We start from the raw sequence: 57,051 nt of genomic DNA, 5'->3' as shown, positions 1-57,051 counted from the left end.
CAGCAGTTCACGATGCACCTCGCGAAAGGTCGCGTCGTCACAGCGTTCCAGCCATTCGTAGGCCACCATGTCGGCGCTGACTTGCCAGGCGCCGGCCTGTCTTGCGCGCTCGCCGGCAAGTCTCGCTTCATCGCTGCGGCGACTGACGCAGCCTTCGACCAGCCAGAACAGCTCGACACCCCGTTCCAGCAGGCCAAGTGCCGTCTGCAGCACACAGATATGGGCTTCGGCCCCGGCAATCACGACCTGACGCGGCGCAGCCGCCTCGAAGGCCTGTGCAATATCGCGCTCCCGGCAGGCGTTGAAGTGACTCTTGGTGAACCAGCGGGTGCTCTGTGGCAGGGCACATTTCAGTCGCGGCTCGGTCGCCCCGAGCCCCTGAGGATACTGCTCGGTCACCCACACAGGCACCTCCAGGCGCTCTGCCACGGCCGCCAGCCAGCCGATCTCGGTGATCGCCTGATCCCCTCTTTCCACCACCGGCATCAATGCCGTCTGCACGTCGACCACCAGCAGCAGACTGTCACTACGTTCGATCAGCATGGGGTCTCCTCGACTTTTCGTTGTACACGGCTTCCCGCGGCGCCCGTTATCGCTAGAATGGACGAGCGACGTGCCTCTGACCACCAGGGTCAAAGGCCCAGACTGGCCAATGCAGGCCGAACTACGGAGATGTCTTCGATGCGTCACCTTCTCGTGATGATCCTTGTCGGCGTGATGGGCTTCGGCCTTGCCGTCGACAGCGCCGACGCCCGCCGCCTGGGTGGCGGCAAGAGTGTTGGTTCCTACTCGCGCCAGGCCAGCCCCAGTGCGACCCAGTCACAGAACACCGCTCGTCCCAACGCCGCCCCGACCGCCGGCAAGAAGAGCGGCCTGATGGGCGGTATGCTCGGCGGTCTGCTGGCCGGCAGCCTCCTCGGCGCGCTGTTCTTCGGCGGCGCCTTCGATGGCCTCGGCATGGTCGACCTGCTGCTGATGGCAGGCGCGGCCTTCCTGCTGTTCAAGCTGCTGGCACGGCGGCGCACGGCCACCGCATCGGCGGGAGGCGGTTCATCCGGCATGCACCGTGAACAGCACCAGAGCTCACCGTTCAACATGCCGGGCTCCGCCGGAGGTCTCGGTGCCCACAGCGCAGGCACTCAGACCGGAGGGCCTCAGGGAGACCCCGCCTGGTTCGACCGTGAACGCTTCCTCGGCGGCGCCAAGGAGCACTTCATGACCCTTCAGCGGGCCTGGGACAACAACGACCTGCCGCGCATCCAGGAGTACGTGACGCCGGAACTCTACAACCTGCTGCGCGAACAGCGGGCCCAGGAGCCGGCCAACAACCAGACCGAAATCGTGCGCCTGTTTGCGGAGCTCGGCGGCGTTCAGGAGTTCGCCAACCAGGCCGAGGCGCGGGTGCTGTTCCACGGCGTGCTCAAGGAAAACGGCAGCGAAACCGAGTTCAACGAGACCTGGCACCTGATCCGCGAAATGCGTGACGATGCCCCCTGGTACATCCAGGGCATCGAGCAGAACGGCTGATCATCGTCGCTGCCTGCCGCCCTCAGCGGCGGGCAGTGATGGCCACCCAGCCCACAGATAGGCAACGCAAAAAGGCCGAGATCCTGGATCTCGGCCTTTTTGTGTTTCTGACGGGCTCAAGGGCCGGTGGGTGCTTCTGAAGGCGCCATGAAGGCGCCAAGCCTGACCAAACCGAGCCTGTAGAACCGACGCCCGGCGCAAAAGCCCCGACCAGAAGGTTCGACTTACTGGGCCGCCTCATCGGTCGCCTGCTCGACCTCGTCACCGGCTTCCTCGACCGCCTGACCCGCGCTCTCGGCAGCCGCATCGGCTCCCTGTTCGGCGTCACCGGCCATATCGCTCAGGGCATTCTGGGCGTCCTCTGCCAGATTGCTCATGCCCTCCATGGCCTCGTTGGCCTGCTCTTGCACGGCATCAGCAGCATCACCCAGCGCTTCCTGAGCGTCGTCGACCAGATTGGAGGCTCCTGCGGCAGCCTCGTCGGCCTGCTGTTCGGCATCGGCAGCGGTTTCGTCCATCGCCTGCTCGGCGTCCTCGGCCTGCTGCTCGGCATCGGCGGCGGCTTCATCCATCGCCTGTTCAGCGTCGGCAGCAGTTTCATCCATCGCCTGCTCCGCCTCTTCGGCCTGCTGTTCGGCATCGGCAGCGGCTTCATCCATCGCCTGCTCAGCGTCGTCGGCGGTCTCGCTCATCGCCTCTCCGGCGTCCTCGGCCTGCTGCTCCGCTTCGGCGGCGGCTTCATCCATCGCCTGCTCGGCATCGTCGGCGGTCTCGCTCATCGCCTCTCCGGCGTCCTCGGCCAACTGCTCCGCTTCGGCGGCGGTCTCCTGCGCCTGCTCTTCCACCGCTTCGCGTGCATCGTCCACCTGAGCGCCAGCGTCTTCGGCCGCGTCGTCCTCGCAACCCGCCAGTACCAGCATCATGGACGCCACAGCGCTGGCCAGGGCCAGACGACGAAACATTCCTTGCTTCATGAAGCACCTCCAGGAGAAAAATTTGTAACTTCCCCGTTTACATTAGAGTGACAATCGCGACTTGGCTAGTACCGACGGCATCAATGATGCCATGCAAGTGCCGGCCCGGACCCAGCGCAGCAGCGCCGACGACGTCCGGGAGCGATGCTTATCACCATGTGACAAGGTGTTGTCGAGAGACGGAACTACTTGAGTGGCACTCTGGCATTCAGAGGCTGCAGCGGCCGGTTATTGGCGTCCCCGATCGCAGCAGAGAACGACTCGACCTGATCAGATGAAATATCCTGCGTGCTCTGCATGATCACCCAGCGGACGCCTTCGGAGCAGGGTGGAGTGGTCAAGGAACCGTTCAGGCGATAGTAGTCATGCTGGGCCGGCAACATCTGCGTGAAGTTCACGGTATCGGTTACGTCGGCACGTTCACCGGCGGTATCTGGCAGGCTATCGGCAAGCGAGCGCAATGCTGCATTTTCCTCGCCTTCCTCGAACAGCACCGTGACTACCGCCAGGTTGCCGTCCTTGTCGCTGTGCACCAGATGCGCTTCCAGCGGGAACCGGCGTCCGTCTACCGTGTGCTCGGAAGGCGCGTGAAAGTGCATCTGCTGCAGGATGAAGAGATCCCCATCAAGCGTCAGCGTGTTGCCCTCGGGGGAGGCTACCTGCACCGTGTGGCCATTGTTGAAGACCCTGGTCCCGGTGGTCGCGTAGTCAAGTTGTAGCGGTGGAAGTTCGGCATCGATAGCGCCATCGATATCGACGGGCGACTGGTTGCGACCCAGGCCACACATACTGAAGTCGTCGTCGATGTCAGCCCAGTGGGCAGGTCCCGTGTCTCCCGTGTAGGACCAGTGTGACGTTTCGGGCGCGGCGGCCATTACTGCCTGGGACATCATCAGGCCGCTCAGTGCCGCCGCGATCTTGATCCGCTTGATCATGAAACAACTCCGTTGCACACAGAAAAGGCCTGCCCCTGGGGACAGACCTCTTATCCTGATACTCCTCAGCGGCGAAGACAGGCGACATCACCGACCCACAAGGTCAGTGTGAGCAGACCCGTCCTTCACGCTGCCTCTCTCGGCATAGCGCCGCTGACGGTGACGCCTGTCACATCAGTTGGTGGCTTCCTCGGCCGACTCTTCCATCTCTTCGCCCATGTCTTCCATGGACTCACCGGCATCCTCGACCGCCTGATCCATTTCCTCGCCGGCCTGCTCGGCAGGGCCTTCCTCTTCGCAGGCGGCCAGACCACCCGCCATCATCGCGATCACGAAAGCCATTCCGAAACGACGCATCATGCTGTTTTTCATAACATCTCCTTGTCTAAGACGTTGGTCGTGATTCCCTTTCACCCTAGCGCTGTCGGTTGACCCTGGCCAGGGTCCAGGGACGCTCACAGAGGGTTCAATCCACAACCCTAAGTCTACTTGACTCTAGCAGGCGGCACGCGCTTCGCACCGTATCCGAGGAATCCATCAGAAGGGATAGTCGCGAGGCTCGTGCTGGACGCTGACCCATTGCACGGTTGTCATCTCGTTCAGCACCCAGTCGCCGTTGAATCGGCCGATCCCGGAATTCTTCTCACCACCGAACGGCATGTGTGGTTCGTCGTTCACCGGCATGTCATTGACGTGCACCATTCCCGACTCTATCTGGCGTGCCACCCGTTCGCCGCGCGCCGGACAACCGCTGAAGACCGCTGCGGAGAGGCCATACTCGGTGGCATTGGCGATGCGTATCGCCTCGGCCTCACCGTCGGCCTTGATGATGCCGGCGATCGGACCAAATATCTCGTTGCAGGCCAGGTCCATCTCCTCGCTGACATGGCTGAACACCCAGGGATGCAGGCAAGGGCCTTCAAGAGAGCCCTCGAGCGCCACCCGGGCACCAGACTCCCGGGCCCTGTCGATGGTGTCCTTCAGCCCGTCTAGCTGTTGATCGTTGATGATCGGTCCGATGACGGTATCTGCGTCGGAGGGGTCCCCGACCTTGAGCCCCTTGACCCGCTCGACGAAGCGCTCGACAAAGGCGTCGTGGATCGACGCATCGACGATGATACGGTTGATGGCGATGCAGATCTGGCCCTGATGCATGAACTTGCCGACCACCGCCGCCCGTACGGCCCGATCGATGTCAGCGTCATCGAGCACCACAAAGGGACTGTTGCCGCCGAGTTCCAGTGCCACTGGCTTGATATGTTCTCCGCCGACCGCCCCCTTGGCGATCTGTCGGCCCACCTCGGTGGAACCGGTGAAGGAGATAAGCTTGGCTAGCCGATGTCCGACCAGCGGGTCGCCGAGCTCGCTGCCGGCACCAACCAGAACACTGAGGAGCCCCTTCGGCAGCCCCGCTTCCTCGTAAAGCCGTGCCAGCAGCAATCCACCGGTCAAGGGGGTATCGCTGGCAGGCTTGAGCACCACGGCGTTACCCAGCGCAAGGGCGGGGCCGATGGTGCGCTGGGTCAGGTGGAAGGGAAAGTTCCAGGGACTGATCACGCCAATCACGCCCAGCGGCTTGCGATAGACCCTATGGTCCTTGCCCGGGACGCTCGAAGCGGCAGTGGTACCTTGCACGCGAGTGGCCATGGCGGCGGCTTCGAGCGACATCTCCCAGGCATTGTTCCACTCGAGTTCGGCCTTGATGCGAGTGCTGCCCGACTCGCGGATGAGCCACTCGACCAGTTCATCCTTGCGCTCTTCCATCAGTTCGGCGACACGGCGCAGTACAGCCGCTCTGTGGGTAGCGCTGGTATTCGCCCACTGCCGTTGCGCTCGGTCGGCCGCATCAAAGGCATGCTCGACGTCGGAGCAATCTGCCTGGGTGATCTCCACCAGTTGTTTCTGGTGGTAGGGGTCCATCACCTTGAGCGACTCGCCGGAACTTCCAGCCCTCCATTCACCGGCGATCGGCTGCAGATGAAGATCCTTGAGGCTCCACATAACGACTCCTTTCGCTCTGTATAGCTTTCGTCCAACTATCGTCACACGAGGCTAGTCAACCATCACTCGGGTCGCAAGACCCGTCGGAGTGACGATTTGTGTCCTGACATTATTGCCAATGGCCTCTCCTGACCGAGGTGGAGTCTACCTCTCCTCCTCCACAGGGGGCTCGGCTGAAGCGCCCTCCCTACCCCAGCCCACGGATAGGCCGGGCTGATGCTTGCGATCATCATGATGTTCGAATCAGCGGAATACCGGCGACAAAACTGACCCCTGTCAGCAGAGCTGAATCGAGACAGCCATAGACTGAATCTCGACGGGAAGACATCAAGCCACTTTTCAAGCCGCTTTGCTTCTTATGCTCGCCGACGCCCGAGCCTTATGCCCGCCGACGCCCGAGCCCGACGCTCGCCGACGCCCGAGCCAGGCACATGCCCAGCTCCGAGCAACAGGCGCTGCACACGCCAAGGAGGTTTCGCAGGTCGCTTTTCTTTCCTTTGTCATGTTACTGGAGGCCAATAATGGCTGTTACCAACCTCGCTGAACTCGACGCCCTCGTCGCCAGGGTCAAGGCCGCGCAACGGGTCTTTGCCAGCTTCTCTCAAGAGAAGGTCGATGCGATCTTTCGCGCTGCCTCGCTTGCCGCCAACCAGGCCCGCATACCGCTGGCCCGCCAGGCGGTGGAAGAGACCGCCATGGGCGTGCTCGAGGACAAGGTGATCAAGAACCACTTTGCCTCGGAGTTCATCTACAACAAGTACAAGGACGACAGGACCTGCGGCGTCATCGCCACCCACGATGAAGCCGGCACCATGACCATCGCCGAGCCGGTGGGCCTGATCTGCGGCATCATCCCCACCACCAACCCCACCTCCACGGCCATCTTCAAGGCGCTGATCTCGCTGAAGACCCGCAACGGCATCATCTTCTCGCCCCACCCGCGCGCACGTCACTGCACCAACGCCGCCGCGAAGCTGGTGCTGGAGGCGGCGGTGGCTGCCGGTGCACCACAGGACATCATCGGCTGGATCGACCAGCCCTCGGTGGAGTTGTCCGAGGCCCTGATGAAGCACGAGGGCATCAACCTGATCCTGGCCACCGGCGGCCCCGGCATGGTCAAGGCGGCCTACTCCTCGGGCAAGCCGGCCATCGGCGTGGGTGCCGGCAACGTGCCGGTGGTGATCGACGAGAGCGCGGACATCAAGCGGGCGGTGGCCTCGATCCTGATGTCCAAGACCTTCGACAACGGCGTGGTATGCGCCTCGGAGCAAGCGGTGATCGTGCTCGACGAGGTCTACGACGAGGTGCGTGAACGCTTCGCCTCCCACGCGGCCTACCTGCTGTCCGCCGACGAGGCCGACCAGGTCCGTCAGGTGCTTCTGAAAAATGGCGCGCTCAACGCCGCCATCGTCGGCCAGTCGGCGGCGACCATCGCCGGGCTCGCCGGCATCGAGGTGCCCGCCGACACCAAGATCCTGATCGGCGAGGGCGAGCGGGTCAGCATCGACGACGCCTTTGCCCACGAGAAGCTGTCACCGACACTGGGCATGTTCCGCGCCAGTTCCTTCGAGGACGCGGTGGACCAGGCCTGCACCATGGTCGAGTTTGGCGGCATCGGCCATACCTCAGGGCTCTACACCAACCAGGACACTCAGCAGTCGCGTATCCGCTACTTCGGCGACCGCCTCAAGACCGCGCGCATCCTGGTCAATATCCCCACCTCCCACGGCGGCATCGGCGACATGTACAACTTCGACATGGCGCCCTCGCTGACCCTCGGCTGCGGTTCCTGGGGCGGCAACTCGATCTCCGAAAATGTCGGTCCCAAGCACCTGATCAACACCAAGACCGTGGCCAAGCGGGCGGAAAACATGCTGTGGCACAAGCTCCCCGAATCGATCTACTTCCGTCGCGGCAGCCTGTCGGTGGCGCTGACCGACCTCAAGGACAAGAAGCGCGCCTTTATCGTCACCGACCGCTTCCTGTTCAACAACGGCTACGCCGATGAGCTGATGGCACTGCTCAAGGGACTCGGCATGGAGGTCCACACCTTCTACGACGTCGAGGCCGACCCCACCATGTCGATCGTCGACAAGGGCGCCGAGGCCATGGCCAGCTTCCAGCCCGACGTGATCCTGGCGCTCGGTGGCGGCTCGCCGATGGACGCCGCCAAGATCATGTGGGTCAAGTACGAGCACCCGGACGTGCACTTCCAGGACCTGGCGATGCGCTTCATGGACATCCGCAAGCGGATCTACCAGTTCCCCACCATGGGCGAAAAGGCCAGCCTGGTGTGCATCCCCACCACCTCCGGAACCGGCTCCGAGGTCACGCCTTTCGCGGTGGTCACCGACGACGCCACCGGCATCAAGTACCCGCTGGCGGACTATCAGCTGACCCCGGACATGGCCATCGTCGATGCCAACCTGGTGATGAAGATGCCCAGATCGCTGACCGCCTTCGGGGGTTATGACGCCGTGACCCACGCGCTGGAGGCCTACGTCTCGGTGTTGGCCAACGAGTTCTCCGACGGTCACGCGCTGCAGGCGCTGAAGCTGCTGAAGCAATACCTGCCGGCCAGCTACCGTGAGGGCGAGCGCGACGCCGTGGCCCGCGAGAAGGTCCACAGTGGCGCCAGCATCGCCGGCATGGCCTTTGCCAATGCCTTCCTTGGCGTGTGCCACTCCATGGCCCACAAGCTTGGCGCCGAGTTCCACCTGCCCCATGGCCTGGCCAATGCGCTGCTGATTACCAACGTGGTGCGCTTCAACGCCAACGACAACCCGACCAAGCAGACTGCCTTCTCCCAGTACGACCGGCCCAAGGCGCGCAGCCGCTACGCCGAGGTCGCCGATCACCTGGGGCTGTCCCAGGCCGGTGACCGTACCGCCCAGAAGGTCGAACGCCTGATCAACTGGCTCGATGAGCTCAAGCGCGACCTGGACATCCCCACCTCGATCAAGGACGCCGGCGTCCCCGAGGCCGACTTCCTGGCCAAGCTCGATGAAGTGGCCGCGGAGGCCTTCGATGACCAGTGCACCGGCGCCAACCCGCGCTACCCCTTGATCAGCGAGCTCAAGGAAGTGCTGCGGGCGTCCTACTACGGCGAGGTCTACGTGGAGGGTGAGACATTCGCCGGCACCACCGTGATCAAGAAGAGCGAAGCGCGCGCGCCTGCTCGGACGCCTGCCAATGCCCCTGACAAGGCCCCGGAAAAGGCCCGACAGAACGCCAGGGACGAAGCGAGCACACCCGCCGGCAAGGCGGCTGGCCGCAAGGCGAAGAAGGAGAAGGCCGACGCCTGAGCCCAAGCTAGCGCCAGAGCCCTTGGCAGGGCTTGATCGAAAGGGGTCCCGCCACGACCACAGCCCCCGCGAGAGCGATCTCGCGGGGGCTGTTGCGTCTCGCAAACAGTCACCAGTGCTTATCCCCTGCGCTAAGGGCCCAACCGGCGTGCATGCCGCCGCCAAACCCGCCTGCGCTATGCCTGTGCTATACCTGCGCTATAGTGTCGGGACGATGGCTGCATCAATGTCCATTTTGAGACCCTGTGGCCGCCCCGCCTGGAAGGACACCTGCATGACGGCCGCCTTTACCACCCGACAGATCGACTCCCGAGAGCGCTTCGCCTTCTGGCACGACGTCGTCTGCAGCCACTGCATTCCAGCCGACAGCCAATGCCTCGACGAACGGCCCTTCCATGGCAGCCTCAACATCAGGCAATACGGCGACGTCGCCATCAGTACCATGGCCGCCTCTTCCCACCGCTGGCGCCGGCAGTCACACCACCTGTCCCGCGACAGCGACGATGACCTGTGGCTCGGCTTTCTCGAGAACGCCACGGCCAGACTCGACCAGGATCAGCGGCGGATCGCCATCGGGCCCGGCGACCTGGTGCTGTACGATGCCTGCCGCCCGTTCGAATGGTGCCTGAGCGCCAGCGCGCTTCATCTGGTGCGCCTTCCTCGGGCGCCCTTGATGCGTCGCCTGACCTCCACCGAGCCGCTGACCGCGCGACCTATCCCGGCGACCTTGCCCGGCGCCACCTCTTTGAAGGCGTTGATCCGAGACGGCGCCCGGCTAGACGCCGAAGCCTCGTCGATCGGGCTCGGCGAGGCGATGGTCGATCTGGCGGCTCTGGTGCTCGAGGGGCTGGGCGGCGCTGGCGACAGTCGCAACGACGTGCTCTACCGACGCCTTTGTCACTACCTGCAACAACAGCACCAGGACCCGTCCCTGAGCCTCGATCGCATCGCCCGGGACAACCATGTCTCTCGGCGCACCCTCACCCGGCTGTTCGCTCAGCACGGTCACACCCCCATGGCAGCACTGTGGGCGATTCGCCTGGAGCAGAGTCGCGCCACCCTGCGGGCAGGTGGTATCCGCAGCGTCACCGAGGTCGCCCTGGAGCATGGCTTCACCAGTGTCTCCCATTTCAGCCGAAGCTTCCGTCAGGCCTACGGTCATTCGCCCTCTACCTTGCTGCAAGCAGGTCGCCACGCACCCGAGACGATGTGACCCCACCAGCTCGCTCTGGCCCTCTCGGGCCACCGCTTGGCCCGTTCAGGCAAACCTGAGTCCCTCGCCCTGCCTACCCTGAAGGTGAGCGTCTTCTCTCACCATCAGGATGACAACAATGACAGACCATCCGCTGCACTTTGACGGCCTTATCGAGGTCGGCCGTCGAATCCAGTCCAGGGAACTGAGCGCCGTCGAGGTCACTCGAACCATGCTCGAGCGAATCGACAGCGTCGATACCACCCTGAACAGCTTTGTCACCGTCATGGCCGACAGTGCACTTGAACAGGCCGCCCAGGCGGACCGCGATCTGGCCGCTGGCATCCACAAGGGGCCGCTTCAGGGTGTTCCAGTGGCCGTCAAGGATCTGCTGTGGACAGCGGGGACCCGGACGACCCACGGCATGCCCCTGCACCGTGACCACGTGCCCCGGAAAACGGCCAGCGTGGTCACACGCCTCGACCAGGCCGGGGCCGTGCTGCTAGGCAAGCTGCAGCAGACCGAAGGCGCCTTCGCCGATCACCACCCCGACATCACGCCGCCCACCAACCCCTGGGGCGAGGCCCTGTGGTCAGGCGCCTCGTCCAGCGGTTCCGGCGTGGCCACCGCCGCCGGGCTGTGCTTTGGCTCGCTGGGCACCGACACCGGTGGCTCGATTCGCTTCCCCTCGGCCGCCAACGGCGTCACCGGCCTCAAGCCGAGCTGGGGCCGAGTCAGCCGACACGGCGCCTTCGAGCTGGCGGCCTCGATGGACCACATCGGGCCGATCGCCCGCAGCGCCGCCGACGCAGGGGCGCTGCTTGGCGTTATTGCCGGTGCCGACGAACGTGACCCCACCGCCGTTCCCCTCGCCGTGCCGGATTACCTGGCCGGCATGACGCGAGGCCTGAAGGGCGTGCGTATCGGGCTCGACCCTCGCTGGGCCATCGAAGCGGTGGATACCGAAACCCGCGGCGTCCTCGAACAGGTCGTGTCCACGCTGGGACAGCTCGGTGCCGTGATCGAGGAAATCGACTTCCCCGACACCCAGCAGGCGGTATTCGACTGGGCGCCACTGTGCGGCGTGGAGACCGCCGTCGCCCATGCCGAGACCTTCCCCAGCCAGCGCGAAGCGTACGGCCCTGGTCTTGCTGGTCTGATCGACCTGGGCCGCGCCCAGAGCGCCATGGACCACCAGCAACGACTGCTGCGCCGGGCCGAGTTCAAGGGCCGGGTCGATCGCCTCTTGGCCAGTGTCGACCTGCTGATCGCCCCGGTCACCGCCTACGCCGCCCCGTCGATGGCCTTCATGGAGAAGTTCGGTGAGGATGAAGCGCTGTTTTCCGGCATGCTGCGCTATACCTGTCCTTTCGATCTGAGCGGGCACCCGACCATTACCCTGCCGGCGGGCTTCAGCCAGCAGGGCGGGCCCATCGCCTTCCAGTTCATCGCACCGATGTTCGACGAAGCAATGCTGGTACGCGCCGGCTGGGCCTTCCAGCAGGTCACCGACTGGCATCGTCGACATCCAGAGCTGTAGCCCTCGAGCCTTCCTTCTCTTGAAGGTTCCCGGTGGCGGGTGATGGGAGCGCGCCGATGGCCTAAAGTCTGGTCAACAGGACCGCTTTACGCCACGAGGTGCTCCCATGTCCCTGCTCGATCAACTGGCCAAGGCACGTATCCAGAAGGCACAGCAGGAAGGCGCCTTCGACGACCTGCCGGATCACGGCAAGCCCATCGAACTCGACGACGACAGCATGATTCCCGAGGCGCTGCGGGCAGGCTACCGACTGCTGAAGAACTCAGGCTATCTGCCCCCGGAGCTTCAGCTTCAGCGCGAGATTCGTGAGGTGGAAGACCTGCTGGCGCAGACACAGGAAGCCGCCGAGCGAAGCGCTTGCGAGAAGCGCCTGCGCCTTCTGCGCGCACGGCTTGGCGAAAGCGGGCGGGGTGCCAGTCGGCTTCTTGAGCTGGGGCGCTATCATGACCGGCTGCTGGAGAAGTGGGAGGGAGACTGACCCTGCGGTTACCGTCAGCACGGTGCGCTAGCGTGAGTCCGACCGGGTGTGCAACGGGACGTCGCGTTGGCGCCAGCGCCGTGACCGCCACAGCCCCAGCGCCAGCAAGACACCGGCGGCGATGACCGGCAGCATGGGAGGCGACGCCGGTGTCCTGAGGGCGACCCCGACCTGAGCGTAGAGCGAGGTCGCACACAGCACAAAGCCGGCCAGCGGCACCGTCCAGGTCGCCCAGTCGGCCCCCCTCCGAAACGGCCCCCACAGCAGAACGCCGACCAGCATCGCCACGCTGAGACAGGCGCCCCCCAGGGCATGCATCAGCGCCAGCAGTACCTGTCGGGTGCCTGGAGCGACCGACTCCCAGTCGAGCCCCATGGCGGCGGCATGGTAGGGCATGAATTCGCTGCGGCCGAGATAGACCAGACCAAAGGCGATCAGAATCAGGGTCGCCAGCGCATGGCAGGCGAGAGCACTTCTTGAATACGGGGTCACGGCGGTTTCCTGGTGATTCGAGCGAGTACAGCGGACATCTTTGCCTAGGGCTTGTCTGAAAAGTGCCTGCACTCGGTAATACGGCGTTAAAAATCGGATCAAAATGCTCATTTACACTCCGTAAACTGCGCTTTCTCACCGATTTTTGCCTTGTCTAACCTTCGCTCGTCGACTTTTCGGACAGCGCCCAAATAGGGCTCCGCCGATGATAGCCGGCAACTTTGTCACCCCGCGCTCCCACCCTGACGCAGCGATCGTTTCAGCACACTAATCCAGCGGTATCAGACGGCTGCAGGTCAGGCTCACCGACGGTGCTGACATCGATGAATTCGCGATGCTCGAGCGCCATTCGGCCTGGGACCATGCGTCACCGCCAGCGTCAGGCCGCGGCGCGTCCACCATGCAGCAACCTGACCGCCAGCATGCCGATCACCACCCCCCAGAAGGCCGCGCCCAGACCGAACAGGCTCATGCCCGAGGCCGTCACCATAAAGGCGATCACCGAGGCCTCGCGGTGGTCCTCGGCGGCGATCATGGCGGCCAGATTGCTGGTGATCGCACCGATCAAGGCAAGCCCCGCCAGTACCGCCACAAAGGCGCCGGGCAAGGAAGTGAAGAGCGCCACGATAGTGCCGGCGAACAGCCCACCGACCAGGTAGAAGACGCCGTTGGCGACCCCGGCGACGTAGCGACGGCCCGGGTCCTGGTGGGCATCCTTGCCGGTGCACAGCGCAGCGGTGATGGCCGCGATCACCGTGGTGATGCCGCCAAAGCAGGCAGTGGCGAAGGAGGTCAGGCTGGCCACCGTCAGAATCGGCCGGGCCCTGGTGTGATAGCCCGCTGCGTGCAGGATCGCCATTCCCGGCAGGAACTGGCCGGTCAGGCTCACCACCACCAGCGGCAACGCCAGGCTCAGGGTGCTGGTGATGGTCCACTCGGGAGCGATAAAGCGGGGAATCGCCAGGTGCACACCGACGCCGGCGAGACTCGCGCCTTCCAGCGCCACGGCGAGCACCACACCGGTGATCAGCAACAGGATCAGGCAATAGCGCGGCGCCAGCCGCTTGAACACCAGATAGGCCAGCAACATGCCGACGGCGAGCCAGGGCGAGGTCTCGATGGCCGCAAAGGCACCGAGGCCGAACTGGAACAGGATGCCCGCCATCATGCCGGCGGCCACGCCCGACGGAATCAGCGCCATCAACCGGTCGAAGCTGCCGGTGACACCGATGATCAGCATCAGCACCGCCGCTGTCAGGTAGGCGCCTACCGCCTCGCCCAGCGACAGCTCCGGGAACAGGGTGATCAGCAGCGCCGTCCCCGGCGCCGACCAGGCCGTCACCACCGGCACCCTGAGCCACAGGCTCAGGACGATGCCCGACACCGCCGCCCCCAGCGAGATGGCCCACACCCAGGAGGTCATCATCTCGGGTGAGATATCCGCCGCCGCCCCGGCCTGGAAGAAGATCGCCAGCGGCCCCGAGTAGGAAATCAGCACCGCGACAAAGCCTGCCGTCACCGCCGACAGTGACAGGTCACGAAAAAGGGACGACCCTGCAGCCGATCCCTGGGGTGCGGTTACGGTATCGGAGTCGGTTCGGCGCATGGGCTGGCTCCTTGATGATGGCGTCGATGTACGGCCAGGAATGTCACCTGGTGGGTCCCCTGGCGACGTCGACGGAAGACAAAAAAGGCCCGGCACACGGCCAGGCCAAGGAGGATACAAGATTCACCACGCCGTCCCGGTGCCCCCGCAGGTACAGCGGGATGCAAGCTGGGTCCACGTCACGCGGCATCAACCGGCTAGCCCAGGTCGCCGCCGGCCACCGGCACCACCGTGCCGGTGATATAGCTGGCGTCGCGGGAGGCCAGAAACAGGATCGGCCCAACCTGCTCGTCCAGGGTGCCGTAGCGGTGCATCAGGCTCGACGCCAGGGTCTGGTCGATCAACTGCTGGTACCACAGCTTGTCCTGTTCGCTCTGGGGCTCGGCGTTGCGCGGCGTCAGCCGGGGCGGCGCCTCGGTGCCGCCGGGGGCGGTGGCGTTGACCCGTACGCCGTGCTCGGCCATCTCGATGGCCAGCGCCACGGTCATGGCGTTCACCCCGCCCTTGGCCGAAGCGTAGGGCACCCGATTGACCCCGCGGGTGGCCACCGAGGAGACGTTGACGATATTGCCGCCGCTGTCGATCAGGTGGGGCAGCGCCGCGCGACAGCACCACAGCGTCGGAAACAGCGAGCGACGCACCTCGGCCTCGACCTGCTCCGGTGAATACTGGGTGTAGGGCTTGGCCCAGATGGTCCCGCCGACGTTGTTGACCAGGACGTCGAGTCGCCCGAAGCGCTCGATGGCGCTCTTGATGGCGCTCTCGGCGCCCTCCCAGGTCTCCAGATCGGCGTTCAGGGCAAGGACCTCGATCCCCTGCTCGCCAAACTCGCGGGCCACCTGGTGGACATGTTCGGCACGATCGACCAGCACCAGGGCAGCGCCCTCGTCACCGGCCCGCTCGGCCAGACGCCGCCCGATCCCCTGGGCGGCGCCGGTGATCAGCATCACCTCTCCTTCGAATCGCTTCATGTTGCTGTCCTTCTGCTGTCGGATGCGGTGGGTGAAGTGGCCACGGCGTGGCCTCAGCCCACACCGAGGTGGGTATCGAGGATCGAGGGATCGGCCCTCAGCGCCTGGCTGTCACCGTCGAACACCACCTTGCCCTTGACGATCAACAGGTGGCGGTCGCCCACCTCGAGCAGGTTGTCGATGTTCTTGTCGACGATGATGCTGGCGATGCCCGAGGCCTTGATGGTGCGCAGGATCGACCAGATCTCGTCGCGGATCAGCGGTGCCAGCCCTTCGGTGGCCTCGTCGAGGATCAACAGCCGCGGGTTGAGCATCAGCGCGCGACCGATCGACAGCATCTGCTGCTCGCCGCCGGACAGCAGCGAACCATCGTGGCCGATGCGCTCCTTGAGCCGGGGAAAGGTGTCCAGCACCCGCTCGATGTCCCAATCGGTACGACCGTCAGCCCCCGGGCGTGCGGCCATCACCAGATGCTCGCGCACGCTGATACCGGGAAAGATGCCCCGCCCTTCCGGCACGTAGCCGATGCCCTGACGAATGATCTGCCAGGGACGGCGCTTGCGGGTGTCCACCCCCATGATCCGCACCTCGCCATGGCGCGGCGGCACGAAGCCGAGGATCGACTTCAAGGTGGTGGTCTTGCCCATCCCGTTGCGACCGAGAAGACTCAGCGTCTCGCCGGCCCTGAGGGTCAGGTCCACCCCGTGCAGCACATGGCTTTCGCCGTAGAAGGTGTGCAGGCCGGTGGCCTCGATCAACGGCGACTCGACATCCTCGGCAGCGTCCACCCGTTGAGTTCCTGCCTCCTTGATCGCCACATTCATGACGTCACCTCGCTATTGCTGGAGCCCTTGCCGATATCGACGCTATCGCTGGGGCGACTGTCCTCGCTGCTGTCGTGACGTCCCAGATAGACGTCACGCACCGTTTCGCTTGCACGAATGCTCTCGGTGTCGCCGCTTTCCAGCACGCAACCGTCGACCATCACGGTGATGCGATCGGCCAGGCGGAACACCGAGTCCATGTCGTGTTCGATCAGCACGATGGTGTAGTCGCGAGACAGCCGCTTGAGCAGGTCGGCGACCTGGTCGGTCTCCTCGCGGCCCATGCCGGCCATCGGCTCGTCCAGCAGCATCAGCTGTGGCTGGGTCGCCAGCACCATGGCGATCTGCAGCTGGCGCTGCTCGCCGTAGCTCATGCCCGAGGACACCGTGTGGGCCCGGGTCACCAGACCACAGGTGTCCAGCGCGGCCAGCGCCCGCTCATCGACTTCGCGGGCCCGCCGGCGCGAGCGCCAGCTGCCGATGACGCCACCGTGGTGGATACGCGCGGCCAGCTGGCAATTCTGCAGACAGCTCAGGCGCGGAAAGATGTTGGTCTTCTGGTGGCTGCGACCGATACCGAGTCGGGCGACCTGGTGGGCCTTCTTGCCCTGAATCGCACTGCCGCGATACTCGATCTCGCCGCGGGTCGGCGGGATCTCGCCGGACAGCAGGTTGATCAGGGTGCTCTTGCCGGCACCGTTGGGGCCGAGGATGGCGTGGATCTCGCCCTGCTCGACCTCGAAGTCGACGTCATTGACCGCCAGCAGGCCTCCGAAGCTGCGGGTCAGCCCGCGGGTCTTGAGCATGCTGCTCATGAGGACACCCCCCCGGCGCTCTTGCCGACGTTCTTGCCGTCACTGTCGGAAGCGGAAGTCTGTTTGCCCGTCGCCAAATTGTCCTTGCCACCGCCAAGCCGCCCCAGTAGCGAGGCCTTTCGCCCCGGCGGGTCGAGCAGCAGCCCGGCGATGCCCTTGGGCAGCACCAGCACCGCGATAATGATGGTCAGGCCCATCAGGATCGGCCAGTGGTTGGTCAGGTGCTCGTAGAAGTACAGCAGCAGTTCGTAGGCGAAGGCGCCGAGGATCGGCCCGAAGATGGTGCCCATGCCGCCGAGGATGACCATCATCAGCACCTCGCCGGAGTGGTGCCAGCCAAGCTGGGCCGGGTTGGCGAAGCCGTACTGCATGGCCGCCAGCATGCCGGCGACGCCGGCGATCATCGCCGAAACCACGAAGGCGATCAGCTTGTAGCCGGTGGTGGCGTAGCCCAGTGCCTGCATGCGGTGCTCGTTGTCGTGGATGCCGTCGAGCACCTGGCCGAAGTGGGAACGGGTCAGGGCGCGCAGGATAAGGTAGACCGCCACCAGGAGCGCCAGGCAGAAGTAGAAGAACGTCAGCGGGTTGTCGAGGTCGATCAGCGGCGTCTCGCCCATGGCAAGGCTCGGGCGGAACATGATGAAGACGCCGTCGGTACCGCCGGTCATGCTGGAGGTGCTGACGGTGTAGAACAGCATCTGGCCGAAGGCCAGGGTGGTCATGATGAAGAAGATGCCCTTGGTGCGCAGCACCAGCAGGCCGACGATGGCGGCGACCAGGCCGGAGACCAGCATCACCAGCGGCAGCATCCACCACAGCGAGGCGGCGCTGAAGTCGGGGCTGGCCATCGCCAGGGTGTAGGCCCCCAGGCCGAAGAACAGCGCGTGGCCCAAGCTGACCAGGCCAAGGATACCGACCAGCAGGTCGAGACTGACGGCGAACAGGGCGAAGATCAGCATCAGGGTCAGCTTCTCCATGAAGAAGGCGCTGGACTCCCCGAATACCGCCGGCCCCCAGGCCGGATAGGCGATCAGCAGCGCCAGGCCCGCCAGCAGCAGGACCGTCACGCGCTTGGGATATCGATGCAACATGGTGTTTCTCCTCCAGACGGGTGTCCCGTCTGCAAAGGGGTCCGATCAGGCGGCAAGGGATGCCCGAGCGGAGGGTGATTGTCGTCGGGTCTCAGGCGAACAGGCCGCGCGGCTTGATCAGCAACACCAGCGCCATGATCAGGTAGATCAGCATGCTGGCGAGACTCGGGATCAGCACCGGACCGAAGGTCTCGGCCATGCCGATCAACAGCGCGCCGAAGAAGGCCCCCTTGATCGAGCCGATGCCGCCGATGACCACCACCACAAAGCAGGTGATCAAGATCGAGTCGCCCATGCCCGGCGTGATCGACGACAGCGGCGCCGCCATCATCCCGGCGAAGGCCGCCAGGGCCACGCCGACGCTGAAGATCAGGGTGAACAGGGTGCGGATATTGATGCCGAGCCCTTCGACCATCTCGCGATTGACGGCGCCGGCGCGGATCACGATACCGAGCCGGGTGTGGCGGATGATCCAGTAGATGGCCCCCGCCAGCACCAGGCATACCGCCGCCACGAACAGCCGATAGACCGGGTACTGCAGGTTGTCGGTCAGGGCGATGGCGCCGGTAAAGGGCTCCGGCAGCGCCACCGAGTGGACGTCGCCGCCCCAGATGATGCGCTGGGCCTCGTTGAGCACCAGGATCAGGCCGAAGGTCAACAGCACCTGGTAGAGGTGGTCACGCTTGTACAGGGTGTCGAGAAACAGCCGCTCGATGACCAGCCCCAGCAGTACCGCGATGGGCACCGCAATCAGGATCGCCAACCAGAAGTTGCCGAGGCGCTGGGTCAGGTCGAAGGCCAGATAGGCGCCGATCATGTACATGGCGCCGTGGGCCAGGTTGATGATGCCCATGATGCCGAAGATCAGCGTCAGGCCGCTGGCGATAAGGAACAGCAACAGCCCGTACTGAAAGCCGTTGAGCAGCTGCACCCCGAAGAAGGCAAGGTCCATGAAGAACTCCTTTGGCGTTGGCCCGCCCGAGAGCGCCCGGTATTCGCGGGCGCCTCGGCCAGGTCATTGACGCGGTGAACGAAGGTCGCCTCAGCTCTTCATCGGGCAGGCGCTGTCGGGAACTTCCAGCTGCTCGCTGGCGATCGAGGTGACGTGGTGCTCGCCGTCCCTTACCTCGCGCAGGTAGACGTTCTGGATCGGGTGGTGGGAGGCCGAGAAGCTCACCGGGCCGCGCGGGCTGTCGAGTTCCACCGCTTCCAGCGCCGCGATCAGCGCCTCGCGGTCGGGCTCGCCGTCAATCGAGGCGTAGGCCTGAGCCAGCAGCTTGCCCGCGTCGTAGCCCTGCACCGCATAGGTGTCCGGGGCCTCGCCATAGGCTTCCTGGTAGGCCGAGACGAAGGCCTGGTTCTGGGGTGTGTCCAGGGTCTCGGCGTAGTGCATGGTGGTCTGCACGCCGTCGGCCGCCTCACCCAAAGCCCCCAGGTTGCCGTCGGTCAAGAAGCCCGAGCCATACAGCGGAATGCTGTCGTTGAGTCCGGCGGCGGCGTAGTCCCGCACGAAGCCGACCCCGCCACCACCGGCGAAGAAGGTGTAGACGGCGTCCGGGGCGATGCTGGCGATCTGCGCCAGGTAGGTCTGGAACTCGGTGCTCGGAAACGGCACCAGGATCTGCTCGACGATCTCGCCGCCGGCATCGGTGAAGGCCTGCTCGAAGCCGGCCAGGTCTTCCTTGCCGCCGGCGTAGTCCCAGGTGATGGTGACGATCTTGCGATGGCCCTGATCGTAGGCCACCTGCCCCATGGGATAGCTGTTCTGCCACATGCTGAACGAGGTGCGAAAGACGTTGGGCATGCACAGCTGGTTGGTGGCCGCCTCGAGTCCGGCGTTAGGGATGATGGTGATGGCGCCGGTCTGCTTGGCCACCCGCAGCATGCCCATGGCGACGCCGGAGTGGACCGGACCGATGACCACGTCGACGCCATCACCCTTGACCAGGCGGCTCATGTTCTGGGGCGCCTTGGAGGGGTTGGCCTCGGAGTCCAGGGTCACGTACTCGACACCATGACCACCGAGGCTGCCGCCCTCCTGCTCGATGGCGAGCTTCAGCCCATTGGTGATGGACTCGCCTAGTGCGGCGTAGGTGCCGGAGTACGGCAGCATCAGCCCGAGCTTGACGTCGTGCTCGGCCAGGGCCTGGGTGGACAGGGCGGCACCGGCCAGCGCCAGGGTCGCGGCCTGCAGCGAACGTGCAAGCGGGCCAAGGCGCCGGGATGACAGGGAAGCTTGGCGGCGGCTGTACGTGTTATCGGTGCTGGGCGTGTTATCGGTGTTGAGGTTTTTATCGATAGTGAGCTTGGCCATGATCATGTCTCGTCAGGTTGTGATTATCGTTATGAGATTGCGGGGCTCTCGCTGGACAGGGAGCCCCGGCCTGCGGCTGTCTGTTGTCGGCAAGGGCGAAAGGTCTCCCTTGCCGGATCTGCTTCGGGGCAGGACGCGTCAGTTGGGCGTGAACTTTTCGTAGTGAAAGCTCGCCGGTTTGATGCCCTGCTGGTCGAAGTGCTTGAGCACCGCATCCACCATCGGCGGCGGGCCGCACAGGTAGACGTCGACGTCGCCGTCATGCAGCTTCTGCGGGTCCATGTGATGGGTGACGTAGCCCTTGCGTTCGTGGCTGCTGTCCTCGTCGGCGACCACCGTCAGGTAGTCGAAGTCGGGCAGCGCTTCGACCGCCGCGTCGAGCTCTTCGCACTTGACCAGATGATCGTCCTTGGTCACGCCATAGATCATGTGGATCGGCTGGCCTGCGCCCTCGCCCTGGGCCTCGAGCGCGGCAAGCTGCTTGAGCATCGACAGGAAGGGAGCAAGCCCGGTGCCGCCGGCCAGCATCAGGATCGGGCGCTGGATGGCGCGCAGGTAGAAGCTGCCCATGGGGCCAGTCACGGCCATGGCGTCACCGGCCTTGGCCTTGTCCGCCAGATAGCCGCTCATCAGCCCGTCCGGCACATTGCGGATCAGGAAGCTGGCGCGGGACTCCCCCGGCAGCGAGCTGAACGAATAGCTTCTGTGCTCACCACAGCCCGGTACCTCCAGGTGCACGTACTGCCCCGGCAGGAAGTTCAGCGGCTCGCCTTCGATATCGATGGCAAGCTCGATGGAGTCCTCGGACAAGGGCTCGACGTGGACCACCGTGGAGGCACGGCTGTCGACCTCGGTCTTGCATACGGTCGAGGCCACCGGCACCGACAGCACGCAGTCCGAGGACGGCACCATCTGGCAGGTCAGCACCTGCCCCTCGTGCAGCTCCTCGTCGGACAGCGCCTCGTCGATGTACTCGTCACCCAGCTCGAACTCGCCCTGGTCGCAGTGGCACTTGCAGGTGCCGCAGACGCCGTCGGAGCAGTCCATCGGCAGATTGACCTTGTTGCGGTAGGCCGCATCAAGGACGGTCTCGCCCTCGTTGCAGTCGATAAAGCGCGACACCCCGTCTTCGAAGTTGAGCGCGATGGTGAAGCTCATGGTCGTTCTCCTTCACCGACTTAAATGTGATAAACGTCGATGACCTGGTGGATATAATCGTTATTGAGCTGCACCTTCTTGCGCGTGATAAGCGGGCTGTCACCGGACACGTCCAGGGTGTAGAAAGACACCCCGAAGTAGCTGTCGGTCTGCTTGTAGCGGTGGCTCAGGGTGTGCCAGTTGAAGCACACCTCCAGGCTGTCGCCCTCCTCCTTCATCACCTCGATATTGGTGATCTGGTGGGTGGTGCGCGGCTCCGGCGTGCTGGCGCCACTGCGCTCGGTCTTGATCCGATAGACGCGATCCTCGAGCCCTTCCCGATTGGGGTAGTAGATCAGCGATATCTCGCTGTTCGGGTCACCGGTCAGGGTGTCGTCGTCGTCCCAGCAGGGCATCCAGAACTCGGCCTTCTTGTGGTACAGGGTCAGCCACTCGTCCCACTCGCGCTCGTCCAGAAGGCGCGCTTCGCGATAAAGAAAGGCCTGGATGTCGTGATAGCTGATGCTCATGATTCGTCTCCTTTCCGCAGGATTCAGGCTGAGGCCGTGGCGATGAACTGGCTGCGTTCCTTGTCGATGGCGCGCAGCATTTCCTCGACCCAGTGCTGGTGGTGCAGCACGTAGAGGCCTTCGTCCTCCGGCGAGGCACCGCTCTTCAGCGGCTTCATGTCGATGGCGCTGGCGTCTTCGTCGGGACCATCGATCCATTGCTTGGCGCCACGCGACAGGTCATTCCATTCGGCCAGGGCACCGTTGTAGCCGTTCTGGCAGCCGCGGAATTCCTCCAGGTCATCCGGCGTGCCCATGCCGCTGACGTTGAAGAAGTCCTCGTACTGGCGGATGCGCACGCGACGGTTCTCCGCCGATTCACCCTTGGGCGCGAAGCAGTAGATGGTGACCTCGGTACGGTCCACCGCCAGCGGACGCAGCACCCGAATCTGGGTCGAGAACTGGTCCATCAGATAGACGTTGGGGTACAGACACAGGTTGCGGGTCTGGTTGACGATGTTGTCGGCGCGGGCCTCGCCCAGCTCCTTCTCGATGCGCTCCTTGTGCTCGTAGACCGGACGCACCTCGGGATTGAGCAGCCGGGTCCACAGCATCATGTGGCCGTTCTCGTAGGAGTAGAAACCGCCCTTGGACTTGGACCAGCCATCGGCGTCCACCGCCTTGGTGCCGCCTTCGTCGTAGTTTCGACGGTCCATGGTGGAGGCGTAGTTCCAGTGCACGGTGCTGACGTGGTAGCCGTCGGCGCCGTTCTCGGCCTGCAGTTTCCAGTTGCCGGTGTAGGTGTAGGACGAGGTGCCACGCAGGATCTCGAGACCTTCCGGGGCCTGGTCGACGATGTTGTCGATGACCTTCATGGTCTCGCCCAGGTACTCCTCGATGGGCATGACGTCGTCGCTCAGGCTGCCGAACAGGAAGCCCTTGTAATTGGCGAATTTCGGCAGGCGTTTGAGGTCGTGGGAGCCGTCCTGCTTGAAGGCGTCCGGGTAGGCGCCGGCCTTCTCGTTCTTGGCCTTGAGCAGACGCCCGTCGTTCTTGAAGGTCCAGCCGTGGAACGGGCAGGTGAAGGTGCCCTTGTTGCCCTGCTTGCGACGGCAGATGGTGGCACCACGGTGGGCGCAGGCGTTGATCAGGGCGTGAAGCTCGCCCTCCTTGTCGCGGGTGATGACCACCGGCTGGCGCCCCATGTTCAGGGTGAAGTAGTCACCGGGCTCGGCGATCTGGCTCTCGTGGGCCATGAACAGCCAGTTGCCCTCGAAGATGTGCTTCATCTCGAGCTCGAAGAACTCGGGGTCGGTGAACATGCTGCGGTGGCAGCGAAAGACGCCCTGTTCGGGGTCATCCTCGACGGCACCACGCACGCGGGCTTCGATCTGATCGAGTTTGTTGCTCATCGTTGTTCTCCTCTCTATCACGGTCCGCTCACACGGGCGGCTCACACAGACAGCTCATTCGAGTCGCTCGTCCCGCCGGCCCCTTGGGGCGGCCTGCCCGCAGGGCAGGCCTGGTCTGGCTTGGCGCGATTTACCTCGGGGCTATCCATCACAGGGCTGTCCATCACAGCGATTCCCGTGACACTCGGTGGTCGGTTCAGGGTTGTCGCGAGTCCAGGCGGCTCAGCCGTCCTCGAGGGCGCGGGGGCGCTTGTGGCGCTGCTGCAGCTCGGTCTCGCTGGTGGCGGCAAGCTCGATGTCGAACACCACCTCGGTGAAGGGCCCCTCGAGGCCACGATCGCTGGCCTCGCTGGCGTCCTCGATGCGCCTGGCGTCCACCACCAGCTCCTCGCGGGTGGCGAAGGCGAAGTCGTCGTAGGTGTAGGGGTCGCCGGCGAGGTTGATCTGGGTGGTCAGGTGCTTGTACCCGGGCGCCGAGATAAAGAAGTGGATATGCGCCGGTCGCTGGCCATGACGACCGAGCAGGTCCAGCACCTGCTGGGTCGGGCTGTCCGGGGGGCAACCGTAGCCGGAGGGGATGATGCTGCGCGCGCGATAGCGGCCATCGGCGTCGGTGTAGATGGTACGACGCAGGTGGAAGTCGGCCTGGGACGGGTCGAAGAAGCTGTAGTTGCCCTTGCTGTCGGCGTGCCAGATCTCGACCTTGGCCCGTGAGATCGGCTGGCCCTGGGTATCGCGTACCTGACCGGTCAGCCACATTGCCTCGGCGTCGGTGTCCGAGCCGTCGTCCAGGCGCGCCTCGCCCTCGGACTCCGGGGCACCGGCGACGTACAGGGGCCCCTCGATGGTGCGCGGGGTACCCCCGGCAAGGCCGCGGGCGGCGTCCTCGGCGTCCATGCGCATGTCGAGGTAATGATCGAAGCCCAGACCCGGGGCCAGCAGGCCGTACTGGGTCTCGGCGCCGAGCGCGTTGAGCACGCTGACGCCCTGCCAGAATTCTTCCGGGGTGACGTCGAAGTCATCGATCAGCTTGTACAGGTCCGACAGCAGACGATGCAGGATTTCCTTGGCCCGCTCGTTGCCTTCGGTCTTGTCGAAGCCGGCGACGGTATTGAGGAAGTCCTGTACCTCCGGGGTGTCGAAGATGCGCACTGACTTGGTGGTGGGATTGAGACTGTTCATCTGGCGGTCCTCAGGTGTGGCGTACTTGTCGTTATCGTTGTTGGCGGTACTGGCCGGGGCCTGGCGATTCGCTCTGCCCCGACGTCTGGCTGGCCAGGGGCAGACCCTAGCTGTCGTCATCGCGGATCGAGGACGGGTGGCGGCACAGCGGCTTGACGCGGATCTCCATGTAGGGAAACAGCGGCAGGTTCGATACCAGCTCCTGCAGCTCGGCGTTGTCGGCCACGTCGAACACGCTGACGTTGGAATAGCTGCCGGCCACCCGCCACAGATGGCGCCACTTGCCGGAGCGCTGCAGCTCCTGGGCGTAGTCCTTCTCGCGGGCCTTGATCTCGGCGGCGCGCTCCGGCGCCATATCCGGCGGCAGCTTGACGGTCATTTCCACCTGAAACAGCATCTTCGTTCTCCTCTCGATCGGGGGCCGTCGATGCAGCCCTGGAGGCTCGCGCGGCCGGTCTGATGGCGATGTCGCTCAGCTGCGTGCGTACTCGCGCAGCTTGTCGTGATCCAGTTCGAGCCCGAGTCCCGGGCCTTGCGGCAGCGCCACGCCAAAGTCGTCGTAGCGCAGGGGGGTGGTGACGATGTCATCGGTCAACAGCAAGGGGCCGAACATCTCGGTGCCCCAGGCCATCTCGGGCAGGGTCGCCCAGGCGTGCAGCGAAGCGGCGGTACCGATGGTGCCCTCGAGCATGGTGCCGCCGTAGAGGCCAATGCCCCCGGCGTCGGCCAGGTGGGCCAGGCGCAGCGCGCCGCGCGGCCCGGCGCTCTTGGCGATCTTCAGGGCGAAGGCGCCGCTGAAGCCGGACTCGATCAGTGCCAGCCCGCAGCGCAGGTCCTGGACACCTTCGTCGGCCAGCATGGTGACCTCGAAGCGATTGGCCAGTCGTGCAAGCCCAGCCCGCTCGTGGGCCGGAATGGGTTGCTCGATCAGGTCGACCCCGGCCTCCTCGAGGGCGGCGATGGCGCGCACCGCGGTGGCCTCGTCCCAGGCCTGGTTGACGTCGACCCTGACGCTGGCGCGATCCCCCAGTGCGGCCTTGATGGCGGCAACGTGGCGCACGTCGTGATCCACCTCGTTGGCGCCGATCTTGAGCTTGAAGTCACGATGGCGACGCTGCTCCAGCCGCTTTCTGGCCTCCTCGATATCCTTGTCGGTATCGCCACTGGCCAGCGTCCACAGCACCGGCAGGTGATCGTGGCGGGCGCCGCCCAGCAGTGTCGCCAGGGGCACCCCGAGACGCTTGCCCTGGGCATCCAGCAGCGCGGTCTCGAGCGCCGACTTGGCGATGACGTTGCCCTTGGCCAGCTTGTCGAGCCGGGCCATGGCGAGGTTGACGTTGTCCGCCGCCAGGCCGACCAGCGCCGGCGCCAGGTAGGTATCGATGTTGACCTTCATGCTCTCCGGACTTTCCGGGCCATAGGCCAGGCCGCCGATGGTGGTGGCCTCGCCGATGCCTTCGATACCGTCGGAGCACTTGAGGCGTACGATCACCAGCGTCTGGGTGGCCATGGTGGCCATCGACAGCTTGTGCGGTCGGATGGTGGGCAGGTCGACCAGCAGGGTCTCGACGCTTTCGATCAGGGCGGTCATGGCGGCTCCGGCAATTACCATCAGCTCGTTGTCATCCACGGGCTGGCGATCTGGGTGATGAGGAAAGCCGCAAGCGCTGTAAGCCTCGGCGACTCGTAAGCGATCAAGCCATACCTTGGTAAGATTTCTCTTACGATGCGAAGCACCACTGCCATCGACATCGGCAGAGACCTACGGCGGAAAGACGCTTGATCCGGCGATTGAGTGCAGTGTGATTGTCTTTGAGGGGCACAACCAATATGGTCTGGGTAGACCGCAGTACCCTGGAGGTATCATGGAGCTTCGACACCTGCGCTATTTCTGTGCCGCAGCAGAAGAGCTGAACATCACCCGGGCGGCCGCCAGGCTGCATATGGCGCAGCCCCCTTTGACCCGGCAGATCAATCAGTTGGAGGAAGAACTGGGGGCCCAGTTATTCATTCGCGGTCCCCGAGGGCTGACCCTGACGCCCACTGGCAAGTTCTTCCATGAGCATGCCCTGCAGATGCTCGAGAAGCTCGATACCACGGTGGCGGCGGTGCGCCGTATGTCTCGAAGCCACAAGGAAATGTTCGGTATCGGCTTTGTGCCCTCGCTGTTTTACGGCCAGCTGCCGCTGCTGGTGCGCGAGTTGCGACAAAAGGACGAGGTGGAGCTGACCCTGGCCGAATTGACCACGGTGGAGCAGGTGCAGGCGCTGAAGGCAGGACGTATCGATATCGGCTTCGGACGCCTGAGGATCGACGATCCCGACGTGGAACAGGAGGTGCTGTTCGAGGAACCGATGATGGCGGCGGTGCCGGAGGGCCACCCGCTGGTGGGCACCACCCCAACCATGGAGGAGCTCGCCCGCTACCCGCTGGTGCTGTACCCGGCGAGCCCGCGCCCGAGCCTTGCCGACCTGGTGCTGGGGCTGTTTCGCCGCCGAGGGCTCAAGGTCACGGTGGTGCAGGAGGCCAACGAGATGCAGACGGCGCTGGGCCTGGTGGTGTCGGACTTCGGCATCACCCTGGTGCCGGAGCAGGTCAAGCGACAGAACCGCGATGGCATTCGCTACCTGTACCTGGCGGAGAAGCACATTACCTCACCGATCGTCTGCAGCCGGCGCCGGGGAGAGACGCCCAGCGCGACCATGCAGGCGGCCAACGCCATCCTCGAGGTGCTGGTGGAGAATCGTCGGACGGGCAAGTACCCGTAACAGCCAGATCACGCCCAAGGACCTGCAATCACCTCTGCTGGCGCCATCCACCTGCTCTTCCTGCCCCGGGCTGGCCAGCCGCCAGACATGAAAGAGGCGGGATCAATGACCCTTGTCATTTCTCCCGCCCCAGCACATTGACGCCCGCTCTTTTTCGTAAAGTATTTTTCATAAAACCATAAAAATCAGCTACTTAAAAAAATGACATCGAGCAGATTTCTGCCCGAAACACCTACTACCTCGCATGAGGCATGACGCCTAATACCAAAGAGCAATAACCAACGTCGGAAGAACCGACAGGCACACCGCTTTTTGGGTACGAGGTAGCGCCATGACAACGCAAGCAAAAGACTCCCCGAATACCGGCATCCTCTTCTGGATTCCGGCCATCATCGGCAGTCTGGCTCAGGTGGGAACGAGCGGTGACAATTCGGTTCTCGGAATGTCGACCCACGAATTCATCGTCCAGCTGGGCGCCAGCATGGACCAGGTGCAGATGGCCAATATCGTCTATAGCCTTCTGGCCGGCGCCTTGATGGTCTTCGGTGGCATGCTGGGTATCGCCAAGGGCTTCAAGCGGGTATTTCTGGCCGGCGCCCTGATCGCCTGCATCGGCGAAGTCCTGGCCGCCGTCGCCCCGAGCATGACACTGGTGGTATGGGGCGCCAGAACCGTCATGGGCACAGGGGCCGCACTGATGGTGCCCTCGATACTCGGCATCATCGTCTCGCTGTATCAGGGCAAGCAGCGCGCCATCGCCTTCGGCGCCGTGGGTGCCGCCACCGGCCTTGCCGCCGCGCTGATGCCGATCGGTGCGGGCTACATCATGGATCACTTCGGCTACCAGGTCGCCTACGCCTTCCTGGCCGTGTGGTTTCTGACCATCTTCCTATCCGCCTGCCTGTGGATACCGGCCATCCCCGCCAATCCCATCCGCATCGATATCCAGGGGACCCTGATCGTCTGCCTGTCGTTGCTGATGTTCATCCTCGGCTGTTCGAAGATATCGGTGTGGGGACTGGTGCACCCACTTGATCCCCCGTTCACCGTCGTCGGCATCTCTCCTGCGCCCTTCTTGATCGTCGCCGGCGTTGCTCTGGCAGGCCTTGCGCTGGTCACCGAGCGGCGTGTCGAGGCCCGCCATGGTGCCGCCCTGGTGCCCCAGTCGTTCGTCACCACGCCCCAGGTACGCAGCGGCCTATACGTTACCGGCCTGATCTTCGCGATCTTCGGCGCGGTGTTCTTCGTCAATGTCTCCTGGATCATGGTGGTGGCAGGGTACAACGGGACCATGACCGGACTGGCCGTATCGGCCATGGCATTTCCCATGATGTTTACTTCGATCGGTGTTCCGCGCTTTTTCATCCAGGTGTCGCCTCAACGCATCGTGACCACCTCCACCGCCCTGGCGGTCATCGGTGCCCTGCTGTCCCAGCTGGCGCTAACTCCCGACGGCTTCGACGCGCCGATCATGTTCATCGCCATGGTGGCCTTCGGCGCGGGCGCCGGTGGCCTGTCCTCGCAGTCGGCAATGATCGTATCCACCGCACTGAATCCGCGTGATGCCGCCCAGTCTTCCGGCATCCAGTGCTCCACCCGCAACGTCTGGCAGGCAGCAGCGGTGGCGATTATCGGTTCCACCCTGCTGTTCGGCACCACCGCCAATTTCAAGGATGCCGTCCACAGCGCCGACATCAGCGCGCCCACCCAGGCCTACGTCAATCAGCTTCCGGTGATCGGCTTCATGAGCAATCAGGACTTCGAGGACAGCATCGGTCAGCTAGCGGCTACCCCGGCGGAATCACGGCTGCTGCTGCATGCCTACAAGCAGGCCCGACTCAAGGCGGCCAAGTACGCCTTCTGGTCGCTGATCCTGATCATCCTGCTGCATCTTCCCGGCTTCCTGGCAATTCCCAAGATCGGCTGGGGCAAGGGCCCAGACCAACCGAAGCCGGACCATGACGCCTCACCCCACGGGCTTGCCGACGACAGGCTGTAGACGCGGCCACCGTTTCCTTCTTTCGATCCACGAGTACTGACCTCAAGGAGTGACACCATGAACTTCGATGACCTTTCATTGAGACTCATTGATGAGCGCCAGCCCGTCACCATCTTCAAGGCCGACAAGGTGGTCACCATGGACTCGGAACGGCCCTGCGCCGAGGCGGTGGCCGTACAGCACGGCACTATCGTCGGCGTCGGCGAGCTCAGCCGGATGGAGGTGCTGCTGCAGCGCCACCGCATCTCCTACCACGTCGACGTCAAGTTTCAGCGCCATGTGATCTATCCTGGCTTCTCCGAGCACCATATGCATCCGCATATACTCGGCGCCAACCTGACCGGCGCGCACTATGTCGGCTACGTCGATAGGATCGATGCCGAAGGTGGACGGCTTCCGGGTATACGCAGCAAGGAGGCGCTGATCACACGCCTCAAGGAGCTGATTGAACAGGATCGCCCGCGGCTGGAAGGCCCCGGTACCAACTGGCTGAACTGCTGGGGCTTCGACCCTCTGCTGCTGGGCAATATCGACGTCTCCCGCCAGGTCCTTGACGAGGTCTCCACCGAGTTCCCGATCTGCCTTGGCCATGCCTCCGGCCACGTCATCAATCTCAACAGCCTGGCCATCGACATCAGCGGCTACGACACGCTGCCGGACGACCCCAACCTGCCGCGTGACCGCGATGGACGCGTCACCGGCACCATCAACGAGCCACCGATGATGGCCCACGCCATCGCCAAGGGTGCAGGTCAACTGGACTTCTCGGTGGAGGGGCTGGTCGAGGCCGGACGGGTAGCGACCAGGGTGGCACGCCTCAAGGGCTGCACCTCGATCACCGACAAGGGCGCCAACTTCCCGCTGACGCCCGGTGACAACGCCTCGCGTGCCTGGATCGAGGCCGACTCGCGGGGACTGCTCAGCACTCGCGTCAACCTGGAGGTGTGGTACTCCACGGCAGAGCTCTGGCAGCACGACGGCCATCGCGGCTGGGAGGCGATACGTGCGCTTCGCAGCGAAAAGCGCCCCTACCTCAGCGTCGGCAATCTGAAGCTGTTTGCCGATGGCTCGATCCAGGGCTTTACCGCCAACATGCTGCCCGACCAGCCCTACGTCACCGCCGGCAAGGACAACGGCCAACTATTGCTGAGCCAGGACGAGGTCGCAGAACAGATTCGCCTGGGCGAAGCCAACGGTATGTCCTGCTCGATCCATACCAACGGCAATGGCGCCACCGAAAGCGTGCTTCAGGCCATCGAACAGCTACGCGAAAGGCAGCCCAATCTGGGGTTCCGCCACTCGCTGGAGCACTGTCAGCTGGCCACCGAAAACCAGTTCTATCGCATGGCCCAATGTGACGTCACTCCCAACCTGTTTGCCAACCATATCTACTACTGGGGGGACGTCCACGTCGAATACACGGTGGGCGAGCATCTGGCCAGGCGCATGGACGCCTGTCGCTCGGCGACCCGCCACGGGCTTCGCCACGGCATCCACTCCGACGACATGGTCACCGAGGTCTCGCCGCTGTTCTCGGCCTGGTGCGCAGTCAACCGCCGCACCCTGTCGGGCAGGGTGCTCGGCGAGGACCAGTGCTTGAGCGTGGACGAGGCCATGCGCGTGATCACCTGCAACCATGCCTGGCTCGCTCACCAGGAAGACGTCCGAGGCAGCATCGAAGTGGGCAAGTGGGCCGACTTCACCGTGCTCGAGGAGGAAGCTACCGAGGACAAGCGTGAGCGGCTCAAGGACTTGCGGATCATCGGCACGGTGATCAACGGCGACGATATCCTGATCAACTAGTTACTCTGATGACGTACCGAACAGCGCCCAAGGGCGCTGTTCGGCGTTTTTCATCCCTGAAACTCTTCCCCCGCCGCTGCCACGAAGGCCATCTCGACCAGCAGTTCGGGATTGGCAAGCTCGGCCTTGACGCAGGCGCGACTGGGGGCGGTGCCTGGCTCGAACCAGGCCTCCCAGGCGACGTTCAGGGCATCGAAGTGGGCAAAGTCGGTCAGGTAGATGGTCACCGAGATGATGCGTGTCTTGTCGCTGGCCACCTTGGCCAGCGACTCCTCGGCCTGTTCGAAGATCTGCTCCACCTGGCCGGTGATATCGGCGCGGGTGTCCGCCTCGGCGACTTCGACGAAGTGGGCCATGCCGTTGAACACGGTGATGTCGGACCAGCGGGGGGTGGGGTTGATGCGGTGGATATCCATGGGGGGCCTCGAAGCCAGGGCGGGAAAGACCGCTAGCATAGGCCATGGAAGCGTCGGTGCAAACGCGGGCAAATAGCGACACGGACGTCGCGGTTCACGCCGCGACGTCCGTGTGGTCAGGCGAACGCGATCAGAAGTCGAAGAACACCGTCTCTCCCTCCCCCTGCAGCACGATATCCAGACGATAGCGTGGCAGGCCCCCCTCCCCGCCCTCTTCACGCCGGGCGATCAGCGTCTGGCGCCGGGCCGGCGACTCGATCGCACCCAACACCGGGCAGCCGGCATTGGCTTTGTGCTCGTCATCGAAGTAGAGCCGGGTCTGCAGATGCAGGTTCACGCCCCGGGCGAAGATCGTCAGGTTGATGTGCGGGGCCATGGTGCGACCGTCGGGCCGAGCGATGGCGCCGGGCTTGACGGTGACAAAGCGCCACTCGCTGTTGCCCTCGGCGGTGGTCGCGGTACGCCCGAAGCTGTTGAACGGCGCCTTGAGGTCGAACGCCGTCTGATAGTCACCATTGGCGTCGGCCTGCCAGGCCTCCAGCAGGGCGTCGCGGACCAGGTCGCCGTTGCCGTCGATGACCCGTCCTGCCACCTCGATACGCTCGCCTTCGGCGTTATCCTTGGCCAGTTCGTTCCAGATCTCCTCGTCGCGCTCGGGCAGGCCGGCGACGGCCAGCGCCAGGCCGATGTGCACGTAGGGGCCGGCGGTCTGGGACGCGGTCTCGCGCAGCATCAGGTTCGCGGTGGGGGTAAGGTTTGGCTGTTGCATGAGGTCTCCTCGCTGCCGTGAGCCGACTCGGGCACCACGACACCTGTTGTTCCTGTTCTTGTTCACTGATTCTCGAAATAGGTCTGCAGTTCGCCACGCACCACCAGGTCGAAGCGGTAGGCCAAGGCGTCCATGGGGCGCGAGCGGGCCATGTCGAGTCGACCGATCATGGTGCCCACGGCCTCCTCGTCCTTCAGGGTCTGGACGATGGGGCAGATCGGAATCAGCGGGTCCCCCTCGAAGTACATCTGGGTGATCAACCGGGTGGAGATGGCCGGGCCCATGACGCTCACATGAATGTGCGCCGGGCGCCAGGTGTTGATGCCATTGGGCCAGGGATAGGGACCGGGTTTGATGGTGCGGAAGTGGTACCAGCCATCATCGTCGGTGAGACAGCGCCCGACGCCGCCGAAGTTGGGGTCCAGCGGGGCCAGATAGCTGTCCTTCTTGTGGCGATAGCGGCCACCGGCATTGGCCTGCCACATCTCCACCAGAGTCTGCGGCACCGGCTTGCCGAACTGGTCGACGACCCGGCCGAACATGATCACCCGCTCCCCCACCGGCAGACCGGGGCTATCGGCATCGCGGAAGTTCAACAGCAGATCGTTGTCATGGGGGCCCATGCGCAGGCGGCTAAACTCGGGGCCGGTGAGTTCGGACACGCTGGGGGTCTGCAGGCTGACCAGCGCCTGGGAGGGCGAGCGCGGCACCGAGGTCTTGTAGCCGGGGGTGTAGGCGGCGGGGTGCCACTGGCGATCCCGCTCGACGAAGCGACGATTGAGGTTCCGATTGAGGGTCATGGGGGAAGAGGTCCTGGCGTGATTGTTGGTTGTTCACACGCGCCTCGAGACACGAGGCGATGACAGCAGTGTGACCAGCCAAGCCCGGGGAGCCAATTGAGACCTTGGCCGGTCGTCATAACCCAGGGGTTATGATGACCGGATCGCGGGGCGTCGGATCGCAGGAACGAGTACGTACTGGCCTGCTGCTTCGCCCCCGGATATTTCGGCGCCGCTACTGGGGTCTTGCCGCGGCGGCCTGGCGCAGCGACTCGGCGAAGCCTTCCAGCGCCAGGCTGGGGCTCAAAGAGGTGTTGGTACACAGCCCTACCGAGCCACCCTGGTGCTCGAAGGTCAGTGCCAGCTCGACCAGCTGGCCGCTCTCCAGGTCCTCGGCCACCGCCTCGAAGGGCGCGACCCAGATGGCATCGGTGTCCAGTGTGAAGCGCCGGCTGACCGGCAGCGACAAGGTCTCCAGACAGGGCGCAGGCAAACTGATGGCGTGACGCACACAGAAGCTGTCGACCCGCTGACGCAAGGTGGTCTGAGGAGGAGGCACGGCCCAGGGGTAGTCGCTCAGGATCTCGGGAGGACAGGGCGAGACGGTGGCCAGCGGATGCCCCTGGCGCACTACCAGCCGCAGCGATTCGTAGTAGAGATGTTCGAAGGCCAGGTCACGAATCTCGCGGGCTTCGGTCATACGCCCCACCACCACGTCGAGCTCACCCAGCGCCAGCCGCGACAGCAGAAAGGCGCTGGCGCCGGTGGTCACGGTGACGCTGGTCTCCTGGCCCAGCGGCGAGGCCTGGAAGTGCTGAATCGCCGCCGGCAGCAGCCGCGATTCCACCGTCGACAGCGCCCCGACCCTGAGCCAACGCTGCCCACCATGGCCGTCGGCCAGCGCCACCACGCCCTCTTCCAGGGCGCGCAGCGCAGGCCCCGCGTGGCGCAACAGGGTGAGTCCCGCCTGGGTCAGACTGACGCCCTGGGCGCTACGCTCGAACAGGCTGGCGCCAACGATCTCCTCGAGTTCACGGATGGCCTTGGAGATGCCCGGCTGGGTGATCGCCAGGGCGTCGGCGGCACGGGCGAAGCTACGGCTGCGCGACACCTCGAGGAAGGCATTGAGATGGCGCAGCTTGATACGATGATTGAGCATGGTGGCCTGCGATCTGGCGACGTGACGGGTGTCCAGCGTGGCGCCGTGGCGTGGTACCTCGTCAGCCTCCACCACGCCGACAGCGCTAGCGACAGGCTGCCAGCACGCGCTCGATGGGCTCGTCGGCGCCACTCAGCGGGAAGCGTGAGGGACGGGTATCCTGGGGAGTGACCACCGCCACGTTGCCGCCTTGCAGGGTCTTGGTCAAACCGAGGGGAGACGGGGCGAACCACACGCCGTCGTGGGGGGAGTGGCGTGACTCCAGGCGATACCCGATGCCGTCCACCAGCACCTCCAGCGGCTTGCGCCGATCGGCGCCCATCTGGGAGGCATAACCGGCCACCGATACCATGGGCACACCGTTCCAACACACCAGTGCCAGAGAATGACCGCTGCCATCATCGACTCGCGCCGCCGGGGCGTCGCCGAACATCTGGTGGGCCTGGGTGTAGCGCCACTCTGCCGACGCCGTATTCGCCATCAGGGTGCCGAGCAGTATCGCCACAAACGTCTTGAACCACATCAATAGTTGACCTCTTGCTGCCGAAACGGGCATGCATCGGGCACTCCCTGCCTGACGGAATCCTCTCCTTCTCCTTTTGCCAAGTCTAGCAACTGACCGAGGATTCACGAATGGAGCAGCAGGGATGGCCCTGCCATCTATGGCATGGCAAGTCACCAACGGCCAGGAAGCCTTACTGCCTGCCTGGAGGATTCTGTGCTCCGTGAGTCAGCTATTTACCACTCTTTTACCCCAGGCGGCAAACCATGTCCCTCATGCCGATGATTCGCCGCTTCCCCAGCCCAGCTCCTTGGCCAGGGCAAAGGCATGATTGGCCGCCGGCACGCCGGCATAGATGGCCACGTGCATCAGCACCTGACGCAGCTCCGCCTCGCTGAGGCCGATACGTTGGGCGGTCTTCAGGTGCAGGGTCAGCTCCTCGCGCCCCAGGGCGGCGAGAATGCCGGTGGTGATCATGCTGCGCTCGCGTCGCGTCAGGTCGTCGTTGGACCACAGCTCGCCCCAGGCCAGCCGTGTGATCATCTGCTGAAACGAAGTGTCCAGGCTGTTGGCATTGTGGGTGGAGCGGGCCACGTGCTCCTCGCCCAGCACCTGCTTGCGGGTCGCAAGGCCAGTGGAATAGTCGACGCCCTCCGCGCCCACGTCTCCCAGGTCCACCGCCATCACCGCCAGCAGCTTCTCGGCGAATCGGCTTGGCGCCTCTACCGAAGGCACGTGACCGACGCCCTCGAGCACCTCGAGCGGGGCGCCGTCGCACTCGGCCGCCAGGGCCTCCAGGGTGGCCGGTGGCGTCGCCAGGTCCTCGCTGCCACCGAACAGCTGCACCTTGACGCCCTTGCCGGAGAGCTTGCCGGTGAAGGTATCTCGCCCCAGCATTTCGCAGAGCAGCGCGTAGGACTCGTCGTCACCGCGCCCCATCTGGGTGCACCAGCCCGCCTTTAGGGCCGGCTCGGCGTCGAAGCAGGCGGCAGCGAACCAGCGCGGCACGATCTCGCCGGACATCGCCGCCAGGCCCTCGCGCCGCACACGCTCGGCCCTGGTGGTCCATAGCTCGCTGGTGCCGATCACCGCTCCGGTGTTGGTCAGGGCGGCGGAGAGCAGGCGCTCGCCGTGCTCGCTGATCAGCTGCTGCCCCACCACGCCACCGATGGAGGTGCCGACGAAGTGGAAGCGGCCGGCGCCGGCGTGGTCGGCCAGGGCGATGGCTTCCTTCGCCAGTTCGGCCGGAGTGATTGGCCCGTCGCCCCAGGCCTGGCTGGCGCCGTGACCGGGCAGGTCCCAGGTCAACACCCGGTAGCGTGGCAGCAGCGCCGGCAGGACGTCGTCCCACACCGCCTGGCTCATGCCCAGCGGATGCGCCAGCACCACCAGAGGGTTGGCCTCGGCGCCGAGCAGGCGATACGCGACACTGCGTCCTTCGATATTCAGAAATGCCATGACCTCTCTCCTGTTCCTCTATACCCGTTCGATCAGGGTGGCGATGCCCTGGCCCACGCCCACACACATGGTGCACAAGGCGTAGCGTTTGCCGCTCCTGTTGAGCTCGTGGGCGGCGGTCATCAACAGGCGCGCCCCGGACATGCCGAGCGGATGGCCCAGGGCGATGGCCCCGCCGTTGGGGTTGACCCGGGGGTCATCGTCGGCGACGCCGAGGTCGCGCAGACAGGCCAGGGCCTGGGCGGCGAAGGCTTCGTTGAGCTCGATCACGTCGATCTCGTCGATCGTAACGCCGCTGCGCTCGAGCAGCCGGCGCACCGCCGGGACCGGGCCATAGCCCATGATGCGCGGCTCCACCCCGCCGGTGGCCATGCCGACGATACGCGCCATCGGCACCAGGCCATGGCGCTCCACCGCCGCCTGGCTTGCGACCAGCATGGCACAGGCGCCGTCGTTGACCCCGGAGGCGTTGCCGGCGGTGACACTGCCATTGTCCTTGAAGGGGGTCGGCAGGGCGGCCAGCTTCTCCAGGGTGGTGCCGGCGCGAGGATGCTCGTCGATGTCGAACACCAGCGGCTCCTGCTTGCGCCGGGGGATCTCGATGGGGGTGATTTCCTCGGCGAAGCGACCTTCCTGCTGGGCCTGGGCAGCCTTTTGCTGGGAGCGCACGGCAAAGGCGTCCTGATCGGCGCGGGAGATGTCGAACTGTTCGGCCACGTTCTCGGCGGTCTCGGGCATCGAGTGGGTATCGTGAAGCTTCTTCATCAGCGGGTTGACGAAGCGCCAGCCGATGGTGGTGTCCTCGATCTGCTGCCCCCGTGAAAAGGCGCCTTCCGCCTTGCCCATGACGTAAGGCGCCCGGGACATCGACTCCACCCCGCCGGCCAGGGCCAGATCCATCTCGCCGGCCTTGATCGCGCGCATGGCGGTGCCTACCGCATCCATGCCGGAACCGCACAGACGATTCATGGTAGTACCGGGCACCGAGGTCGGCAGGCCCGCCAGCAGCGCCGACATGCGCGCCACGTTGCGGTTGTCCTCGCCGGCCTGGTTGGCACAGCCCATGAAGACCTCTTCGATGGCGCCGGGATCAAGCTCTGGCGCCTGGGCCAGCACCGCCTTGAAGATGTCGGCGGCCAGGTCGTCGGGACGCACGCTTGCCAGGGTGCCACCGAAGCGCCCGATGGCGCTGCGACGGGGATGACAGAGAAAGACGTCGGTCATGTCGGACTCCTTGGTCACCCCGCGCACTGGCGCGGGGTGTGTCGGGGAAGGGGGAAGATGCGGGAGGGCGGTTTACTGGCCGCTGTGGGCACGATCGGTGCGCGCCTTCAGCTCACGCAGCACCTCGAGCTCATGGGCACTGGGGACCGGCGTGGTCTCGAGTTCAGCGGCGAAACGAATGTCCCAGCCGGTGGCCTCCTGGACCTGCTCGCGCGTCACGCCGGGATGCAGCGAGACCACCGTCAGTTCACGATCCTCGGGGTCCGGCTTCATCACGCACAGGTCACTGATCACGCGAGTCGGCCCCTTGCCGATATTGGGTACACCGTCGCGTCCCTTGCCGTCGCGGCCGAAGCCCAGGGTGGTGATGAAATCGACGTCACGCACGAAGGCCCGCGGCGAGTGCTTCAGGGTGATGAACACTTCACCAGCGTTGGTAGCGATCTCCGGCGCCCCGCCGCCACCGGGCAAGCGTACCTTGGGTGCGGTGTAGTCGCCGATCAGGGTGGTGTTGAGGTTGGCGTAGCGATCGATCTGGGCGGTGCCCAGAAAGCCCACACTGACCTTGCCGCCCTGCAGCCAGTAGCGAAACATCTCCGGCACCGACACCGTGGTCAGCGCCGACTCGCACAGCTCGCCATCGCCGATCGAGAGCGGCAACACGTCCGGCCTGGTCTGCAGGGTGCCGGATTCGTAGATCAGCACCACCTCGGGGGCATGGGTAAGCCGCGCCAGGTTGGCGGCCTCGGACGGCAGGCCGATACCGACGAAACAGGTCATGCCGTTTTCCAGCGCCCGGGCGGCGGTGACCGTCATCATCTCGCCGGCGCTGTAGTCGATTGCGGTGCTCATCGGGCGTCCTCCGCGGTGTTCATGATGTTGTCGTCGATCCAGCGGGTGAAGGCGTCACGGTCGCGGGCGATGGCGTCCCACTCCTTGTAGAAGCGGTTGTCACGCGGGTAGTAGCCGTGGGCGTAGGACGGCAGCGAGCCCTTTTCGGCCACGGCGATGGCGTCGATGGCCCAGCCTGGGATCACGCAGGCGTTGGGGTGGGTGTCCAGGTCATCGACGATCTCCTCGACGGTGACGATGGCGCGGCTGGCTGCCAGCACCGCTTCCTTCTGCACCCCGATGATGCCCTCGACCAGCACATTGCCGGCACGGTCGGCCTTCTGGGCGTGAACGATGGAGACGTCCGGGCGCACCGAGGGCACCGCCGCCAGGCGCTCGCCGGTGAAGGGGCACTCGATGAACTTGATCTGGTCATTGACGTTGGGCAGCTCGCTGCCGACGTAGCCGCGCAGCACCGCCAGCGGCAATCCGGCGGCGCCGGCCTCGAAGGCGCAGGCCATGGCGGCGTGGCTGTGCTCGAGAATCTCGACCTTGTGGGGCCAGCCCTTTTCCACCGCATCACGCAGGCGATGGAGCGAGCCGACGCCAGGGTTGCCCCCCCAGGAAAAGATCACCTTCTTCACGCAGCCGGCACCGATCAACTGGTCGTAGACCAGGTCCGGGGTCATCCGAATCAGGGTGAGGTCGCGCCTACGCTGGCGAATGACCTCATGCCCGGCGGCGAAAGGAATCAGGTGGGTAAAGCCTTCCATGGCGACGGTGGCGCCGTCATGGACGTAGCGCCTTACCGCTTCGTCAAGACTCAGGATCTCGGCCATGTGGGTTGCCTCTGTTAACGATGAACCAATGCGGTGGACAGAACAGCCTTGTTCGCTATGTGAACGTAGGTTTGTTATACGAACAAGTTACTGCTGATCGTCAGGGCCGTCAAACGCAAAAAGGGCGGGAACGGCATACGCCGCTCCCGCCCCTTCTCGTTCTTCTACCGATCAATCAACGTGTTAGCGTTGCTCCAGCCACTCCCTGGCCTTGCTGACCTGTTGTCGACTGCTACCAATGTATAACGCCGGATCGGTGGCGGCCTTGAGCTGCTCGACACTGATATCGGGGGGCTGCCGGGGAGCCTCACTGCTCTGCTCTGCGGTGGATGGCTCGCCCGCCTCCGCCTTCAGCACCTCGTGCAAGACCTCGTGATAAGGACGCCCCTGGCGGCGCGCGGTCTCGGCAGCCTCGGCCGCCAGCGCCTTGGCCCTGTCGCTGCCGAGGTGGGGTGTCAGCAGGCGCGCCACCGGCTCGGCCATGATCGCGCCGCCGGTCAACGCCAGGTTGGCGGCCATGCGCTCAGGATGTACTTCGAGTCCTTCCAACAGGGTTGCCGCCTGCTCCAGCGCCCCTTCCACCAGCAGCACCGATTCGCTGAGCGGTGCCCACTCGGCGTGCCACTCGCCGAGGCCCCGTTCCAGCGGCTGGGCCACGGCACCGATGATCACCGTGGTGTGGCCGTGCACCCGACGCGACGCGCCGCGAATCAGGGCGCAGCGTACCGGATTGCGCTTGTGCGGCATCGACGACGATTCGCCCATGCCAGGGGCGCTCGGCTCGCTGACTTCGCCAACCTCTGTCTGCGTCAGCAGGGCGACGTCCAGCGCCAGGCTCTCCAGCGCCCCGGCGACGGCGTCCAGGGCGGTCTGCAAGGCATGGATCGGCTGGCGGTCGGTATGCCAGGGCAGTACCGGGCAGGACAGGCCAAGCTCCTCGGCCAAGGCCTGCATCAGCTCGAGCCCCTGTTCCCCCCAGCCCGAGTGCACCCCCACTGCACCGCCGAACTGCACCGGCAGTCCTTCGGCGGCGATATCCCCAAGCCGGCATCGCGCGCGCTCGAGCCCGATGCCCCACTGGGCCGCCTTGACCCCAAAGGTCATCGGCAGCGCTTGCTGCATCAGGGTACGGCCGACCATGGGCGTCTGCTCGTGGTCACGCATCAGCGCGAGAACCGCGTTGCGACAGCGCTCGAGCAGGCCATCCAGGCTCGCCAGGCGCGGCGTCAGCAGGTGCATCAGCGCCGAATCCACCACATCCTGGCTGGTCGCCCCCTGGTGCCAGCACGCCTTGAGCTCGTCCGGCAACGCCGCTCGCCCGGCCTTGACGAAGGGGATCGCCGCGTTGCCGCCGCTGGCGATACCCCGGGCGATGGCCGCGGTGTCAAAGTCATGATGCTCAAGCGCCGCCGCCATGCGCCCGGCGCTGCCCGCTGGCAGTGCGCCGACACCTTCCTGGACGCGAGCCAGGGCGAGTTCGAAGGCCAGCATCGAGGCCACCAGGTCATCGTCGCGACAGGCTTCCAGGGCACTCTGGCTCATGAATGGATGGCTCAGCAGGGCGTCGGACATGGCAAGGTTCCTCTTCTTCTGGGGAGCGAATGGGGCGTATCGACCGGGGCGAGTTCAAGGGGATAGCAGCAAGGAGGCAACGACAAGGACACGCGATGGCGACAGCGTGGCCGCTCCACCAATAGTCGCACAGGTGTTCGCACCTCGAACAAGCATGCTAGATTATCGACAACACGGGAGCAAACCGTCGCCCACAGAAGACGAATGTCTTCTTGCTGCCATGACATCGGGGGCCGTATCCGGTCGCTGCCCTGCTATCATCGTCGCTCGGGCTGTACAACGCTCTCACGTCGTGGCGCTCGATCACTGCAACACTAGATCTTAGTGACACTCGAATCTGAAAAAAGGACACCTCGATGGATACGGCACCGGCCGACGCCGCCCTGAGCCCGGATGACCGCGACTTCGTCACTGCCCTCGCCAGCGGCCTCGACGTCATTCTGGCCTTCGACGAGGCCCACCCTCGGATGACCTTGAGTGAGGTGGCGACGCGCACCGGCATGAACCGTGCCCGCGCCAGACGCTTTCTGCTGACGCTGCATGCCCTGGGCTATGTGCGCAAGGACCATCGCCACTTCGAGCTGGCGCCGCGGGTGCTCAAGCTCGGCTACGCCTTCCTGTCCGCCAACAATTATCAGCACCTGATCCAGCAGGTGCTCGAGGACATCACCACCGAAAGCGGCGAATCCTCTTCTCTTGGCGTACTCGACGGCGATGAGGTCACCTATGTGGCGCGCTCGGCGTCGCGCCAGCGGCTGATGGCCATCACCCTGTCGGTGGGCACGCGGCTGCCCGCCGCCTACACCTCGATGGGGCGCATGCTGCTGGCACAGAAGACCGACGACGAACTGGATGCCTTTATCGAGCGCACCACCCTCGAGCGCTTCACCGACAAGACGATCACCGACAAGGCTGAGCTCAAGCGCGCCATCCTCCAGGCTCGCCAGCAGGGCTATGCCATCGTCGATCAGGAGCTGGATTCTGGGCTGCGTTCGTTGGCAGTACCCGCCTTCGACGCCAACGGCGAGCTGATCGGTGCGATCAATATCAGCACCAACGCCGCCAGAATCGACCACGACACCTTGCTTGAGCGCTACCTGCCGCTGCTCCAGGGCAAGGCTCGCCAGATTCGCGCCAACGTGAGCTGATCGTCTTTGTCTGAGCGCACAGGGGACAGGCGCACATGGGGAAGTATGACAATGGCAGGGAGGCCTGAATGCTAGCGATACTCTCCATCACCACACCGATCTTTCTGCTGATCGGCGTCGGCTTTCTGGCCCGGCGCTGGAACCTGGTATCGCCGGTTCAGCTCTCCGGTGTCGCCAACTTCGTGCTGTACGCCGCGCTGCCGGCACTGATCCTCGGCGCCCTGACCCGCAACTCGCTTGGCGAGGTGATCAGCCTGCCGCTGCTAGCAGCCTACGCCCTGGGCTCCGTGGCCACCTTCGTCGCCTGCCTGTGGCTGCCGCGCAATCGCCAAAAGAAGTCCCCCACCGAGCGGGCCATCCAGGCCCTTGGCATGTCCGCCTCCAACAGCGGCTTTGTCGCCTACCCGATCGCTGCCCTGGCGCTGGGTCAGGCGGCGGCGGGTATCATCATGGTCCACACCATGATGGTCGAAATCCTGCTGGTGATTCCCGGCGCCCTGGTACTGGCCGAGGTCGGTCAGCAGCGCGACACCCGCGCCGGTGATGCCCTGCGCCAGACCCTGACCAGGCTTGTCCGCAACCCGATCCTGATCTCGCTGAGCCTGGGGCTGGCACTGGCGGCACTGGGAATACGCCTGCCGGCGACGCTGGATCGCACCATCGAGCTGCTGGCCGGCGCCGCCGGGCCCGCTGCGCTGTTCGTCATCGGCGGCACCCTGTACGGCCTCAAGATCCGCGGCATGGTCAAGGACATGGGCCAGATCATGCTCGGCAAGCTGGTACTCCACCCGCTGCTGGTGCTGGGCATGCTGCTGGCCTTCCAGACCGTCCTGGCGCCCTTGCCCCCCCTGATCTTCGCCGGCGCCATGATCTTCGCCGCCTGCCCGATGATCAGCATCTACCCGCTGATCGCCCAGCGCTTCGGCATGGAGGGCGTGGGTGCCGCCGCCCTGATGGCAAGCACGCTATCGAGCTTCGTGACCCTTAGCGTCGTCCTGTGGGCGCTGTCACACACCGGTCTGATGCCGCTGCTTGGCTGAACCTCCCGCGGTGCCGACGAGTGACTGAGGCCTGATGCCCAACCCTGGCTGACTCGCTGGCGACCGACTGCTGGCTCACGTACCATGAAAGGCATCATTTAGCTTGCTACTTTTTTTGTCGGCGCCGAATGTCGCCGTCCCGCTTCGACCGCCAACGGCCCGCCATGTCCACACCTTCATCGACACCAGACACTACGCCCCTGACGCCGCCCCAGGCCCTCAATCGCGACCGGCCGATGAAGGGCATCGCCTTCATGCTGGCGGCGGGGCTCCTGTTCTGCATGCTCGACACCGGGGTCAAGACTCTGGCCCAGGACTATTCGCCGGTGCAGGTGGTTTGGGCGCGCTACGTTGGCCATATGCTGGTGCTGACCGGCTACCTGGTCTATCTGGGACGTGGGCCGGGCATGGCCATGCTGAAGACGTCATCCCTGGGCGGCCAGTTCGTTCGTGGCCTGCTGCTGCTGGGGGCCAGCACCTTCGCCTACCTGGCCTTTCGCACCCTGCCGATCCTGCAGGTCTACGTCATCAACTTCAGCTCGCCGCTGCTGGTGACCCTGCTGGCGATTCCGCTACTCAAGGAGCGGGTCGGCTGGCGCCAGTGGCTGGCGATCCTGGTGGGCTTCGGTGGGGTGGTGATCTGCGTGGGCCCGGTGGACTGGCGCGCCAACCCGGCGATACTGCTGCCCTTCGGTCTGACCGCCTGTTTCGCCCTCTACCAGCTGTCCACCCGACGCTTCGGGCGCGAGGACCATCCCCTCACTTCGCTGTTCTACGCGGGCCTTGCCGGCGCCCTGGTCAGCTCGGCCGTGGTCCCGGCCTTCTGGACCCCGGTGGCACCGGGGGATCTGCCGCTGTTTGTCTTCGTCGGCCTGATGGGCGCCGCCAGTCAGCTCACGCTGATCCTGGCCATGCGCTACGCGCCGGCCTCGCTGGTCTCGCCCTTTCTGTACCTGCAGATCGTCTGGGCGGCGCTGTTCGGCTTCATCTTCTTCGGCGACGTGCCACGCCCGGAGACCTGGATCGGCGCGGCGCTGATCAGCGCCGCCGGAATCACCCTGGCGCTGACTCGTGGGCGCGATCGCTAGGGCAGTCCAGCATGTCCTGGACCCGCACTCGCATCCCGGTGCGCGCGGCACGATCGCAAGCCAGGGTCGCCGCCAGCGTCATCAACCCATCCCGCGCGTCGATTACCGGTGCCCGCTCACCCCGCACCACGTCGATGAAGTGCGCCATCTGGCGTGGGTAGCAATCATGCCGGAGCGGCTGCAACCGCCGGCGATAAAGCGGGTTGCGCCAGTCCTCACCCTCCTGGTGGTGCCATAATTCCATGGTCGGCACACTTAGACAGCCCAGGCTGCCGCCGATCTGGTAGCAGGGCTCAGGCTGGTGAGGAAACACCGGCGACTGGCCCGATGCCACGTCCCACATGAAGGGCGATGGCACGCTATCGCTGCCGACCAAGGTGCCGATGGCACCATTGGCGAAGCTCAGCGACACGGCGAAGCTATCTTCCACCTCAAAGCCTCGCGCCTGGTTGGCGGTCATCGCCTGGACACTGTCGATCTCGCCGCACAGGTAGCGCAGACAATCGATATCGTGGACCAGATTGTTCAACACCGGCCCCGCCCCGAGCTTCCGCCGCCAGGCTGGTTCGAAGTAACCGTCATGCTTCTTGCACCACCAGACGCCGTTGACGGCGACCAGCCGGCCCAGCTCACCTGCGTCGATGGCTCGGCGGGACTCGATCATGTCAGGACTGTGACGGCGATGGTGGCCGATCAGCATTGCCACACCGCTGGACTCGCTGGCCTCGGCCAGCGCCAGGCCAGAGGCCAGACTGTCCGCCACCGGTTTCTCCATCAACACCGGCAATCCTCGCTCAATACAGGCAAGTCCGGCGTTCAAGTGCAGGGCATTGGGCAATGCGACGATGACGGCGTCCAGCGATTCCTGTTCCAGCAACGCCTCGTAGCCCGTGTAGCAGGGCACACCAAAGGTTTTGCCTAGTTCGCCGGGTGCAGCCGACTCGACGGCGACTGCCACCAACTGGCAATCTGCGGAGTCCTGGACCAGAGCAATGTGCTCGCGACCGATCATGCCGGCGCCGAGCACGGCGATACGCAAAGGCTGCATGACGACTCCTTCATCAGTGGCCGGATAGCCGATGCGACGCCCTCGACCACAGCAGGCCTCTCGTCGCCGCCAGCGTTGCTTGCTCCTGAAAGAGGACGATCACCCCTTCCTGATCACTGCATCCAGGGCGGCGTGGTAGCCCTGACTGCCGAGCCCTGCGATGACGCCATCGGCACGCAGCGAGACGTAGGAGTGGTGGCGGAAGCTCTCGCGCTTGTGCACGTTGGACAGGTGCACCTCGATCACCGTGCCGTCGAAGGCGTTCAGGGCATCGAGGATCGCCACCGAGGTGTGGGTATAGGCTGCAGGGTTGATGATGATGGCGACAGTGCCATCGAGACGCGCGGCATGGATGGCGTCGATCAGCTCACCTTCATGATTGCTCTGGCGACTGGCGAGCTCCCAGCCTTCGAGCACTGCGTGCTCACGCAGCGCGTTGTCGATATCGGCCAGGGTCTCGTGGCCGTAGATCTCTGGCTGGCGGGTACCCAGCAAGTTGAGGTTGGGGCCATGCAGGACCAGCACCTTGCCACTCATCAAGGATTCTCCTTCAACAGTTCACGCCGGTAGTGGGCGAACAGGGAAGCGGCCTGCTCATCGGCAGCGGCACGCTTTCGCTCATCCTCACAGAAGTGCTTGAAGGCGTCCACGCCCTGGAACACGAACAGGCTGACACCGCTCATCACGCTGGCACCGGCTTGCCTGGCCGCTGCCACGAACTCGGTCACCGCAGGAACGTAGACGGCATCAAAGATCCAGTGATGGGAGCGCAGCAGCGCGGGGGCCAGCGGGCAGCCCGGGCTCTTCTCGTGGCCAATCGGGGTACAGTTGACCAGGCCGTCACAGTCGGGCGCGACCCGGTCCACGTCATCTGCGGTCACCGCCCGGGCGGAAAAGCCGAAACGTCGCAGTTCCTCGGCCAGTTGCTCGGCCTTGGCCGCTTCCAGGTCCACCAGCAACACCTCACTGGCGCCAAGCCGGGCCACACCGAAGGCCGCAGCCTTGCCGACACCACCGGTACCGATCAGCAGGACACGGCCGGGGGAGCGCTCCCCCAGGGTGGCGCGGTAACCGCTCATGAACCCGGTGAAGTCGGTGTTCTCCGCGTGAATGCCATTGGCCTCGAACACCAGGGTATTGGACGACCCGACCATCCTCACGCCTTCGCTGGCGCTGCTGGCCAGCGCCACCGCGCGCTCCTTGAAGGGATAGGTCACGTTAACCCCGCGATAGCCGGCGGCGATCAACTCGCTGACCTTGTCCTCCAGCGAGTCGATGGGGGCTTCATTGGCGTCGAACAGGTCATAGGTGGTCGCGATGTCTGTCAGCTTGCCGAGCCGAACGTGCAGGTCCGGCGAACTGGAGTGGAGGATGGCCTTGCCGATCAAGCCTAGTTTCATTGCTGGTCTCCCGGGCGCGGGCCCATTGAAAATCAAACCGCATACGTTGTCGGTGTGACTGCTTCAGGACTGCGCCGACTGGGCGGCCAGACGAATCCCGGCGTTGGCCTCGCCATAGCGCTGGTAGGCACCGCGACGCTCGACGATCTCGAAGAAGAAACGTCCAGCGAAGGTGTCGGTGTAGGCATGCAGGAAGTCACCGCTGTCGTTGCGGTCGAACAGGATATTTCGTTGCCTGATGGCCTCAATGAAGTCCGGATCGAGATCGAAGCGCGCTTCCAGGTCATCGTAGTAGTTGGGCGGAATGCGCAAGAGCGGCAGGCCACGGGCGTGGAGTTCATCGACGCTGGCCAGAATGTCGCTGCTCTCGAAGGCGATTTGCTGAACGCCGCCGCGGAACTCGCTGAGAAAACGGCCCGGCAAGGTTCCCTGGGCCTGAGACACCGTCAGTGGCACGCGAATGCTGCCATCGGAACTGTTGACCGCCTGGGACACCATCATCCCATGGGGATCGACGATCTCGTTTTCGGTGTCAGCCTCGAAACCGAGCACGGTGTGGTAGTAAAGTTGCCAGCCCAGCAACTGCGGCGCCGGCAGTACGTAGGAAAGGTGATCGATGCGCAGCAATCCGGCCTCGTCGCGACGGGCCTGATCGAACAGCTCGAAGTCGGTCTGCCACTGCAGATCTCTCGCAGCGTCCTCGTCGACCAGATAGATCAGGCTGCCCTCGACCCCGCGCAGTGCCGGAATCTCCATCTCGCCCTCACCCACCTGACCACGGTATACCGGCGCCTTGAAGGCCCTGGCCCGGGCCAGCGCGGCATCCACGTCATCGACACGAAAACCGACGGCACACACCGAGGTGCCGTGCAGCAGGCGAAAGGTGTGGGCAAAGCTGTCTGTCTCGAAGTTCAGCACCAGGTGGATGTCGCCCTGCTTCCACAGCTCGACATTCTTCGAACGGTGGCGGCCCACATGGCGAAAGCCCAACGCTCCGATGAATTCTCCCAGCGGCGCGGCGCTGTCTTCGTCCAGCGTAAATTCGATGAAGTGAACGCCCTCATAGCCACTGGCTGACGGAATCTCGCCAGCCCAGGGGCCCTCTGGCACCAGGTTCTCCAGATAGATCAGCGAGCGCATGCCATCCTTGGCGGTCACGTCGGCGGGCGCGGCACGAAAGGCGTCGGAAAATATCTCGTGGGACAGCGGGCCGTCGTACCCGGTCTTCGCCAGCGCCTGCATGAATGATGTCAGCGGCAAGCGCCCCTGCCCGGGGAAGCAGCGGAAGTGGCGGCTCCACTGCAACACGTCCATATCCAGCAGCGGGGCGTCGGCGACCTGAACGAAGAAGATCTTGTCGCGTGGGATATCCGCAATAGCGGCAGGGTCGTGCCCACGGGACAGGATGTGGAAGCTGTCGAGTACGACCCCCAGGGCAGGATGATCGGCACGCCGCACCAGTTCCCAGGCATCACGGTAATCCGAGACATGACGTCCCCAGGCCAGCGCCTCATAGCCGATGCGTAGTCCCCGCGCCTGGGCGAGGCTCGCAAGCTCACGCAGGTCCTCGACGATACGATCGCTGTCCGCCAGAGACTGCGGCGACACGTTGGAGCACACCAGCATGAAATCGGTGCCGAGCTCCTCCATGACATCGAACTTGCGCTGGGCCCGAAGCAGATTTTTCGAGCGGGCCGGCTCTGGCATGCCTTCGAAGTCGCGAAACGGCTGAAAGGCAACGATGGCAAGCCCCAGACGCTGACACAGTTCGCGGATGTCGGCGGGTGAGCCATCGAAGGAAATCAAGTCGTTTTCAAAGATTTCCACGCCGCCGAAGCCGGCGCGAGCGATGGCCTCAAGCTTGGAGCGAAGATCACCGCTGAGGCAAACCGTGGCGATGGAGCGCATGCTGTCCTCCGGGCATCCGTGACTGTCGCCTGGACGCATTGGGTAACAAGAATATCGCCAGGCGCTGCGGGATCTGACACTACGTTCATGCTGCCCACGAGTTCGCATAGCGACTTTATGTTCGCATTATGCACGACAATCGCCCCCCTTTGGCAAGCACATCGACTAGGCCAAAGGTATAAGTCGTCGAAACCAACCGACGCGGAGCCCCGCCGTGTCCTGGCCCCGGCCTATGGGGCTGGGTCGCGCCCTGTCATACCCAGGGACGTCCACCGACCGTAGCAACGGGCATTATCCTTTTGTCGCACCTCCCCTTCACAAGGCACCATTCCACCATTCAAAGCATGCAACCATGGTCGTAGATGCCCTTCACATACGTTGACTCTCCACCGGCCCACCTCTACTGTTCGTATAAAGGACTTTGGTTCGCAAAGCGAACGCCCTGATCATTTCTACGATCTCGCTACAGGATCTCGAATCGCATCACGCGTTCACCAACAGGCCCAGCCATAGCAGCTACATATTAAGGTAGGGCCAAGCGGGAAAAGCCTCCCGCCATATCAACAAGACATCCCCGGAGGACTGCATGCCCACCACAACGCTGAAGACACTGACCGCCGCCATTGCCCTTGGCTCCCTCGGCCTCGCCGCCAGCGCTCAGGCCGACTACCCCGAGCGTAACCTGACCGGCACCATCCAGTGGGGTGCCGGTGGCGCCACCGACAACGTCGCCCGCAGCCTGACGCCCCATGTCGAGGAAATCCTCGATGCCAGCGTGGTGCTTACCAACCGCCCCGGCGGTACCGGCGTGATCGGCATGAACCACGTCATGACCCAGCGCCCGGACGGCTACAACCTTCTTTACGGTGCCGAAAACCCCCAGCTCTACCCGATCATGGGACTGGCCAACTTCAGTTATGACGACATGCACACCGTCAATATCATCGGCCAGGGCCTGGTGGTCATCGCCGCGCCGGCGGACAGCCCCTTTGACTCCTTCAGCGAGTTGATGGCCCACGCCAAGGAAAATCCTGGCGAGTTGCGCATGGGCGGTACCGGCGCCGGAGGCCTGCCGAGCACCGTTCACGCCATGATCAACGCTGTGGATGAGCTCGATGTGCGCACCGTCACCTTCGGTGGTGACGGCCCGGGCATCACCGCCATGCTCGGCGACCACATCGACTTCATGCCGCTGAGCCTGGCGGCGGTGGGCGAGCAGATCCGTAGCGGCAAGATGAAGGGACTGGCCGTCGTGACCGGCGAGGAGATCGAATCGCTGCCCGGAGTGCCGCCCATCACCGAGGCACTGCCCGAAATCGAGAGCTTCCTGCCATGGGGGCCGTTCTGGGGCGTATTCGTGCGCGAAGAGACCCCGGATGACGTCAAGGCCGTGCTCGAAGACGCCTATGCCAAGGCGGTAGCCAACGACGACTTCCAGGCCTTCCTCGAGAACTTCGGTGCCGAACCGCTGAACCTCAAGGGCGAAGAGGCCGAGCGTTATCTCGACAACTGGCAGTCGGTCACCGCCTGGTCGATGTTCGAGGCGGGCAGCGTCGACACCTCGCCGGAGGACCTCGGCATCGCCCGTCCCGGCGATCAGGCCGCGGCCACCGAATAAGCCCAGCCGACCACAGCGGCCAACACCGGCGCTGCCCTGGGCAGCGCCCTTCCCCGACCGGCACCGGCGTGCGCGACACGTTCGGTGCCTGGCGACAGGACTCAAGGCAGGCGCAACGGTGACAGTCTCGACAGCTCGCTGGCTCGAGCCCCATCGAAAGCGCCCCGTCCTGGGATCCCTGACACGAGACCCCTGCCATGAACGACGAACACCCTTCCGATACCCAGGAGTTTGAGGTCGTCAAGCCAGGCGAGAAGGTATTCGACTGGCTGCTTTTGCTGTTCAGCCTCGCCTTCCTCTACGAGGCCTACCGCATCGACGGTATCCCTTCCTTGAATTCTCCCGGCTCCTTTCCCATTGGGCTTGGCCTGATCATGCTGGCTTCCTCGGTGGTGATTCTGGTGAGCCACCGACGCAAGCGCCGCCCACAGGAACTCGGTAGTGCCGGCGACGAGCTCAAGGCCTTTGTCGGCGAGCACTTCAAGGCGCATATCGTGGTCTTCTCGCTGATCGCCATCACCTATCTGTTCGCCATCGCCTGGATCAGTTTCTACGTCAGCACCTTCATCTTCCTGGCGCTGATGTTCATCTACTTTCGCGGCGGCAAGGTGGTGAGCTCACTGATCATCTCCGGCGTTTCCATCGCCATCATCTACGCGCTGTTCACGCTGGTGTTCCGCGTCTACCTGCCGTGAGCCCGGAGGCCCCATGAACGACACCTTCGCCTACTTCGCCATGGCCTGGCTCGACCCGCAGCTATTGCTGTTGACCGCGCTCGGCACCCTCGGCGGCATCTACATCGGCGCCATCCCCGGCCTGTCGGTGACCATGGCCGTCTCGATCCTGATTTCCTTCACCTTCACCTGGGACATCAACAATGCCTTGGCACTGATGGTCGGCATCTACGTCGGCGGCGTCTACGGCGGCTCACGTACCGCCATCCTGCTGAACATTCCCGGCGCGCCTTCGGCGGTGACCACCGCCTTCGATGGCTACCCGCTGGCCCAGAAGGGCGAGGCCGGTCGCGCCATCGGGCTAAGCACGGTGATGTCGGTCATCGGCGGTCTGCTCGGCACCCTGGTGCTCGCCGGAACCGCACCCTACCTGGCCGACATGGCCCTGGAATTTGCCCCGCGTGACTACTTCTTGATCGCCGTGCTGGGTCTGCTGCTGGTCAGTACCCTGTCAGGAAAGTCGCTGGCTCGTGGCATCTTCTCGGTGGCGCTGGGCGCCGCCATCGGCCTGGTTGGCCTGGACATGGTCACCGCCACGCCGCGCCTGACCATGGGCAACATGCAGTTGATGGGGGGCATCCACTATGTGGTGGTGATGATCGGTCTGTTCGGCGTCGCCGAGGCCTTCTACCAACTGCACAATCTCAACAAGGTGCCTGTGAAGCAGAAGGTCGACAAGATCATTCCCCCGCTCAAGATGGTGCTGAAGTTCCTGCCGCTATCGGTGCGCACCGCCATCATCGGTGTCGTCGTCGGCGCGCTGCCCGGCACCGGCGGCGATATCGCCTCGCTGTTTGCCTACGACCATGCCAAGCGCACGGTGAAGAACCCCAAGGTACCCTTCGGTGAAGGCGCCTACGAAGGCCTGGTGGCACCGGAAACCGCCAACAATGCCGCCGTGGGTGGGGCCTACGTGCCCATGCTGACGCTGGGCATGCCGGGCGACGCGGTCACTGCGGTGATCATCGGCGCCCTGGTCATCCACGGGCTCAATCCCGGGCCGATGCTGATGATCGAGACGCCGCACATCTTCTGGTTCACCGTGGGCAATCTGGCCCTGGCCAACATCTTCCTGCTGATCTTCGGGCTCACCGGTATCAAGGTGTTTTCCAAGGTGGTGGAGGTACCCAAGGCGATCCTGATACCGCTGATTCTGGTGCTGTGCGTGGTCGGCACCTACTCCATCAACAGCAACATGACCGAGGTGTACTGGATGCTCGGCTTCGGCATCCTCGGCTACTGGCTCAAGGTGTTCAATTTCCAGATGGGACCGATCATCCTCGGCGTAATTCTCGGCCCGCTGCTCGACGAGACCTATCGCCAGGCCATGTCCTCGGTGGGCGACAGTGGCGGCCAGTTCCTGCTGGCGCTGATCACCAACCCGCTGTCGTTGGTGCTGACCACCGTCATCGCTCTGGTGCTGCTCGGCCAGACCCCGGCCAAGGCCTGGGTCAACGGCAAGCTCAAGCGTCAGGCGTAAACAGGCATGGTGAAAGGCGCAGTGGCTGGCTTTTTGTCGACCATGGTGTCGGCCTGCCCCCAAAGACACAGGGCGCTCCGCGCGCCCTGTGTCTTTTATGGTGATGTTGAACCTTGCTGATGGAGCGCCAGTGATCCCTGACCGCTTTACTCCCCGCATGCTGGTGTTCGACTGCGATGGGGTGATTCTAGACTCCGCTCGACTCAAACGCGCGGCCTTCGCCGCACTCTACGACGACCAGGCGGCGCCGGTGCGACAGGCGGTGGCAGCCTACCTGGGGCGGCGCAGCGGCCAGCCCCGCGAGGTGAAGTTTCGCCATATCGAGGGCCAGATTCTCGGCCGTCCGCCGAGCCAGGCGAGAATCGCTGAGCTGTGCCAGCGCTTTCGTCAGCGCATGCAACGACTGATGGCCGAGGCGCCGATGATTGCCGGCGCTCAGGAGGCCCTCGAGCGCTGGAAGGGAACCTGCCCACTGGTGCTCCTGTCCGCTACACCCCAGCAGGAACTGGCCGACTGTGTCACCGAGCGTGGACTGTCACGCTACTTCGACGACGTCATTGGCGCGCCCCCCGACAAGGTGACCGCCCTGGGCAATCTGCTCGCCAGACAAGGGCGCGGTGGCGACACTGAGGAGCTGGCCCGGCGCACGGTGATGGTCGGCGACTCCTACAACGACTACCGCGCCGCACGCTCCAATGGCACCGCCTTTGTCGGAGTGGGTTCCCCCGGCGAAGCCTCGCCATTTTCCATCGATACCACCATCATTGAGGACCTTCATGGGCTGGACCAGGCCCTGGCAGGTCTGACGCTTTAGCGAAAGGAGCAGGCGTGACGGGCTTCGCTCAGCGCGCCCGCCACCGGGACATCAAGCTGGCACCTCGCAGCTGACGTCCCTTCGTCCCTCAGCAGACTGAAAGACGAGAACGCCGCCATGGTCTCCCATGGCGGCGTTCTTGTGGCGGGGCGTCAGGTTGAACTAGACGCAGAATCAGCGCGGTCCAGCGTGCATGAAGGCCAGCTCACCCCTGTTCAGGCTCCAGCCAGGCTTTCCAGGCGTCGATGATGGCTCGGCGGTGGTCCTTGAACGCCTCGACGTCGCCGCGGGCGCTTTCCCGCGTCAGCGCAGCGCGGTGGTTTGCGCTGCGCGCGGCCAGGTAGGCGTCGCGCAGCGCCAGGGCCTCGTCGGCCTCGAGATGGCCGGTCTCCTCCAGGGTCTCGAGGATGCGCATGTTGTCGCTGAAGCGCATCAGCTCCGGTGTCTGGTGAGACAGCGCCAGCACCGCGTACTGGCACAGGAACTCGATGTCGACCATGCCGCCGGGGTCGTGCTTGAGGTCGAAGGTATCGGCGGAGCCCTTCGAGCCCAGGTGATCGCGCATCTTGTGGCGCATCTTGACCACCTCCTCGCGCAGCGCCTCGCGATCGCGCTCGCGGCCGAGGATCTCCCGGCGCACCTCTTCGAAGCCTTCGGCCAGGGTCGCGTCGCCGGCCACCACCCGGGAGCGCACCAGCGCCTGATGTTCCCAGGTCCAGGCCTGCTCGCGCTGGTACTCGGCGAAGGCCTTGAGCGGGCTGACCAGCAGACCAGAGTTGCCCGAGGGGCGCAGCCGCATGTCGACCTCGTAGAGCGAACCGGCCGGCGTCACCGCCGACAGCAGGTGGATGATGCGCTGGCCCAGCCGGGTGAAGAACACAGTGTTGTCGATCACGCGCTTGCCATCGGTCTCGCCCTGGGAGGCGCAGTCGTGCAGGAACACCAGGTCGAGATCCGAGCCGTAGCCAAGCTCGATGCCGCCAAGCTTGCCGTAGCCGACGATCAGAAACTCCGGCGCTTTACCGGCGCGCTCGCCGTCCTTGCCCAGTGGATAGCCGTGCTTGCGGGTCAGGGTCTTCCAGGCCATGGCCAGCACGGCGTCGAGGATCACCTCGGCGATGTAGGTGAGGTAGTCGCTGACCTTCATCAGATGGCGGGTGCCGGCGATGTCCGAGGCCGCCACGTGCAGCACCTGGGCGTGCTTGAACACCCGCAGTGCCTCGAGCTGGGCTTCCTCGTCGTCCTCGGGAATCCGCGCCAAGGTCTGGCGCAGCTCGTCGGCCAGGCGCGCCTTGTCCGCCGGGGTGTAGAGGGTGTCCGGGGTCAGCAGCTCGTCGAGCAGGATCGGGTAGCGGGCGATCTGTTCGGCGATCCAGGGACTTGCGCCGCACAGCTTCATCAGGTGGCCCAGGGCGTCGGGGTTCTCGCGCAACAGCGCCAGATAGGCGGTGCGCCTGAGCACCGCCTCGATCAACGGCAGCACCCGCTCAAGCGCCGCATCCGGGGCCTCGCTCTCGGCCACCGCGTCCAGCAGCATCGGCATCAGTGCATCGAGGCGCTCGTAGCCCACCCGCTGCATGGCCTGAACCTGGCGTGACCCGGCCAGTCCCTTGATTCGCTTGAGTGCGGTGGCGGCATCGTCGAAGCCGGCGTCCTGCAGTGTCGCCTGGGCCTCGTCGTCGTCCGGCTCGCCGCGCCATAGCTGGCGCCAGGTATCGAGACTGGCACCCTCGTCGACGCCATCTTCCTCGACCTCGTCCTCGGGGTCGCTGATGACCGCGTCGAAGTGCTTGCGCACCCGCCCACGCACTTCGTCCAGGCGCGCCATCAGCGCCGGCCAGCCCTGGGCGTTCATGGCCAGCGCCACCCGCTCGCGGTCGAGGTCGTCGTCGGGCAGCGCCTGGGTCTGGCGGTCCTCGAGGGCCTGGATGGCGTGCTCCAGGTCGCGCAGAAAGGCGTAGTCCGGCAGCAGTTCGTCGATCACTTCCTGGGGCAGCAGGCCCAACTCCGGCAGCCGCTGCATGGCGGTCTTCAGCGAGGTTACCTGCAGCTCCGTATCCCGCCCGCCGCGGATCAGCTGAAACGCCTGAACGATGAACTCCACCTCGCGGATGCCGCCGGGCCCCAGCTTGATATTGCCCTGCATGCCCTTGCGACGGACCTCGCGATTGATCATCGCCTTGAGTTCGCGCAGCGACTCGATGGCGCCGAAGTCCAGGTACTTGCGGTAGACGAAGGGACGGATGCTCGACAACAGCTCATAGCCGGCGTCGATGTCGCCGGCCACCGGGCGCGCCTTGAGCATGGCGTAGCGCTCCCACTCGCGGCCCTGATCCTGGTAGTAGCCGGCCAGCGAAGAAAAGCTGCCAACCAGGGGGCCACCGTCACCCAGCGGGCGCAGGCGCATGTCGACGCGAAAGACGAAGCCGTCGGCGGTCACCGGGTCCAGCGCCGAGATCAGCTTCTGACCGAGCTTGGTGAAGTACTCGACGTGGTCCAGCGACTTGCGCCCACCCTGGGTCTCGCCCTTCTCGGGGTAGGCGAAGATCAGATCGATGTCGGACGACAGGTTCAGCTCGCCGGCGCCCAGCTTGCCCATACCGAGCACCACCAGGCGCTGTTCGCTGCCGTCCTCGCGCGGGGCCGGACGCCCCCAGCGGGCCTCGACAAAGCGCTCGAGCCAGCCAAGCGCCCCTTCCAGGCAGACCTCGGCCAGGCGCGACACCGCCGCACCGGTGGCCCAGGCGTCGACGCCCTCGGGACGGTTGATGTCGCGCCACACGATGGCCAGCATGCGCGCGGCACGAAAGCGCCGAATCGCCGCCTGCATGGCGGCTTCGTCCTCGGCGGCCTCGAGGCCTTCCTCGAGTAGCTGCTTGAGCGCCTCGGGCGTCAAGGCACGATCCAGCTCACCGCTGGAGTCCAGGCAACCCAGCCACTGGGGATGGCGACACAGGGTCTCGCAGGCGAACTCGGAGATCGCCAGCACCCGGGCGAGCTCGACCCGACGATGGGGCTCCAATGCCTGATAAAGTTCGCCGGGGGGCTCATTGCCGCTCATTTCGGCGACGTTGTCTGCCTGTTCGAGCCGCGAGGCAAGGCGCTCCCAGGCGGCATCCAGGGCACCGACAAGGGCGGTGGGGATGTCGTCTCGGGGCAAGAAATCCTGGCTCAGCTGCATGGCGGCTCTCCTTGTTCACTCGTCGCCCCCGTGCGCAGATCACGGCGGGCCTGGGCCTGTGCTCCTCCCCTGAGCATACTCAAGCCCGGGCCTGTGAGCACGGCCGCTTATGCCATCAGGAATTTCTCCACGGCCAGCAGTCCCCAGGTCAGCCCCGCCATCGCCAGCGACAGCATCACCGCCGCCGAGCCGATGTCCTTGGCCCGACCGGACAGCACATGGCGCTCGGGGCCGATGCGATCGACCACGCTCTCGATGGCACTGTTGAGCAGTTCCACGATCAGCACCATGAAGCAGCTACCGACCAGCAGGATCCACTCCACCGGGGTGTCACCGATCCACCAGGCCAGCGGTACCAGCACCAGGCACAGCGCGAGCTCCTGACGGAAGGCAGATTCGTGACGAAAGGCGGCCCGCAGGCCCTTGAGCGAGTAACGCGTCGAGTGAATCAGGTGGCGCCAGCCGGTGTGTCCGGGCTTCATGAGGGTTCCTCGTGGCGAAAGGGGCGCTCCCGGCCCCTCAGTGGTTGGCAATCATGCGGTCGAGATCCAGGGATACCAGGTCAAGGACCCTGGCCCAGCTGATGTAAGGGGTGTTGGCGGTGCCGTTGACCAGCACGGTGAAAACGCCGAAGCGGTGGCTGGCGGTACGGAAGTAGCCGGTTACCGCGCGTACCGCCACCGGCTGATTGAGGGTGCCGGTCTTGAGCGTCACGTGGCTCTGGAAGGTCGGCGAGCCGCGCCGGATAAAGCGCATGGGGCCGTTGGTCGGGGCCTGCAGGCCGGCGTTGAACACCGGGAACAGGTCCGCCCGCCCGAACATGTACTCGAGCAGAGCGTTGCCGCCCCGGGCCGAGATCTTGTTACCGGTGGTCAGGCCGCTGCCGCTTTCCAGGGTCACCTCGCCGTGGCCGGGCACCCGGGCGACGAAGGCCTCCAGCGCCGCACCGGCCTGATCGAGTTCGACCCGCGGCCCCTCCACCAGATCCAGCGCCAGCACATCGGCCATGTAGTTGTTGGAGTAGTTGAGCATGCGCAGCAGGATCTCCTGCAGCGGCTTGCCGTCCACCGCTGCCAGGCGACGGGCGCCGCCGGGGGGCGCCTCGCTGCTGGTGGCCACGCCGCCTTCGACGAGGATGCCGGAGCGCGCCAGCATGGCGTTGAGGGTC

General features: G+C 64.8%; 51 protein-coding genes (1 of these 51 only partly in view). 15 read left to right on the top strand and 36 right to left on the bottom strand.

Going from position 1 to position 57,051, the window contains the following annotated elements; translation table 11 throughout:
* Positions 1–543, bottom strand: the 5' portion of a protein-coding gene (locus NH448_RS13520) for an isochorismatase family protein (protein ID WP_045991357.1). Its footprint begins 39 nt before the window's first position; 543 of the gene's 582 nt are visible here — the first part of the coding sequence; the start codon lies at positions 541–543; its stop codon lies off the left edge, out of view.
* A 138-nt stretch (positions 544–681) separates the two neighbouring features.
* Between NH448_RS13520 and NH448_RS13515 the strand changes: the two genes are divergently transcribed.
* Positions 682–1,527 (top strand): TIM44-like domain-containing protein, encoded by an 846-nt coding sequence (locus NH448_RS13515; RefSeq protein WP_045991358.1) that lies wholly within the window; start codon positions 682–684, stop codon positions 1,525–1,527.
* 224 nt (positions 1,528–1,751) lie between these two features.
* Here NH448_RS13515 and NH448_RS13510 read toward each other — a convergent pair whose 3' ends face one another.
* The 4 genes from NH448_RS13510 to NH448_RS13495 all read right to left on the bottom strand — a co-directional run bounded on the left by NH448_RS13510 (position 1,752) and on the right by NH448_RS13495 (position 5,437).
* Entirely contained in the window at positions 1,752–2,501 is a 750-nt protein-coding gene (locus NH448_RS13510) for a hypothetical protein (RefSeq protein WP_052704223.1), read from the bottom strand.
* Between the two features lie 185 nt (positions 2,502–2,686).
* Positions 2,687–3,436 carry a carbonic anhydrase family protein gene (locus NH448_RS13505; protein WP_045991359.1) on the bottom strand — a complete coding sequence of 250 codons (750 nt, stop codon included), beginning with the start codon at positions 3,434–3,436 and terminating at the stop codon, positions 2,687–2,689.
* Positions 3,437–3,610: 174 nt separating this feature from the next.
* Positions 3,611–3,808 carry a hypothetical protein gene (locus NH448_RS13500; protein ID WP_045991360.1) on the bottom strand — a complete coding sequence of 66 codons (198 nt, stop codon included), beginning with the start codon at positions 3,806–3,808 and terminating at the stop codon, positions 3,611–3,613.
* Positions 3,809–3,973: 165 nt separating this feature from the next.
* Positions 3,974–5,437: an aldehyde dehydrogenase family protein gene (locus NH448_RS13495; protein ID WP_045991361.1), complete on the bottom strand. Its 1,464-nt coding sequence runs from the start codon at positions 5,435–5,437 to the stop codon at positions 3,974–3,976.
* Positions 5,438–5,958: 521 nt separating this feature from the next.
* Between NH448_RS13495 and adhE the strand changes: the two genes are divergently transcribed.
* The 4 genes from adhE (at position 5,959) to NH448_RS13475 (ending at position 11,952) form a co-directional block, all read left to right on the top strand.
* Positions 5,959–8,742 carry a bifunctional acetaldehyde-CoA/alcohol dehydrogenase gene (gene adhE, locus NH448_RS13490; protein WP_045991362.1) on the top strand — a complete coding sequence of 928 codons (2,784 nt, stop codon included), beginning with the start codon at positions 5,959–5,961 and terminating at the stop codon, positions 8,740–8,742.
* A 274-nt stretch (positions 8,743–9,016) separates the two neighbouring features.
* Positions 9,017–9,955: a helix-turn-helix domain-containing protein gene (locus tag NH448_RS13485; RefSeq protein ID WP_045991363.1), complete on the top strand. Its 939-nt coding sequence runs from the start codon at positions 9,017–9,019 to the stop codon at positions 9,953–9,955.
* A gap of 118 nt (positions 9,956–10,073) precedes the next feature.
* Positions 10,074–11,474: an amidase gene (locus NH448_RS13480; RefSeq protein WP_045991364.1), complete on the top strand. Its 1,401-nt coding sequence runs from the start codon at positions 10,074–10,076 to the stop codon at positions 11,472–11,474.
* A gap of 106 nt (positions 11,475–11,580) precedes the next feature.
* Positions 11,581–11,952 (top strand): DnaJ family domain-containing protein, encoded by a 372-nt coding sequence (locus tag NH448_RS13475; RefSeq protein ID WP_045991365.1) that lies wholly within the window; start codon positions 11,581–11,583, stop codon positions 11,950–11,952.
* A 27-nt stretch (positions 11,953–11,979) separates the two neighbouring features.
* Here NH448_RS13475 and NH448_RS13470 read toward each other — a convergent pair whose 3' ends face one another.
* From NH448_RS13470 to NH448_RS13405, 14 genes are all read right to left on the bottom strand, one after another.
* Positions 11,980–12,444 carry a hypothetical protein gene (locus NH448_RS13470; RefSeq protein ID WP_052704224.1) on the bottom strand — a complete coding sequence of 155 codons (465 nt, stop codon included), beginning with the start codon at positions 12,442–12,444 and terminating at the stop codon, positions 11,980–11,982.
* Positions 12,445–12,823: 379 nt separating this feature from the next.
* Positions 12,824–14,050 carry a benzoate/H(+) symporter BenE family transporter gene (locus tag NH448_RS13465; RefSeq protein WP_045991440.1) on the bottom strand — a complete coding sequence of 409 codons (1,227 nt, stop codon included), beginning with the start codon at positions 14,048–14,050 and terminating at the stop codon, positions 12,824–12,826.
* Between the two features lie 197 nt (positions 14,051–14,247).
* A complete protein-coding gene (gene benD / locus NH448_RS13460) occupies positions 14,248–15,021 on the bottom strand; it encodes a benzoate diol dehydrogenase BenD (protein WP_045991439.1) in 774 nt (257 codons plus the stop codon).
* Between the two features lie 53 nt (positions 15,022–15,074).
* The gene (locus tag NH448_RS13455) at positions 15,075–15,845 is read right to left on the bottom strand and encodes an ABC transporter ATP-binding protein (protein WP_083970207.1); all 771 of its coding nucleotides are present in this window, start codon (positions 15,843–15,845) and stop codon (positions 15,075–15,077) included.
* On the bottom strand, positions 15,842–16,660 hold the full coding sequence (locus tag NH448_RS13450) for an ABC transporter ATP-binding protein (RefSeq protein ID WP_083970206.1): 819 nt from the start codon (positions 16,658–16,660) through the stop codon (positions 15,842–15,844). Before NH448_RS13450 ends, NH448_RS13455 begins: the two co-directional genes overlap by 4 nt.
* Complete coding sequence (locus NH448_RS13445) at positions 16,657–17,751, bottom strand: branched-chain amino acid ABC transporter permease (protein WP_083970205.1); 1,095 nt, start codon at positions 17,749–17,751, stop codon at positions 16,657–16,659. Before NH448_RS13445 ends, NH448_RS13450 begins: the two co-directional genes overlap by 4 nt.
* A gap of 91 nt (positions 17,752–17,842) precedes the next feature.
* Positions 17,843–18,703, bottom strand: coding sequence for a branched-chain amino acid ABC transporter permease (locus tag NH448_RS13440; RefSeq protein WP_045991438.1), 861 nt, complete (start codon positions 18,701–18,703; stop codon positions 17,843–17,845).
* 90 nt (positions 18,704–18,793) lie between these two features.
* On the bottom strand, positions 18,794–20,065 hold the full coding sequence (locus NH448_RS13435) for an ABC transporter substrate-binding protein (protein WP_083970210.1): 1,272 nt from the start codon (positions 20,063–20,065) through the stop codon (positions 18,794–18,796).
* A 138-nt stretch (positions 20,066–20,203) separates the two neighbouring features.
* Positions 20,204–21,223 carry a benzoate 1,2-dioxygenase electron transfer component BenC gene (gene benC / locus NH448_RS13430; protein WP_045991437.1) on the bottom strand — a complete coding sequence of 340 codons (1,020 nt, stop codon included), beginning with the start codon at positions 21,221–21,223 and terminating at the stop codon, positions 20,204–20,206.
* 20 nt (positions 21,224–21,243) lie between these two features.
* A complete protein-coding gene (gene benB, locus NH448_RS13425) occupies positions 21,244–21,735 on the bottom strand; it encodes a benzoate 1,2-dioxygenase small subunit (RefSeq protein WP_342586426.1) in 492 nt (163 codons plus the stop codon).
* A 20-nt stretch (positions 21,736–21,755) separates the two neighbouring features.
* The gene (locus NH448_RS13420; protein WP_045991435.1) at positions 21,756–23,123 is read right to left on the bottom strand and encodes a Rieske 2Fe-2S domain-containing protein; all 1,368 of its coding nucleotides are present in this window, start codon (positions 23,121–23,123) and stop codon (positions 21,756–21,758) included.
* Between the two features lie 222 nt (positions 23,124–23,345).
* Positions 23,346–24,305 carry a catechol 1,2-dioxygenase gene (gene catA / locus NH448_RS13415; RefSeq protein ID WP_108131175.1) on the bottom strand — a complete coding sequence of 320 codons (960 nt, stop codon included), beginning with the start codon at positions 24,303–24,305 and terminating at the stop codon, positions 23,346–23,348.
* Positions 24,306–24,411: 106 nt separating this feature from the next.
* A complete protein-coding gene (catC, locus tag NH448_RS13410; protein WP_045991433.1) occupies positions 24,412–24,702 on the bottom strand; it encodes a muconolactone Delta-isomerase in 291 nt (96 codons plus the stop codon).
* 75 nt (positions 24,703–24,777) lie between these two features.
* A complete protein-coding gene (locus NH448_RS13405) occupies positions 24,778–25,896 on the bottom strand; it encodes a muconate/chloromuconate family cycloisomerase (protein ID WP_045991432.1) in 1,119 nt (372 codons plus the stop codon).
* Positions 25,897–26,170: 274 nt separating this feature from the next.
* Here NH448_RS13405 and NH448_RS13400 point away from each other — a divergent pair, with 274 nt between their 5' ends.
* The 3 genes from NH448_RS13400 to NH448_RS13390 all read left to right on the top strand — a co-directional run bounded on the left by NH448_RS13400 (position 26,171) and on the right by NH448_RS13390 (position 30,875).
* Positions 26,171–27,073 (top strand): LysR family transcriptional regulator, encoded by a 903-nt coding sequence (locus NH448_RS13400; RefSeq protein WP_045991431.1) that lies wholly within the window; start codon positions 26,171–26,173, stop codon positions 27,071–27,073.
* A 331-nt stretch (positions 27,074–27,404) separates the two neighbouring features.
* A complete protein-coding gene (locus NH448_RS13395) occupies positions 27,405–29,072 on the top strand; it encodes an MFS transporter (protein ID WP_083970204.1) in 1,668 nt (555 codons plus the stop codon).
* Between the two features lie 57 nt (positions 29,073–29,129).
* Positions 29,130–30,875, top strand: a complete 1,746-nt coding sequence (locus NH448_RS13390; protein ID WP_045991430.1) for an amidohydrolase — start codon at positions 29,130–29,132, stop codon at positions 30,873–30,875.
* Between the two features lie 50 nt (positions 30,876–30,925).
* Here the strand turns inward: NH448_RS13390 and NH448_RS13385 are convergent, their stop codons facing one another.
* The 10 genes from NH448_RS13385 to NH448_RS13340 all read right to left on the bottom strand — a co-directional run bounded on the left by NH448_RS13385 (position 30,926) and on the right by NH448_RS13340 (position 40,424).
* The gene (locus NH448_RS13385; protein ID WP_045991429.1) at positions 30,926–31,291 is read right to left on the bottom strand and encodes a RidA family protein; all 366 of its coding nucleotides are present in this window, start codon (positions 31,289–31,291) and stop codon (positions 30,926–30,928) included.
* 130 nt (positions 31,292–31,421) lie between these two features.
* Positions 31,422–32,060, bottom strand: a complete 639-nt coding sequence (gene pcaG, locus NH448_RS13380) for a protocatechuate 3,4-dioxygenase subunit alpha (RefSeq protein ID WP_083970203.1) — start codon at positions 32,058–32,060, stop codon at positions 31,422–31,424.
* Positions 32,061–32,122: 62 nt separating this feature from the next.
* Positions 32,123–32,860, bottom strand: a complete 738-nt coding sequence (pcaH, locus tag NH448_RS13375; RefSeq protein ID WP_045991428.1) for a protocatechuate 3,4-dioxygenase subunit beta — start codon at positions 32,858–32,860, stop codon at positions 32,123–32,125.
* Between the two features lie 214 nt (positions 32,861–33,074).
* Positions 33,075–34,073 (bottom strand): pca operon transcription factor PcaQ, encoded by a 999-nt coding sequence (gene pcaQ, locus NH448_RS13370; protein WP_239452503.1) that lies wholly within the window; start codon positions 34,071–34,073, stop codon positions 33,075–33,077.
* A 10-nt stretch (positions 34,074–34,083) separates the two neighbouring features.
* A complete protein-coding gene (locus tag NH448_RS13365) occupies positions 34,084–34,521 on the bottom strand; it encodes a hypothetical protein (protein WP_045991427.1) in 438 nt (145 codons plus the stop codon).
* Between the two features lie 252 nt (positions 34,522–34,773).
* Positions 34,774–35,958, bottom strand: a complete 1,185-nt coding sequence (locus tag NH448_RS13360; protein WP_045991426.1) for an alpha/beta fold hydrolase — start codon at positions 35,956–35,958, stop codon at positions 34,774–34,776.
* A gap of 18 nt (positions 35,959–35,976) precedes the next feature.
* Positions 35,977–37,182: a 3-oxoadipyl-CoA thiolase gene (gene pcaF / locus NH448_RS13355; RefSeq protein ID WP_045991425.1), complete on the bottom strand. Its 1,206-nt coding sequence runs from the start codon at positions 37,180–37,182 to the stop codon at positions 35,977–35,979.
* A 72-nt stretch (positions 37,183–37,254) separates the two neighbouring features.
* Positions 37,255–38,022, bottom strand: coding sequence for a CoA-transferase subunit beta (locus NH448_RS13350; RefSeq protein ID WP_342586425.1), 768 nt, complete (start codon positions 38,020–38,022; stop codon positions 37,255–37,257).
* A gap of 8 nt (positions 38,023–38,030) precedes the next feature.
* On the bottom strand, positions 38,031–38,852 hold the full coding sequence (locus NH448_RS13345; protein WP_045991423.1) for a CoA transferase subunit A: 822 nt from the start codon (positions 38,850–38,852) through the stop codon (positions 38,031–38,033).
* A gap of 183 nt (positions 38,853–39,035) precedes the next feature.
* A complete protein-coding gene (locus tag NH448_RS13340) occupies positions 39,036–40,424 on the bottom strand; it encodes an adenylosuccinate lyase family protein (protein ID WP_052704234.1) in 1,389 nt (462 codons plus the stop codon).
* 356 nt (positions 40,425–40,780) lie between these two features.
* Here NH448_RS13340 and NH448_RS13335 point away from each other — a divergent pair, with 356 nt between their 5' ends.
* The 3 genes from NH448_RS13335 to NH448_RS13325 all read left to right on the top strand — a co-directional run bounded on the left by NH448_RS13335 (position 40,781) and on the right by NH448_RS13325 (position 43,700).
* Positions 40,781–41,572, top strand: a complete 792-nt coding sequence (locus NH448_RS13335) for an IclR family transcriptional regulator C-terminal domain-containing protein (protein WP_108448464.1) — start codon at positions 40,781–40,783, stop codon at positions 41,570–41,572.
* Between the two features lie 68 nt (positions 41,573–41,640).
* Complete coding sequence (locus NH448_RS13330; protein WP_045991421.1) at positions 41,641–42,612, top strand: AEC family transporter; 972 nt, start codon at positions 41,641–41,643, stop codon at positions 42,610–42,612.
* 164 nt (positions 42,613–42,776) lie between these two features.
* A complete protein-coding gene (locus tag NH448_RS13325; RefSeq protein ID WP_253028883.1) occupies positions 42,777–43,700 on the top strand; it encodes a DMT family transporter in 924 nt (307 codons plus the stop codon).
* Here NH448_RS13325 and NH448_RS13320 read toward each other — a convergent pair.
* The 4 genes from NH448_RS13320 to NH448_RS13305 form a co-directional block, all read right to left on the bottom strand.
* Complete coding sequence (locus NH448_RS13320; RefSeq protein WP_253028882.1) at positions 43,666–44,748, bottom strand: Gfo/Idh/MocA family oxidoreductase; 1,083 nt, start codon at positions 44,746–44,748, stop codon at positions 43,666–43,668. The two genes, NH448_RS13325 and NH448_RS13320, sit on opposite strands and share 35 nt — an antisense overlap.
* A gap of 99 nt (positions 44,749–44,847) precedes the next feature.
* Positions 44,848–45,288 carry a type II 3-dehydroquinate dehydratase gene (gene aroQ, locus NH448_RS13315; RefSeq protein ID WP_108448462.1) on the bottom strand — a complete coding sequence of 147 codons (441 nt, stop codon included), beginning with the start codon at positions 45,286–45,288 and terminating at the stop codon, positions 44,848–44,850.
* Positions 45,285–46,148: a saccharopine dehydrogenase NADP-binding domain-containing protein gene (locus tag NH448_RS13310; protein ID WP_253028881.1), complete on the bottom strand. Its 864-nt coding sequence runs from the start codon at positions 46,146–46,148 to the stop codon at positions 45,285–45,287. The genes aroQ and NH448_RS13310 overlap by 4 nt, the downstream gene beginning before the upstream one ends.
* Before the next feature lie 63 nt (positions 46,149–46,211).
* Positions 46,212–48,056 carry a sugar phosphate isomerase/epimerase and 4-hydroxyphenylpyruvate domain-containing protein gene (locus NH448_RS13305; protein WP_253028880.1) on the bottom strand — a complete coding sequence of 615 codons (1,845 nt, stop codon included), beginning with the start codon at positions 48,054–48,056 and terminating at the stop codon, positions 46,212–46,214.
* Between the two features lie 586 nt (positions 48,057–48,642).
* On the opposite strand from NH448_RS13305, the gene NH448_RS13300 reads away from it, so the two are divergent.
* The 4 genes from NH448_RS13300 to NH448_RS13285 all read left to right on the top strand — a co-directional run bounded on the left by NH448_RS13300 (position 48,643) and on the right by NH448_RS13285 (position 52,702).
* Positions 48,643–49,674, top strand: a complete 1,032-nt coding sequence (locus NH448_RS13300; RefSeq protein ID WP_213230028.1) for a tripartite tricarboxylate transporter substrate binding protein — start codon at positions 48,643–48,645, stop codon at positions 49,672–49,674.
* 197 nt (positions 49,675–49,871) lie between these two features.
* Positions 49,872–50,369 carry a tripartite tricarboxylate transporter TctB family protein gene (locus tag NH448_RS13295; protein ID WP_253028879.1) on the top strand — a complete coding sequence of 166 codons (498 nt, stop codon included), beginning with the start codon at positions 49,872–49,874 and terminating at the stop codon, positions 50,367–50,369.
* Between the two features lie 13 nt (positions 50,370–50,382).
* Entirely contained in the window at positions 50,383–51,888 is a 1,506-nt protein-coding gene (locus tag NH448_RS13290) for a tripartite tricarboxylate transporter permease (protein WP_108448457.1), read from the top strand.
* 130 nt (positions 51,889–52,018) lie between these two features.
* Positions 52,019–52,702, top strand: a complete 684-nt coding sequence (locus tag NH448_RS13285; protein ID WP_253028878.1) for an HAD family hydrolase — start codon at positions 52,019–52,021, stop codon at positions 52,700–52,702.
* 205 nt (positions 52,703–52,907) lie between these two features.
* Here NH448_RS13285 and glnE read toward each other — a convergent pair whose 3' ends face one another.
* From glnE to NH448_RS13270, 3 genes are all read right to left on the bottom strand, one after another.
* Complete coding sequence (glnE, locus tag NH448_RS13280) at positions 52,908–55,883, bottom strand: bifunctional [glutamate--ammonia ligase]-adenylyl-L-tyrosine phosphorylase/[glutamate--ammonia-ligase] adenylyltransferase (RefSeq protein ID WP_253028877.1); 2,976 nt, start codon at positions 55,881–55,883, stop codon at positions 52,908–52,910.
* A 107-nt stretch (positions 55,884–55,990) separates the two neighbouring features.
* Positions 55,991–56,365 (bottom strand): diacylglycerol kinase, encoded by a 375-nt coding sequence (locus tag NH448_RS13275; protein ID WP_045991417.1) that lies wholly within the window; start codon positions 56,363–56,365, stop codon positions 55,991–55,993.
* Between the two features lie 37 nt (positions 56,366–56,402).
* Positions 56,403–57,051 (bottom strand): D-alanyl-D-alanine carboxypeptidase (locus NH448_RS13270; protein ID WP_253028876.1); only part of this gene is annotated, 649 nt, incomplete at its 5' end.

The organism is Halomonas sp. OfavH-34-E (genome assembly GCF_024124525.1).
Taxonomy (GTDB): domain Bacteria; phylum Pseudomonadota; class Gammaproteobacteria; order Pseudomonadales; family Halomonadaceae; genus Halomonas; species Halomonas litopenaei.
Note: the sequence above shows the minus strand (reverse complement) of the source record. Positions and strands in the feature narration are given on the sequence as shown.

Excerpts from the sequence above, each read along its gene's own strand:
- NH448_RS13515 (WP_045991358.1), top strand. The coding sequence starts at position 682 with ATGCGTCACCTTCTCGTGATGATCCTTGTCGGCGTGATGGGCTTCGGC.
- NH448_RS13510 (WP_052704223.1), bottom strand. The coding sequence starts at position 2,501 with ATGAAGCAAGGAATGTTTCGTCGTCTGGCCCTGGCCAGCGCTGTGGCG.
- NH448_RS13505 (WP_045991359.1), bottom strand. The coding sequence starts at position 3,436 with ATGATCAAGCGGATCAAGATCGCGGCGGCACTGAGCGGCCTGATGATG.
- NH448_RS13500 (WP_045991360.1), bottom strand. The coding sequence starts at position 3,808 with ATGAAAAACAGCATGATGCGTCGTTTCGGAATGGCTTTCGTGATCGCG.
- NH448_RS13495 (WP_045991361.1), bottom strand. The coding sequence starts at position 5,437 with ATGTGGAGCCTCAAGGATCTTCATCTGCAGCCGATCGCCGGTGAATGG.
- adhE (WP_045991362.1), top strand. The coding sequence starts at position 5,959 with ATGGCTGTTACCAACCTCGCTGAACTCGACGCCCTCGTCGCCAGGGTC.
- NH448_RS13485 (WP_045991363.1), top strand. The coding sequence starts at position 9,017 with ATGACGGCCGCCTTTACCACCCGACAGATCGACTCCCGAGAGCGCTTC.
- NH448_RS13480 (WP_045991364.1), top strand. The coding sequence starts at position 10,074 with ATGACAGACCATCCGCTGCACTTTGACGGCCTTATCGAGGTCGGCCGT.
- NH448_RS13475 (WP_045991365.1), top strand. The coding sequence starts at position 11,581 with ATGTCCCTGCTCGATCAACTGGCCAAGGCACGTATCCAGAAGGCACAG.
- NH448_RS13465 (WP_045991440.1), bottom strand. The coding sequence starts at position 14,050 with ATGCGCCGAACCGACTCCGATACCGTAACCGCACCCCAGGGATCGGCT.
- benD (WP_045991439.1), bottom strand. The coding sequence starts at position 15,021 with ATGAAGCGATTCGAAGGAGAGGTGATGCTGATCACCGGCGCCGCCCAG.
- NH448_RS13455 (WP_083970207.1), bottom strand. The coding sequence starts at position 15,845 with ATGAATGTGGCGATCAAGGAGGCAGGAACTCAACGGGTGGACGCTGCC.
- NH448_RS13450 (WP_083970206.1), bottom strand. The coding sequence starts at position 16,660 with ATGAGCAGCATGCTCAAGACCCGCGGGCTGACCCGCAGCTTCGGAGGC.
- NH448_RS13445 (WP_083970205.1), bottom strand. The coding sequence starts at position 17,751 with ATGTTGCATCGATATCCCAAGCGCGTGACGGTCCTGCTGCTGGCGGGC.
- NH448_RS13440 (WP_045991438.1), bottom strand. The coding sequence starts at position 18,703 with ATGGACCTTGCCTTCTTCGGGGTGCAGCTGCTCAACGGCTTTCAGTAC.
- NH448_RS13435 (WP_083970210.1), bottom strand. The coding sequence starts at position 20,065 with ATGGCCAAGCTCACTATCGATAAAAACCTCAACACCGATAACACGCCC.
- benC (WP_045991437.1), bottom strand. The coding sequence starts at position 21,223 with ATGAGCTTCACCATCGCGCTCAACTTCGAAGACGGGGTGTCGCGCTTT.
- NH448_RS13420 (WP_045991435.1), bottom strand. The coding sequence starts at position 23,123 with ATGAGCAACAAACTCGATCAGATCGAAGCCCGCGTGCGTGGTGCCGTC.
- catA (WP_108131175.1), bottom strand. The coding sequence starts at position 24,305 with ATGAACAGTCTCAATCCCACCACCAAGTCAGTGCGCATCTTCGACACC.
- catC (WP_045991433.1), bottom strand. The coding sequence starts at position 24,702 with ATGCTGTTTCAGGTGGAAATGACCGTCAAGCTGCCGCCGGATATGGCG.
- NH448_RS13405 (WP_045991432.1), bottom strand. The coding sequence starts at position 25,896 with ATGACCGCCCTGATCGAAAGCGTCGAGACCCTGCTGGTCGACCTGCCC.
- NH448_RS13400 (WP_045991431.1), top strand. The coding sequence starts at position 26,171 with ATGGAGCTTCGACACCTGCGCTATTTCTGTGCCGCAGCAGAAGAGCTG.
- NH448_RS13395 (WP_083970204.1), top strand. The coding sequence starts at position 27,405 with ATGACAACGCAAGCAAAAGACTCCCCGAATACCGGCATCCTCTTCTGG.
- NH448_RS13390 (WP_045991430.1), top strand. The coding sequence starts at position 29,130 with ATGAACTTCGATGACCTTTCATTGAGACTCATTGATGAGCGCCAGCCC.
- NH448_RS13385 (WP_045991429.1), bottom strand. The coding sequence starts at position 31,291 with ATGGATATCCACCGCATCAACCCCACCCCCCGCTGGTCCGACATCACC.
- pcaG (WP_083970203.1), bottom strand. The coding sequence starts at position 32,060 with ATGCAACAGCCAAACCTTACCCCCACCGCGAACCTGATGCTGCGCGAG.
- pcaH (WP_045991428.1), bottom strand. The coding sequence starts at position 32,860 with ATGACCCTCAATCGGAACCTCAATCGTCGCTTCGTCGAGCGGGATCGC.
- NH448_RS13365 (WP_045991427.1), bottom strand. The coding sequence starts at position 34,521 with ATGTGGTTCAAGACGTTTGTGGCGATACTGCTCGGCACCCTGATGGCG.
- NH448_RS13360 (WP_045991426.1), bottom strand. The coding sequence starts at position 35,958 with ATGGCATTTCTGAATATCGAAGGACGCAGTGTCGCGTATCGCCTGCTC.
- pcaF (WP_045991425.1), bottom strand. The coding sequence starts at position 37,182 with ATGACCGACGTCTTTCTCTGTCATCCCCGTCGCAGCGCCATCGGGCGC.
- NH448_RS13345 (WP_045991423.1), bottom strand. The coding sequence starts at position 38,852 with ATGGCCGAGATCCTGAGTCTTGACGAAGCGGTAAGGCGCTACGTCCAT.
- NH448_RS13340 (WP_052704234.1), bottom strand. The coding sequence starts at position 40,424 with ATGTCCGACGCCCTGCTGAGCCATCCATTCATGAGCCAGAGTGCCCTG.
- NH448_RS13335 (WP_108448464.1), top strand. The coding sequence starts at position 40,781 with ATGGATACGGCACCGGCCGACGCCGCCCTGAGCCCGGATGACCGCGAC.
- NH448_RS13330 (WP_045991421.1), top strand. The coding sequence starts at position 41,641 with ATGCTAGCGATACTCTCCATCACCACACCGATCTTTCTGCTGATCGGC.
- NH448_RS13325 (WP_253028883.1), top strand. The coding sequence starts at position 42,777 with ATGTCCACACCTTCATCGACACCAGACACTACGCCCCTGACGCCGCCC.
- NH448_RS13320 (WP_253028882.1), bottom strand. The coding sequence starts at position 44,748 with ATGCAGCCTTTGCGTATCGCCGTGCTCGGCGCCGGCATGATCGGTCGC.
- NH448_RS13310 (WP_253028881.1), bottom strand. The coding sequence starts at position 46,148 with ATGAAACTAGGCTTGATCGGCAAGGCCATCCTCCACTCCAGTTCGCCG.
- NH448_RS13305 (WP_253028880.1), bottom strand. The coding sequence starts at position 48,056 with ATGCGCTCCATCGCCACGGTTTGCCTCAGCGGTGATCTTCGCTCCAAG.
- NH448_RS13300 (WP_213230028.1), top strand. The coding sequence starts at position 48,643 with ATGCCCACCACAACGCTGAAGACACTGACCGCCGCCATTGCCCTTGGC.
- NH448_RS13295 (WP_253028879.1), top strand. The coding sequence starts at position 49,872 with ATGAACGACGAACACCCTTCCGATACCCAGGAGTTTGAGGTCGTCAAG.
- NH448_RS13290 (WP_108448457.1), top strand. The coding sequence starts at position 50,383 with ATGAACGACACCTTCGCCTACTTCGCCATGGCCTGGCTCGACCCGCAG.
- glnE (WP_253028877.1), bottom strand. The coding sequence starts at position 55,883 with ATGCAGCTGAGCCAGGATTTCTTGCCCCGAGACGACATCCCCACCGCC.
- NH448_RS13275 (WP_045991417.1), bottom strand. The coding sequence starts at position 56,365 with ATGAAGCCCGGACACACCGGCTGGCGCCACCTGATTCACTCGACGCGT.